Genomic DNA, 56,447 nt, shown 5'->3' on the forward strand with positions numbered 1-56,447 from the left:
CTACTACCGCGACATTCCCCGGCGCAATGATGACAACCGGCATTGGGAGGCGGGCGGCCCTGGCTCGCGGCCCGGCCCGCGTCCGGATGACCATCGCTGGCCAGGTCGCCCCGACGGTCATGGCAATGGCTGGGGCCCGGGCCCGCAATATCGCCCCGGTTACGTTGTCGACCGCTTCCCCGACCGCAACTACCGCGTGCCGTATCGCGGCCAGGACTACTTCTTTTCCGGTGGCTACTGGTACCGCCCGCAGGGGCCGCGCTACGTCGTAGTGGCGCCGCCCTATGGTATCCGCGTGCATTACTTGCCGGATTACGCGCGTGAAGTGTGGGTAGGGGGCTCGCTGCTGTTCCTTGCTGCCGGCGCCTACTACGCCTACGAACAGAGCACCCAACAATACGTGGTGGTGCAACCGCCGGCGCAAGTGCCGTCGCCCCCGCCGGCACCGCAAGGCAACGGCTATGATGTGGTTGCCTACCCTGCCAACGGCCAGTCACCGGCCCAGGTGCAGCAGGACGGTTACGACTGTTATCGCTGGGCGGCGCAGCAAAGTGGTTTCGATCCGCAGGCGGCTACCTACGCCCCCGACCCGGCGGTGGTGCAAACCTACCGCCAGGCCCAGGGCAACTGCCTGAGCAGTCGCGGCTATCAGGTGCAGTACTAGGTTTTATTGCCGGTGACCACTTCCCGCGGGTCGGCGTGCACCAGCACTTCGGCGCGCGGGTATTGTTTGTGAATGGCATCGGCGGCCTGGTCGCTGATGCTGTGGGCCACCGACAAGGTCAATTCCCCCGGCAACTCCAGGTGCAACTGCACAAACCAGTGGCTGCCCGAAATGCGTGTACGCAAGTCGTGGGCGCCCAGTACCCCGGGTACGCTACGGGCCAGTTCAAGCATGTGCTGGCTGACGTCCGGCGGTAACTCTTCATCCATCAACACGGCAAAGCTTTCCCGGGCAATCTGGATCGCACTCCACAGGATGTAGGCGGCGATGCCCAGGCCGAACCAGGCGTCCACCTGATTAAAGCCAAAACCGGCGAGCACCAAGGCCACCAGGATGCTGCCGTTGAGCATCAGGTCGGAGCGATAATGCAGCGAGTCGGCGCGCACCGCGTTGGAGCCGGTTTCGCGAATCACCCGATGTTGCAGCATCAACAACGCCACGGTCAGCACCAGTGAGAACACGATCACGCCGATGCTCAGCCAGGGCGCGCCCACCGGTTCCGGATGCTGCAGGCGTTGATAGGCCTGCAAGGCGATCAACACCGCGCTGCCACCGATAAACAGTGCCTGGGCCATCCCCGACAGCGACTCCGCCTTGCCGTGACCGTAACGGTGGTCATCATCGGCGGGGCGCAGGGCGTAGTGCACCGCCAGCAGATTGAGCAGCGAGGTGACGCCATCGAGCAGCGAATCGGTCAACCCGGCGAGCATGGCCACCGAGCCACTGAACCACCAGGCGATGGCCTTGGTGACAATCAGCACACAGGCCACGCCCACCGAGGCGCGGGTGGCCAGGCGCAGAAGCCTGGCGTGTTCGGGACTGCTGGTCATGGGCTGTCCTTATGCGGCGGGCTGCAGGCCCAGGGACGCCAATTGGTGCACGCTGCCTTTGAACTGGATCAGGCGCGGGTCGTCCAGCGGCAAGGTGCGGCCGGTTTCCGTCTGGATGATGCTTTGCAGCTTGGCGTTATCGACCTTGCCGTCGGCGCCGATGGCTTCGTGCAGTTTTTCCGGCGCGACTTGGGCGGTCTTGCCCGGTTCGAAATAGATCGCGCCCGTGGCGAAGTCGACGCCGAACGCGATCAGGCCGGGGATCACGTAGAACAGCAAGCCGACCGCATCGAGCACGGCGATCGCCGGGTCGATCTTGCCGTTGATCTGACCGCGCCGGTCGGGGTAGAAAATCGAACCGCAGGCGGTGAGTTGGCTCAGCAGGGTGACGGCCAAGACACCGCCGATGACACGGGAAGCGATACGCATGAAAAAGTCTCCTGAATATATTAAGGGTGACTATAAGCCAGATGTGCCAGACGCCGATGCTCCCACACTCGATTGCATAGGTGTTTTTGAGACCCGCGTCAGCCTCCGGCCGTTCGCCGTTATACTCGCCGCTCTGCTTTGGAGCCAGTATGAATTCGTTGCCGATTGATGATGTTTTACCCGCCCTGCGTGACGCCTTGGCGATTCGCCACGAAGCCGTGCTGGAAGCGCCCCCCGGCGCCGGTAAAACCACCCGCGTGCCCCTGGCATTATTGAACGAGCCCTGGCTCGCCGGGCAAACCATCCTGATGCTCGAACCCCGGCGCCTGGCTGCGCGGGCCGCCGCCGAGCGGCTGGCCAGCGAGCTGGGTGAAAAGGTCGGTGAGACCGTTGGCTACCGCATCCGCCTCGACAGCAAAGTCGGCCCCAACACGCGTATCGAAGTGGTCACCGAAGGCATTCTCACCCGTCGCCTGCAGGACGACCCGGCGCTGGACGGCGTGGGCCTGTTGATCTTCGACGAATTTCACGAGCGCAGCCTCGACGCCGACCTGGCGCTGGCCCTGAGCCTCAACGGCCGCGAGCTGTTTCGTGACGAGCAGCCGCTGAAAATCCTGCTGATGTCCGCCACCCTCGAAGGCGAGCGCCTCGCCAGCCTCCTGGATGACGCACCGATCCTGCGCAGCGAAGGGCGCATGTTCCCGGTGCAGATGCGCTGGGGCCGGCCCTACCAGTCCGGGGAATTTATCGAGCCACGGGTGGTGCAGACTATTCTCGAAGCCCTGCATGACGAGACCGGCAGCGTCTTGGTGTTTTTGCCGGGGCAGGCAGAGATTCGCCGGGTCAACCAGCAACTGGCCGACGCCCTGGGGGATCGCCCTGATGTGTTGCTATGCCCCCTGCATGGCGAGTTGGACCTCAACGCCCAGCGCGCCGCCATCGACCCGGCGCCGGCCGGCAAGCGCAAAGTGGTGCTGGCCACCAACATCGCCGAGACCAGCCTGACCATCAACGGCGTGCGCGTGGTGATCGATGCAGGGCTGGCGCGGGTGCCGCGTTTCGACCCGGGCAGCGGCATGACCCGCCTCGACACCCAGCGCATCTCTCGCGCCAGCGCCACCCAGCGCGCCGGTCGGGCAGGGCGGTTGGAGCCAGGCGTGTGTTATCGGTTGTGGTCCGAAGACCAGCATGACGGTCTGGCCGCGTATGGCAGCGCGGAAATACTCGCCGCCGACCTGACCGGGCTGGCCTTGCAACTGGCCCGTTGGGGCGTGACGCCCAGCCAGTTGGTGTGGCTGGATGTGCCGCCCGCCGCCGCGTATGCCCAGGCCCAGGAGCTGCTGCAACGCCTCGGCGCATTAAGCGAAGAAACCCTCACCGCCCATGGCCAGAAGATGGCCGAGTTGCCCGCCCACCCGCGTATCGCCCATCTGTTGTTGCGCGGGCAGGACCTCGGGCTGGCGGCGATGGCCTGCGACGTGGCGGCGCTGTTGGGCGAACGCGATATCTTGCGCGGTGGTGGTGCGGACTTGCACAGTCGCCTGGCGCTGATGTCCGGCGAAGAGCGTGCCCGTGGTACCCAGGGCGGGGTGCAACGGGCCAGGCAGTTGGCGCGCCAGTATCGCGGTTATTTACGAGGCAAGGCCAGCCAACCGGTGGCCGACCCCGACCACCCTCGCTGGCTCGGCGCCCTGCTGGCGCTGGCCTATCCGGACCGCGTCGCTCAACAGCGTCGCCCCGGGGGCGCCGAATACCGTTTGGCCAACGGCCGCGCGGCGCTGTTCGCCGAGGCCGACAGCCTGATGAAACAACCCTGGCTGGTGATTGCTGACCTGGGTAGCCGCCAGGGCCAGCGCGAAGAGCGCATCTACCTGGCGGCGGATTTTGATCCGGCGCTGTTGGACACAGTGCTGGCCGAGCAAGTGCGCAATGTCGACCAGCTGGATTGGGATGAACGCGAAGGCGTGCTGCGCGCCGAACGCCAGCGCAAGGTCGGTGAGCTGGTGCTCAGCCGAGAACCCCTGACCGGCCTCGACGAGTCCGCCCGCAGCCAGGCGCTGGTCAATCTGGTACGCCGCAAAGGCCTGGAGCTGCTGCCCTGGACCCCGGAACTGCGCCAATGGCAGGCCCGTGTGATGCTGCTGCGCCAACTGGACGCCGGCCACACCAGCGAATGGCCCGATATCAGCGACAAGGCCCTGCTCGCCAGCCTGGAGCACTGGCTGATGCCCTACCTGGGCAAAGTCTCGCGCCTGAGCCATTTTGCCAACCTGGATATTTCCAGCTACCTGCACAACCTGCTGCCCTGGCCACTGCCCCAGCGCCTGGATGAACTCGCGCCGCAGCATGTGAAAGTGCCGTCGGGCTCGTCGGTGCGCCTTGACTACAGCGAACAGCCGCCGATCCTGGCGGTGCGCTTGCAGGAGCTGTTCGGGCTGGCGGATACACCACGCATTGCCGGTGGGCGCCAAGTGGTCAAGCTGCACCTGCTGTCGCCGGCGCGGCGGCCGGTGCAGGTCACGCAGGACCTGGCCAACTTCTGGCGCAGTACCTATGCCGAGGTGAAGAAGGATTTAAAGGGGCGTTACCCCAAGCATTACTGGCCGGACGACCCCCTGGTGGCCGAAGCGACCGCCAGGATCAAACCCCGAAAGTAGCCACAATGGAAATCCCCTGTGGGGGGTAATGCCGTTCAGTTAAGGCATTTTGTAGGAGCGAGCTTGCTCGCGAAAAACTCACAGGCGCCGCGTTCATTCAGGAAGCACGCGTTATCGTTGACGCTTTTCGCGAGCAAGCTCGCTCCTACAGAGCACGATATACGCTTAACTGAACGGCATTACCTGTGGGAGGGGGCTTGCCCCCTCCCACATTTTATTGCGCGGCAGGCAGCAGGAAGCGGGCGATGACCGGCAAATGGTTGGAGATGCGCAAGGTGTCTTCCTGCCTGACCTTGGCCTCGACCCGCTTGATCCGCGCGCTGTAGAACAGGTAGTCGAGCGTCCGATCCGGCCCCTCAAGGCTTGGGTCATTGGGAAAGTGCGTCAGCCATTTCTTGCGGTCGATGCCGCTGGATTCACTGTTGCTCGGGATCATCGGGTATTTGTCCCACAACAGGTGCAACTCACTGTCCGGCGAATACTGGCCGCGTTTTTGCGCATCCAGGCGCAGGAATTGGCCCAGCGGCAGCAGATTGAAATCCCCGCCGATCAACCAGGGTGTGCCACGGCCTTCGAGTTTATCCAGTAACTTCACGGTGGCCTCCACTTGTTCCTGCACCGCACTGCGCCCAGGCATGCCGCCGTCAAGGCGCGTGTTGAGCACCGCCAGTTGCCCACCGTCGCTCAGCGGCAGGTACGTCAGCAACAAAGCGGGCTTGGGCTGGAACTGGCGGCTGATGAAGTTGGCATCCGCCGTGGGCAGTTGCAGACGCTCGGCGTGTTCGATCTGGTAGCGGCTGAGGGTGGCCAGCTTGCGCCCGACGCTGCCGAAGATGGGCAGGCTGGGCACAAAGTCGGCTTTCCAGTCGAATGCCTGGGTGCTGCACGGGTAGAGGTCGACCAGCCGCTCCTGCAACAGCGCGAGTTGATCCTGGTAGTGGGAGGGCTTGGCGCCTTCGTCGATTTCCTGCAACAGCAGGATGTCGGGCTGTTCGTCGCGGATCACCCGCGCCACTTCGTCAAGGCTGAAGGCCATGTCCTCAACCGTGGGCCGTTCGTCCGGGCCGCTGCCGTCGGGGGTGTCGTACCAGAACACGTAGTTCTTGCCGGCCAGGTACTGCACGTTCCAGGTCATCACCTTGAGCGCCTGCCCCGGCAGCAGGGTCGGCGCACGCGGCGCCACGCAACTGACCGGCAGGGTCTCCTTGTCGGCCGGGCGCCAGGTCAGGCTGTAGATCAGTGCCGCCAACAGGCCTGCAATCAGTAGCAGGCTCAACACGGTGATGCGCAATAAACGGGTCATCGGCTCGGCTTATGTGCGGTTCAGAAGAGGCACGGAGCATATCACCGCGCGTCGGCGTCGCCACCGATCAACATGAATAAACGGAACAGCACCACACTGGTAAACAGTTGCAGGAAACTGTGGGCGCTGTCCATCAGCAGCCCCAGCAGCGGCGCGGGTTCGGGATACGCCGCCACGCTGGCGCCCTTGAGCAGCCACAGCGGCGTCATTACGCACAGCAGGCACACCAGGATGCGCCAGAAATGCCCACGGGTCAGGCGCAGGCTTTCCTTCATCGCTTCGAGCGCCGACATGCCGCGCAATACCAGCAAGTACTCGGCAAACGCCAGCACCACCATCAGCCACAGGCCCGGCAGGAAGTACAGCGACAGCCCGAGCAGAATCAGCAGTGTGCTCATGGCGGTCAACAGGGCGAAGCGCGGCCACATGGCCAGGGCCAGGGCCCACACATCCCGGGTACGTGGCGATTCACCGCGGGTGCGGGCGTCGAGGAACAGGATCAGAGCGCCGGTGTACAGCGGATACACCAGTAACCCCACCACCACGCTGTAACCGCTGAAGGCCTCCGGGCCCAGCATGTGGTCGAGCACCTGTTGCAACAGGGCTTCGAGGATCACCAGCGGCAGGCACAACTGGACGATGGCGCCCAGGTTGCGCAGGGTAAAGCGAAAGGAGTCGCGCAGCACGTCTAACGGATTCATCAGAGTCATCACAGGCCGAAAAGCAGGGACACACTTTAACCGATAGCCGGCCTGGGCAAGCAAACGTAAACCTTGAGTAAAGACCATTGAAACAATTGGTAACAGCCCCATAACTAGGACGTACCTTGCCTGATGTCAGGCGGGACCCTGATTTTTACCGGCAATCTAACGAGGTCGCCATGAACAGCGAAGAACAAACCCTGATCGATGGACTGTTTTCACGGTTGCAGCAAGCCGAGACGGACTCAGCCCCCCGCGACGCCCAGGCCGAAGCGCGGATCAAGGAACACATGACTCGCCAACCGGCCGCCGGCTACTACATGACCCAGTCGCTCCTGGTGCAGGAACACGCGCTGCAAAGCCTGGATGCGCAGAACAAGCAGCAGGCCCAGCAGATCCAGCAACTGCAGGAAGAATTGCAGCGCGCCAAATCCGCGCAACCGGCCCCGGCCAGCGGCGGTGGTGGTGGCTTCCTGTCGAGCATCTTTGGCGGCGGTTCGCGCGAGGCGCAGCCTGCGCCGGGTAATTCGGGCGGCGGTTGGCGTGAACCGGCGCGGCCATCGTTCAACGCGCCGGCGCCGCAGCAGAATTATCAACAGCCGCCACAACCGGCCGCCGCCGCGCCAGCCGGCAGCGGATTCCTCGGTGGGGCCATGAAGACCGCGGCCGGCGTGGCCGGTGGTGTATTGCTCGCTGAGGGCATCAGCAGCCTGTTTCATCACAACCAGCAGCCGCAGGTGGTGGAAGAGATCATCGAACAACCGGCGCCGGCCAGTGATCAAGGTGGCTGGGGCAACGATGACCAGAAGTTCGCCGGGAATGACAGCTGGGGCAGCAACAACGCGGACAGCGTCGCCGACAGCGATTATGTCGACGATTCCTCCGCCTTTGGCGACGACGATTCCTTCGTCTGACCCACCAGGGCCGGGGCGCCAACGCGCTCCGGTCTGATTTTTTCCCGGAAACACTCCCTTGGCTGGCATACTGGCAACCTTTCCGGGCGCTGGCGCCTGGCGGTCATTGAGGAAGTGCGGTGAAGAAAATTGCAGTGTTCGCCGATGTGCAAAACCTCTATTACACCGTTCGCCAGGCCTACGGCTGCCACTTCAACTACGCTGCGCTGTGGGCTGATATCAGCGCCCATGGGCAGATCGTCGAGGCCTACGCCTACGCCATCGACCGTGGCGACAGCAAACAGCAGCAGTTCCAGCAGATCCTGCGCAACCTGGGCTTTACGGTAAAACTCAAGCCTTACATCCAGCGCAGCGACGGTTCGGCCAAGGGCGACTGGGACGTGGGCATCACCCTCGACATCATGGATGCCGCCGACCATGTCGACGAAGTGGTGCTGGCCTCCGGCGACGGGGATTTCGACATGCTGCTCGAGCGCATCATTCACAAGCATGGCGTGCAAGCGGTGGCCTACGGCGTGCCGGGGCTGACGGCCAACTCGCTGATACGCGCCGCCAGCCGCTACGTACCGATCGAAGGCGCGTTGCTGCTCAAATAAGCGCGGCGGCTTAATACATTGTTGAACGGAGTTGGAACAGGTTTGGAACGTATAGCGGTCATCGACTTTGAAACCACCGGCATCACCCCGAGCAGCCACTGCCGGGCCACGGAAATTGGTGTGGTCATCCTTGAGCGCGGGCACATTGTCGACCGCTACCAGAGCCTGATGAATGCCGGCGTGCGCGTGCCCGGTTTCATCGAACAACTCACCGGCATCAGCAACGCCATGCTGCGCAACGCGCCACCGGCCGAGCGGGTGATGAATGAGGTCAATGAGTTCGTCGGCACCACGCCGCTGATGGCGCACAACGCCGCGTTCGACCAGAAGTTCTGGGACTTTGAACTGGGCCTGATCCGCCGCACCCGCCTGCAGAAATTTGCCTGCTCCCTGCTGCTGGCCCGCCGCCTCATGCCGGCGGCGCCCAATCACAAGCTCGGCACCCTCAACAGCTACGCCCAATTGCCCCACACCGGCCAGGCTCACCGGGCGCTGGCGGATGCCGAGATGGCCGCCAACCTGACGGCGCACCTGGCGCGGGAACTGCGCCAGACCCACGGCCTGCGCGAACTGTCCCACGACTTGCTGTGCACCTTGCAGAAAGTGCCGGCCGCGAAGATCAATGAGCACCTGAAGAAACATCGCGGGTTCTGAGGCCCGGTGCTGATCGTCCCCACGCTCCGCGTGGGAATGCATCTGGTGACGCTCCGCGTCACGACTTTAAGAGCGGACGCAGAGCGTCCAGGGCGGCATTCCCACGCAGAGCGTGGGAACGATCAAATGGGGTTGGGGGCTCCCGATAGCGGTGGGTCAGCTACAGATAAGCTGGCTGGTACACCGCAATCGGGGGCAAGCCCCCTCCCACATTGGGTGATGCGTTGCCTATCGAGTCTGCGTGCATTCCAACGCCTGATCCACTACTCCCTTCGCCATCTCCACCAAATGCATCACCGCCCGCTGCGGCGCCTTCATCACCTCACCCGACGCGTGGGCCGTCTCCACCGCGCAATGCAGCAAATCCGCCGCATGGGCCAGGGCGTCTTCGAAGCTCAGGTTGTCATTCAGGATAAAAATGGGCGCGTCCGGGGCGGATGCCTTGAGGTAGTAGTCGATGGCACGACGGTGGAGCAGGGCGTCTTCGCTGAGGAAATCGGGTTTGGACTTGGGTGGGTCGGGGGTGACTTTGACCATGGTGAAACTCCTCTTGTTAAGCAGGAGCTGCGTCTATTCGCTTGCACGCAAATAGGGTGGCAGCGGTACGCGAGTGTGCAAGACCGGGACAAAAGGCAAACCCAGCAGATCCGAGGATCTCCCGCGCACAGCTGCCATAACAAATCAGCGCCATGTCGTAATAACTGGGCGTTGACTGTGTGAGGCATCTGAAAAGCTTTTGTTTAGTCGGACTTGCACGTCCGGTCACCGAACATTCGATGACAGGGCGAGACTAGCCACCGAATCCGACGGAAACAAGGCCGTGGGATTCTCTCGGAAACGTCCCGCAAATGAAAGGGATCGGTCTTGCTGGCCACTGAAATGCACGTGTTTTGAGGTCACTTGCATGTGAGCCCTGAATGATCGGTAGGCCAAATCCGGCTGTGACCTAGGACCTTTCTGATTTTCCTCTTCACTCATGTAGGGCGTCCCCCCCATAGCGAAAAGGTTATCCAGCTATTCGTCGATATCATCGGTTTTATCGACCGAAGCCAGATGACGGAGCACACCGACTTCATCCATGACGACCATCAGGCAGACAGTCGATCTGATCGTTGAGCGCTCAACGCCGCGATGATGTCAGGGAATAAACGCCATCACCGAGGCCGGTGACCCCGAGCCACCTTCAAGCGCCAATATCCCGATGACCAGCGTTGCCCCAGTGACCGGTAGCCGGTCGAGCTGGGTCAGGCACTCCAGCACAATCCCGTTTTCGGCCAGTACCGCGTGATTGATGGCGAACGCGCTGCTTTGCCCATAATCCACGCCGTGGGTATCAATGCCCACGCCGGCAATCCGGCGATGCTCCAGCAAAAAGCCAATGGCGGCCTCGCCAATCCCTGGAAAGTGCGAGCCTTGCGCATCGTGGCCGAAAAAGGCGGTCGGGTCGTTCCAGAGGTGTTGCCACCCGGTGTACACCAGCACCACCGAACCCGCATCGATAGGGCCGTGTTGGTGTTCCCAGGCGTGGATATCCTGCGGGCTGACTTGGTAATCCGGATCGGCCGCGGCTTTACCGCGCACATCGATCACCACCGCCGGCCGCACCAGCGCTTCTGCCGAGTAACCCTCAATCCCCATCCCATCGGCATAAAAGCTGTTCGGCGCATTCATATGGGTGGCGCTGTGTTCGCCCATGCTGAAGCGGCGCAGGTAATAGCCGTCGCGCTCCAATGACGCAACGTCTTCGAACGCCACTGGCGGGTCGCCCGGCCACAGCGGGATGCTCGGGTTGATTGGATGGCTGAGACTGATGACCCGCTCAAATTGCAGTTGTTTAACCGCCATGTTTGCCATTCCCTTCCAATTGCCCCAGCGGCACCCGCCGCTCTATGGCGCTGGACAAAATAATCGACGTCTTGCTGAACCCGAACTTCGCCACTCGATTAATCAGGTCTTCCAGCTCCGGCATGGTGCCCACTGCTGCTTGCATGATCACGCACGGATCACCGGTGACCCGATGGCATTCGGTCAGCTCGGGAATTTGCGCCAGGGCGTCGTAAACTTTTTGGCTGCCGTGATTGGTCAGCCGCAATTCAATCACGCATTGAATCGGCAGGCCGACTTTGGACAAGTCGACCTTGGCCTGGTAACCGGTAATCACCCCGCTGGCCTCCAGCTTGGCCACGCGCTCGGCCACGGCGGGGGCGGAGAGGTTCACCGTGCGGGCCAGTTGGGCGTAGGAAGCGCGGCCGTCTTCGAGCAGGGCGCTGAGGAGCATGCGGTCGTATTTGTCCATGATAAGGCTCCGGTTGCGCGTGGCTTTCGAAAGCACGGGTTATAGCCTTCATAACCATGCTTTGAAAAGTGTATGGGCGCTTTAAACAGGTTTTGTAACTTATGTTTATGCGCCTTCGTTTCTAGAATAAGCCTCCCAACTCCTGCCATAGAGCCGCCCCATGCCTGGCCCACGTCGTTTTCCCTTGCCGTTGATCGCCGCCTTTTTTGCGTTGTATGTGATCTGGGGTTCCACTTACCTGGTGATTCGCATCGGCGTGGAGTATTGGCCACCGCTGCTGCTGGCGGGGATTCGGTTTTGCACCGCGGGCGCGTTGATGTACGCCTACCTGCGGTGGCGCGGGGTGCCGGCGCCGACGTGGCCGCAGTGGAAGGCGGCCGGAATGATCGGCATTTTGCTGCTCACCGTAGGCAATGGCGGCGTCAGCGTGGCGGAACATATGGGCGTGTCGTCCGGTGTAGCCGCATTGGCGGTGGCGACCGTGCCGTTGTTCACCCTGCTGTGTGGTTTTTTCTGGGGCGCGCGTAATACGCGGCTGGAATGGGCCGGGGTGATTCTGGGGATCATCGGCATTGCGATGCTCAACATGGGCAGCACCCTGCAATCGAGCCCACTGGGGGCGGTGTTGCTGTTGATGGCGGCGGCTTCCTGGGCCTTCGGCTCGGTGTGGAGTCGCCACTTGCCGCTGCCCCAGGGCGCCATGGCCAGTGCCGCGGAAATGCTGGTGGCCGGCGTGGCGCTGCTGATCGTCAGCACGCTGTCCGGCGAGCACCTGCAGGCCATGCCGCCGCTGGAAGGCTGGCTGGCCCTGGCCTACTTGACGGTGTTTGGTTCGATCATCGCGTTCAACGCCTACATGTACCTGCTCAAGCACGTGCGCCCGGCGGCGGCGACCAGCTATGCCTATGTGAACCCGGCGGTGGCGGTGTTGCTGGGGATTGTGTTCGTCGGCGAGAGCATCGGTGTGGAAGAGGCCCTGGCAATGCTGGTGATCATCAGCGCCGTGCTGTTGATCAGCCTGCCCCAATGGCGCAAGCCGAAACCGGAAATAAGGTAAACTGCCGCGCATTACGCCCTTGCGCTGAATTTTTCCTACGGTAAACACATGACTTTCGCCACCCTTGGCCTGATCGAACCCTTGCTGCGCGCCCTTGAGACGCTTGGCTACCAGACCCCGACGCCGGTGCAGGCGCAAGCCATTCCGGCGGTGCTGGCCGGTCGCGACCTGATGGCCGCCGCCCAGACCGGCACCGGCAAGACCGCCGGCTTTGCCTTGCCGCTGCTGCAACTGCTGACGATGGAAGGGCCGAAAGTCGCCGCCAACTCGGCGCGTGCGCTGATCCTGTGCCCCACTCGCGAGCTGGCCGAGCAGGTTCACGCCAGCGTCGCCGAATACGCCCAGCACCTGCCGCTGACCACGTATGCGGTGTACGGCGGCGTGAGCATCAACCCGCAGATGATGAAGCTGCGCAAGGGTGTCGACATCCTGGTCGCCACCCCTGGCCGCCTGATCGACCTGTTCCGCCAGAACGCGCTGAAACTCAATCAGCTGCAAACCCTGGTGCTGGATGAAGCCGACCGCATGCTCGACCTGGGCTTCTCCGAAGAGCTGGCGAACATCTACCGCATGCTGCCGAAGAAACGCCAGACCCTGCTGTTCTCCGCCACGTTCTCCGATGACATCCGCCTGCTCGCCGGGCAGATGCTCAATGACCCGCTGAGTATCGAAGTCAGCCCGCGCAACGTCGCCGCCAACACCGTGCAGCAGTGGGTGGTGCCGGTGGATAAAAAGCGCAAGCCGGAACTGTTCGTGCACCTGATGCGCAAGGGCCGCTGGAAGCAGGTGCTGGTATTCGCCAAGACGCGTAACGGCGTGGACGCGCTGGTGGACAAGTTGCAGGGCCTGGGCATCAATGCCGACGGCATCCATGGCGACAAACCCCAGGCGACCCGCCAACGCGCACTGGACCGCTTCAAGGCCAGCGAAGTGCAGATCCTGGTGGCCACCGACGTGGCGGCCCGAGGCCTGGACATCGAAGACCTGCCGCTGGTGGTCAACTTCGACCTGCCGATCGTCGCCGAAGACTACATCCACCGTATCGGCCGTACCGGCCGTGCGGGCAACACCGGCGAGGCGATTTCGCTGGTGTGTGCCGATGAAGTGAACATGCTCTCGGCGATCGAGATGCTTACGCGCCAGACCCTGACCCGCAAGATGGAGCCGGATTTCGTACCCGAGCACCGCGTGCCGGATACCGATGCCAGTGGGCAGGTGGTGAAGAAGCCGAAAAAGCCGAAGAAGCCCAAGACATCGGGCGGCGGCGGTAAGCGCAATTTGGGTAAATGGGTGGACAGTGGTGACGCGGCGCCGGTCGAACCGTCGATCAAGCCGGTGCGCAAGGTGCCGGTGTTTAATACCGGGCCGCGTAAGAAGAAGTGATTTTGCGGTGGGGCTGATGGCCTCATCGGGGGCAAGCCCCCTCCCACATGTTTGAATTGTGAATACCGTCAAGTGTGGGAGGGGGCTTGCCCCCGATGGCGGCCTTGAATCCGCCAAACCTCTCAGCGCCTAAGCCATTCCAACAGCCCAAGCCCAGCCGCCCTGCCACTGGCAAAACACCCCGTCAGCAGATACCCCCCGGTCGGCGCCTCCCAATCCAGCATTTCCCCCGCACAAAACACCCCAGGCAATTGCTTGAGCATCAATCGCTCATCCAGCGCTTCAAACGGCACACCCCCTGCGGTGCTGATGGCTTCGTCGATGGGCCGCGTCTTGACCAATGTCAGCGGCAACGCCTTGATCTCTACCGCCAACTGCGCCGGATCATTGAAATGTTCAGCCGGCGCCAGCTCGCGCAACAGCGCCGCCTTGACCCCATCCAACCCCAACTGACTGTGCAAATGCTTGCTCATCGAGCGCGAACCACGCGGCTTTGCCAGCGCAGCCTGCACCTTGTCCAGCGGCTTGCTCGGCAGCAGATCGATATGCAAAGTGGCGGCGCCGTCACGGTTGATCGCTTCTCGAATCGGCGCCGACAGCGCATAGATCAGGCTGCCTTCGATACCAGTGGCCGTCACCACGCATTCGCCCAGGCGGGGCTTATCGTCCCCCAGTCCAATGGCGACGTTTTTCAACGGCGCTCCGGCGAATTTGCTGACCATCAACTCGCTCCAGGCGGACACTTCGAACCCGCAGTTGCTCGGTTGCAGGCGCACGTAAGGCACGCCTTGGCCTTCCAGCAAATTCAGCCAGGCCCCATCGGAGCCCAGGCGGGACCAACTGCCGCCACCCAGGGCCAGCAGCACGGCATCGCTGTGGACAACTTTTTCGCCTTCGGGGCTGTGGATAAGCAGCTCACCCTCGGCATTCCAGCCCACCCAGCGATGTCGGGTGTGGATAACCACGCCTTGTTCGCGCAGGCGCTTGAGCCAGGCACGCAGCAGCGGCGCGGCTTTCATGTCCGTAGGAAACACACGGCCGGAGGTGCCGACAAAGGTTTGAATGCCCAGGCCGTGAATCCACTCGCATAACGCCTCGGCCCCGAAGCTGCGCAGCAACGGTGCCATGTGCGGCGCGCGTTCGGCATAGCGCGCAAGGAACGCCGGGTAGGCTTCGGAGTGGGTGATGTTCATGCCGCCCACGCCGGCCAACAGGAACTTGCGCCCCACCGACGGCATGCCGTCGTACAGCGCCACCCGCACCCCCGCCTGGCTCAAGACTTCGGCGGCCATCAGCCCGGCAGGGCCGCCGCCGATAATGGAGACAGAGGGGGGAGAAGACTGAGGCATGGGCAAGACTACGGTGGTGTGAATAGGCCGAGCATTCTACCCGACGACGGCACGGCTGCCTGATCAAAAAATGTACAGTTTCCTACACGCCATACGGTTACTTGCTTGCAGGCCGTTACGCTCAAGTTATCCACAGGTGGTTCCACAGGCATTGTGGGTAACGCCCACACTTCAATGACAACCTGATGACGTCCACACCCGCTGCGCACTGTGATGCAGGATGCCGTGGCGGCGGGCCAGGGCAGGGCGGTCCTTGCTGTAGCCGCCACCGATCACGCCCATCACTGGAATATCGCGGCCCAGGCAGTGACGCATCACGCTTTCATCGCGCGCGGCAACGCCGGCATCTGTCAGCTTGAGGTAACCGAGGGCGTCGTCCTTGTGTACGTCCACACCCGCGTCGTACAGCACCAGGTCCGGCTGGTACAGCGGCAGCAGGTAATTGAGCGCGTCATCGACCACCTTGAGATAGTCGTCGTCGCCCATGCCCATCGGCAACGGAATGTCCCAGTCGCTCTGGGCCTTGCGCGCCGGAAAGTTCTTTTCGCAGTGCAGCGATACGGTGATGGCGTCCGGCGTGTCATGCAGGATACGCGCGGTGCCGTCGCCCTGGTGCACGTCGCAATCGAAGATCAGCACCCGATTGACCCGGCCGCCGGCCAGCAGGTAATGGCTGATCACCGCCAGGTCATTGAAGATGCAAAAGCCCGCCGGATAATCGTAATGGGCGTGATGGGTGCCGCCGGCGAGATGGCAGGCCAGGCCGTGTTCCAGCGCCTGCTCCGCCGCCAGGATCGAGCCGCCCACCGCGCGTACGGTGCGGCGCGCCAGGGCCTCGCTCCACGGCAGGCCGAGGCGCCGTTGGTCCTCGCGAGACAACTCGCCGCTCATATAGCGTTCGATATACCCGGTGTCATGGGCCAGGCCCAGAATCTCCCCCGGGCACAGTTGCGGGCGCAGCAACTGGCTGTCCTCGGTCAGGCCGCTGTCCACTAGGTGGTCGCGCAACAGGCGAAACTTGTCCATGGGGAACCGGTGGTCCGCCGGGAACTCGGGGCTGTAATCATCGTGGTAGATCAATGGCAAAGGCATGGGATTTTCTGACGGGAATCTGCGTCGGATCTTACCAGCGCTGTACACTCACGCACATGGCAAGGGAGGGGGAACCATGGAGCCGATACTGGAATTGGAAAGTGCACGCCTGGTCATGCGCCCATGGCGTGACAGCGACCTGCAGGCGTTCGCGCAGATGTGCAACGACCCGCAGGTGATGCGCTATTTCCCGGCCAGGTTGAGCCACCTGGAAAGCGCCGCACTGATTGGGCGGATTCGCGGCCATTTTGCCGAATATGGTTTTGGCTTCTGGGCTTTGCAGCGCAAGGACACCGGCGAATTCATCGGCCTGACCGGGCTGCAGAACGTCAGTTTTGAAGCGGGCTTCACCCCGGCGGTGGAAATCGGCTGGCGCCTGGCCCGCGAACATTGGGGCCTGGGTTACGCCAGCGAGGCGGCATGGACCGCATTGCGTTGTGGTTTTGATCGCCTGAGCCTGGATGAAATCGTCGCCTTCACCACTGAAGCCAATTTGCCTTCACAAAAAGTCATGCAGGCCATCGGTATGCATTACGATCCGCAGGCAGATTTTCAACACCCCAAAGTCGCAGCCGATGACCCGCTGCGCCCACATGTTTTGTACCGCATCACCCGCGCCCAATGGTTGGACACGCTGCACGGGTAGGCGCGAGCTTGCTCGCGAAGAACGCAAGTGCGCCGTGGAGTATCAGGAACCCCGCGTCACCATTGACGACCTTCGCGAGCAAGCTCGCTCCTACAGGTGAAGGTAGATGCTGTTTTGCTCTGAGGAGAGTGTGAATGAGCCAAGTATTGGAAGATCTGGTGGACTTGCTGACCCTGGAGCCGATCGAGGAAAACCTCTTTCGCGGCCGCAGCCAGGACCTGGGTTTTCGCCAACTGTTCGGTGGCCAAGTGCTCGGCCAGTCGCTGTCGGCGGCCAGCCAGACGGTAGAAGAAGCGCGTCACGTCCATTCCCTGCACGGGTATTTCCTGCGCCCGGGAGATGCGGCATTGCCGGTGGTGTATTCGGTGGACCGCGTGCGCGATGGCGGCAGTTTCAGTACGCGCCGCGTCACCGCGATTCAGAAGGGCCATCCGATTTTCACCTGCACGACCTCGTTCCAGTACGACGAAGAAGGTTTTGAGCACCAGACCACCATGCCCGTAGTGGTCGGCCCGGAGAACCTGCCCTCGGAGCTGGAACTGACTCAGCAGCGCGCGCATCTGATCCCCGAGCACATGCGTGACAAGCTGCTGTGCCCCAAGCCCATCGAAGTGCGCCCGGTCACCGAAAAAGACCCGTTCAACCCGCAGCCGTCCGACCCGGTCAAGTACGTGTGGTTTCGCGCCGACGGCGCCCTGGCCGATGCGCCGGCATTGCATAAATACCTGCTGGCCTACGCTTCGGACTTCGGCCTGCTGACCATCTCGCTGCTGCCCCATGGCAAGACCGTGTGGCAGAAAGACATGCAGGTCGCCAGCCTCGACCACGCGCTGTGGTTTCACGCCGACCTGCGCGCCGATGACTGGTTGCTGTACGCCATGGACAGCCCCTGGGCCGGCAACTCCCGTGGGTTTTCCCGCGGCAGCGTGTACAACCGCGCCGGGCAACTGGTGGCCTCGGTGACCCAGGAAGGCTTGATTCGCCATCGCAAGGACTGGGCATGAGCCTGGCCGACGTCCGGCATTGGGTGTTCGACATGGATGGCACCCTCACGGTGGCGGTGCATGATTTCGCGGCCATCCGGGTGGCCCTGGAGATTCCCGCCGAAGACGACATCCTTACTCACCTTGCCGCATTGCCGGCGGATATCGCGGCGGCCAAACATGCCTGGCTGCTGGAGCACGAGCGCGAGCTGGCGCTGGGCTCGGTGGCGGCGCAAGGTGCGGTTGAACTGGTGCGCGAGCTGGCCGCACGCGGTTATCGCCTGGGGATTCTGACGCGCAATGCCCAGGAGCTGGCGCATATCACCCTGGAGGCGATCGGCCTGGCGGACTGCTTTGCCATTGAGGATGTGCTGGGGCGTGAGGACGCGCCGCCCAAGCCTGACCCGGGTGGCTTGTTGAAACTGGCGGCGGCCTGGAGCGTGGCCCCCGGCGAGATGGTGATGGTGGGGGATTATCGTTTTGACCTGGACTGTGGCCGGGCAGCGGGCACCAGGACCGTGTTGGTGAACCTGCCGGAGAACCCGTGGCCTGAGTTGGCGGATTGGCATGCCGAGGACTGTTCGGTATTGCGCCGAATGATCCAGCCCAGGCAATAGCGATCAACTGTGGGAGGGGGCTTGCCCCCGATAGCGGTCTTTCAGCTAAACAGGTGCTGGCTGACCCACCGCCATCGGGGGCAAGCCCCCTCCCACATGTTTGATCCGGTTTCTTCAGTTATTGTGGGAACAACACTTTCTGTCCGCGTCGTTATTGCGCCAAATGATCCAGCCCAGGCAATAGCGATCAACTGTGGGAGGGTGCTTGCCCCCGATAGCGGTCTGTCAGCTAAGCATGTGCTGGCTGACCCACCGCCATCGGGGGCAAGCCCCCTCCCACATGTTTGATCCGGTTTCTTCAGTTATTGTGGGGACAACACTTTCTGTCCGCGTCGTTATTGCGCCAAATGATCCAGCCCAGGCAATAGCGATCAACTGTGGGAGGGGGCAAGCCCCCTCCCATATGTTTGATCCGGTTTCTTCAGTTATTGTGGGAACAACACTTTCTGTCCCCGTCGTTATTGCGCCAGATGATCCAGTCCAGGCAATAGCGATCAACTGTGGGAGGGGGCTTGCCCCCGATAGCGGTCTTTCAGCTAAGCATGTGCTGGCTGACCCACCGCCATCGGGGGCAAGCCCCCTCCCACATGTTGATCCGGGTTCCTCAGTGATTATTGTGGAAACAACACCTTTTGCCCCTGCGGCGAGGTAAACATCTTGTCCCCGTCATGCCCAACCCCCGGCACCTCCACCAGCCTGTGACCCAGCTGCGGATGTCGCTGCTTGAGGTAGTCAACGTAGTTGTGCCCGCGAATCAGCCGATACGCGCCCTGGGTTTCGGCTTCGCAGCTTTTATCCAGCGCAGGATGGTTGGGGTCGGTGTCCTGCTGGCCCAGCAGATAGGTGATGTCGCGCGACACGTAGGCTTGCTCCAGTTGCTGTGCGCCTTGGTTACCGACGTAATTCGGCAGGTTTTGCATGCCATATTTCCAGTCGTTGAAACCTGGGCAACTGGCCGCGTCGAACGGCACCGGCCGCTGTGGGCTGAAGTAGGCGTAGGACGAGGGGTTGGCGACCACGTACCGCAGGCTGATGCCTTCGGTTTGCAGCAAGGGGTGATCGTGGCCGGTGAGGGCGAAGCGTTGTACCACTTGGCCACCACCTGAATGCCCGGCGATGACGATTTCTTTCAGCGCCGGGAACAGCGTGCGGTTGCCCAGGTGCTTGATGATCTGGTCGAGGGCGGCGTAGGAACTGATATGGCCGGGGCCCGTCGAGGGGTCGCCGGCCATCCAGTCGTTACCCTTCCACTGCAATACCTGATCGCCCAGGTGGTTACGCTTCACATCCGACTGATTGAGAAGCTGCGGTGCGATCACCAGCGTATTGTCGCCAACCCCGGCATGCTTGGCGGCGTCGATGCCGCTTTGCAGGTAGGTCTGCGCATTGCGCAGGCGGCCATGCACGATGATCAGCGCACGCGTGACCTTGGGCAACGGCTGGCGCCAATCCTGGCTCAAGCCGAGGCTGAGGTCGCCGGCTTCCAGATGAAAACGATCGGGGCTGACCACCTTGACGCCGTGTTCGGCCGCGAGGGTGCAACAGGACACCAACACACCCAGCAGCAACCCCAATCGTTTATTCATTTAGAGACTCTTGGCATTAAAGGTATCGCACTGGGCAATCTGCCCCTGGGCGAAGCCGGTCTTGAACCAGCGTACGCGCTGGGCCGAAGTACCGTGGGTAAACGAGTCCGGCATCACGCGCCCCTGACCCTGTTGCTGCAGGCGGTCATCGCCGATGGCATTGGCGGCGTTCAGGGCTTCTTCGATATCGCCGGGCTCCAGCCAGTTCAGGCGTTTTTGTGCGCGGTTGGCCCACACGCCGGCAAAGCAGTCGGCCTGCAGTTCCTGGCGTACCAGCAGGCCACCGTCGCCTTGCATGGGGCGACCTTGCTCGCGCGCAGCCTGGATCTTCGACGAGATACCGAGCAGCGTTTGCACGTGATGCCCGACTTCGTGGGCAATCACATACGCTTGGGCGAAATCGCCGGCGGCCTGGAAGCGTTGCGACATTTCCCGGAAGAAATCCAGGTCCAGGTACACCTGCTGATCCGCCGGGCAATAGAACGGGCCGCTGGCCGAGGTGGCGCCACCGCAGGCGGAGTTCACGCGGCCACGGAACAGGATCAGTTTCGGGTTCTTGTAGGCCAGGCCGTTTTCCTGGAATACCTGGCCCCAGGTGTCTTCGGTATCGCCCAGCACGGCGCGCACGAAGTCGGCCTGCTCATCGTTGGCCGGCGGCGCCTGGCGCGACTGTGGCTGCGTGCTGACCGACGGCGCCTGCTCCATCTGGCCGGTTAACTGGCCGAGGATCTGCATCGGGTCCTGGCCGGTGAGCCAGCCGATGCCGACGATCAGCACGATAGCGGTCAGGCTCAGGCCCTTGCCGCCACCGAAGCGCATACCACCGCCACCGCCGCCGCTGTCATCGCGGGCATCGACCACGTTGTCGCTGCGTCGGCCTTTTTTCCATAGCATGGGGCAATCCTCTTGTTAACGGTCCGGCAAAAATATGGAGGGAGTATGGTCGTAGTCAGCGGCAATAGCCTTCGCCGGCAGCCACAATCAGGCAGTCTTTTTTATCTGCCAGCCACTTCAGGCCCGTGGCGGCACCGTCCCCGGCGCGCAGCACCTGGGGGCCGTCGGGGCGAGTGAAGGCGATGCCTTCGTCGGTTGCCTGGCCCTTGAACGTGCCGGAAGCATCGGCATCCAGGCCATATTGCATGGTCAGGATGTAGTGGCCGCGGCCGATGCTGTCATCCTTGGCGATGTTCAGGTTCAAGCCTTCGACGCCGATCCACTTGCCCACCCATTTATCGGTTGGCGGGGTCTCGGGCACCAGGGTTGCTTGCACGGAGGCGGGTGCAGGCTTTGGCGCTTCCTTGGGGGCCTTGTCGCAGGCAGAGAGCAGGGCGAGGGCAGACAGCGCAAACAGGATTTTTTTCATATCGGCATGGCCTTGATTAAAAAGTGTGCAACGCCGGAGCGTGCGTGCAGCGTTGGACTCAAATCCACTGATTTAGTGCGCTGTTCGCCCGGTGTTTGGTTATGCTCTTGGGGCAGACACAGGCCCGGCTGCTAGATTACTAGGTTGAGTGCTATCGCGTTCCGCTCGCCACACAAGAGAAATCAATGACTGTCAGTACCCCGCTTTCCGGCGTCAACCATCCCTTCAAAGGCATCCTGCTGATTGTGCTGGCGACGTTTCTGTTCTCCAGCCACGACGCCTTGTCCAAATACCTGGCCGGTTTCTACCCGATCGTGATGGTGGTGTGGGCGCGTTACATGGTGCACACCTTGTTGATGGCGGGGATTTTCCTGCCCCAATCGGGCCTGCGCGTGCTGCGCAGCAAACGCCCGGGCATGCAGGTGGTACGGGCGTTGTGCCTGTTGGGCACCAGCCTGTTTTTCACCACGGCGCTGCATTACATCCCGTTGGCGGAAGCCACGGCGGTGAACTTCCTCGCACCGATCCTGGTGACGGCGCTCTCGGTGCCCTTGCTCGGCGAGCACGTCACACGTGGCCAATGGCTGGCGGTGATCTGCGGGTTTGTCGGCGTGGTGATCATCATCCATCCGGGCGGTGAGTTGTTCACACCGGCGGTGCTGTTGCCGCTGTGCTCGGCGCTGTTCTTCTGTTTCTACCAATTGCTCACGCGCATTCTCAGCCAATACGACAGCCCCACCACCAGCAATTTTTTCGCCGGGCTGTGCAACACCTTGGTGATGAGTGCGATGGTGCCGTTCTTCTGGCAGGTGCCGACCCTGTGGCATGGCGTGATGATGCTGGCGCTGGGCACCTGCGGGATGACCGCGCATTTGATGCTCACCCAGGCGTTCCGCTTCGCGGCGCCGGCCTTGCTGGCGCCGTTCGGCTATTGCCAGATCGTGTTTGCGGGATTGTTGGGCTGGCTGGTGTTCAGCCATACCCCCGACATGACCACCGTGGTCGGTATCGGGGTGATCTGCATGAGCGGGTTGGCCGCTGCCTGGCAGCAGCGGCGACGTTGATTACAGGTCGACCTTCGGAATCTTGCGCGGCGCCATGAAGTACATCCAGGTCAGCGCAATGAAGTACATCGCCGGGATCAGGGTGAACAACACGGTGTAGTTGTTGTTGGTCACGGTGAGGATGTGGCCGACGATCTGGGTCATGAACATGCCGCCGATGGCCGCGCACATGCCGCCGAAACCGAACACCGTGCTCATCATGTGCTTGGGCGTGTAGTCCATCACCAGGCTCCAGATGTTGGCGGTCCAGGCCTGGTGCGCGCCGATGGCCAGGGAGATGGCGAACACCGCGACCCACAATTGGCTGGAGCCGGCCGCCATGATTACGCCGACGATGCAGCAGGCGAACAACAGCATCGACAGCAGCCGCGCCTTGATCGAGTTCATCCCGCGCCCGATCAGGAACGAGGACAGGATGCCGCCGCCCACACTGCCGAAGTCGGCGGTGAGGTAGATGATGATCAGCGGAATGCCCATCTGCGTCACGTTGATGCCCAGGTTGTATTGCTGGTTCAGGAACGGCGGCAGCCAATACAGGTAGAACCAGAACACCGGCGCGGTCAGTGCGTAGGCGATGGCAAAGGCCCAGGTGCCGCGCATGCGCAGGATGCGGCTGAACGGTACGCCAGGTTGTTCCGGCTCGGCGTGCTGTTGCACGTAGTCCAATTCGGATTGTTTGACGGTCGGGTGCTCTTCCGGGTTGTAATACTTCAGCCCCCAGAACACCAGCCAGATCAAGCCCAGCGAAGCCATGCACAGGAACGCCGCCTGCCAGCCCCACACGTGCAGGATCAACGGCAGCAGCATGGGCGTCATCATGGCGCCGACGTTGGTACCGGCGTTGAAAATGCCCGTCGCCACTGCGCGCTCACCGGCGGGGAACCAAAGGCGCGTGGTTTTCACACAGGCAGGGTAGTTGGCCGCTTCGGTGAGCCCGAGGATAAACCGGCAGACCATGAACCCGACGGCCGAGGTCGCCAGGCCGTGGGCACCGGTGGCCAGGCTCCACAGCAGCACGGCGCAGAAAAACACGCGCTTGACGCCCACCCGGTCGATCAACCGGCCCTGCAGCACAAAGCCGATGGCGTAGCCGACCTGAAACCAGAAGTTGATGTTGGCGTAGTCCATCGCCGTCCAGCTCATTTCCTTGGCCAGAATCGGTTGCATCACGCCCAGGGCGGCGCGGTCGATGTAGTTGAGGGTGGTGGCGAAGAACACCAGGGCCAACATGCCCCAGCGGGTTTTACCCACGGCCAGGGCGCCGCGGATCTTGTCGCCGATGCCGGCGTGCGGGGTGCCGGGGCGCGTGGCCAGGGCGGGATTTTGCAGAGGCATGAGGTCGTACCCGTTTTTGAAATTTTTATGGTGAGATCTGGGTCTTAGTGCAAGGTCGATGGTGCGCAGTGGTTAAAAAGTCGTCAATTCGCCAAAGGGGCATAGTGTTCGATAATCGCACCAAAAACTAACCGGTTCGTACATTTTAATTGCCGCGTGTAGGCTGGGGGCGAATAATTTGCCATAAACAATAATTGCCGGGAGTGACCCATGCAACGTTCCATCGCTACCGTGTCGTTGAGCGGCACCCTGCCGGAAAAGCTCGAAGCCATTGCCGCCGCCGGGTTTGATGGCGTTGAGATTTTCGAGAACGACCTATTGTATTACGACGGCAGCCCGCGCGAAGTTAGACAGATGTGCGCTGACCTCGGTATTGCCATCACCCTGTTCCAGCCGTTCCGCGACTTTGAAGGCTGCCGCCGTGACCGCCTGGCCCGTAACCTGGAACGCGCCGAGCGCAAGTTCGACCTGATGCAGGAGCTGGGCACCGACCTAGTGTTGGTGTGCAGTAACGCCTCGGCCGATTGCGTGGGCGATGAACGCATCCTGCTCGACGACCTCAGCCTGCTGGCCGAACACGCGGGCCGCCGTGGCTTGAGAATCGGCTACGAAGCGCTGGCCTGGGGCAAGCATGTGAACACCTGGCAACAGGTTTGGAACCTGGTGCGCCAGGTGAATCACCCAAGCCTGGGCGTGCTGCTCGATAGTTTTCACACCTTGTCCCTCAAGGGCGATCCGAGTGCCATCGCCGAGATCCCCGGCGACAAAATTTTCTTCGTACAAATGGCCGACGCGCCGATCCTGGCCATGGATGTGCTCGAGTGGAGCCGACATTTCCGCTGCTTCCCCGGCCAGGGCGAATTCGACCTGGCAGGTTTTCTTGCGCCGATCATCCAGAGTGGCTACACCGGGCCTTTGTCCCTGGAGATTTTCAACGACGGCTTTCGCGCTGCACCGACGCGGGCCAACGCGGCGGACGGCTTGCGCTCGTTGCTGTACCTGGAAGAAAAAACCCGTCAGCGCCTGGCAGCACAACAACCTGCCGCGCCCGTGGATATCCTGTTTGAGACGCCGGCAGCCAGCGAATACGACGGCATCGAATTCCTTGAATTTGCCGTGGATGAAAGCCTTGGCGCCAAACTCACGCACTGGTTGGAGCGCCTGGGCTTCGCCAAGGCCGGCCAGCATCGCTCCAAGAATGTGAGTCTGTTGCGCCAGGGCGATATCAACCTGATCCTCAATTGCGAGCCCTATTCCTTTGCCCACAACTTTTTCGAGGCCCATGGGCCGTCGTTGTGCGCCATGGCGATGCGGGTCAAAGACAGTGCCAAGGCATTGGAGCGAGCGGTGGCCTACAAGGGCCAGCCCTATCGCGGACTGGTTGGGCCCAACGAACTGGAACTGGCCGCCGTGCGTGCGCCGGATGGCAGCCTGATCTACCTGGTGGACCAAAGCGAAGGCGGGCTCTACGACACCGATTTCAACCTGCAGCCTGCGACTGCCGCCAGCGGTGGCTTGCTGCGCATCGACCACATGGCCATGGCCCTGCCGGCCGACAGCCTTGACAGCTGGGTGCTGTTCTACAAGAGCCTGCTGGATTTTGAAGCTGACGACGAAGTGGTGCTGCCCGACCCCTACGGCCTGGTCAAAAGCCGCGCATTGCGCAGCCGCTGCAGTTCGATCCGCCTGCCGCTGAATATTTCCGAGAACCGCAATACTGCCATTTCCCACGCGCTATCGAGCTATCGCGGCTCGGGCGTGCACCACATTGCCTTCGATTGCGCGGATATTTTCGCCGAAGTGCGCCGGGCCAAGGAGGCCGGGGTGCCGTTGTTGGACATCCCGCTCAATTACTACGACGACCTGGCCGCGCGCTTTGATTTCGACGATGAGTTTCTCAGCGAACTGGCGTACTACAACGTGCTGTACGACCGTGACGCCCAGGGCGGTGAGCTGTTTCACGTCTACACCGAAGCCTTCGAGGGCCGGTTTTTCTTTGAGATCATCCAGCGCAAGAACGGCTATGCCGGCTATGGCGCGGCCAACGTGGCCGTGCGTCTGGCGGCAATGGCCAAGTCGCGCAGCGGTGCGGTGCGCCAGGCACGTTTATAACGGCGGTTGGGGTGCTTCCTTCGGGGAGCGCCTCGGCCCATAATCGGGCCTGCATAAAAACGCCGTGAGCGCACCATGACCCTGACTCCCGACCTCTCTGCCGTGTCAGATGCACCGCGCAAGAGTCGCAAGAACAATCCGGAAAAGACCCGCGAGAATATTCTCCAGGAAGCCGTTGTCGAGTTTGTTCAGCAAGGCCTGTCCGGCGCCCGCGTGGACGCCATTGCCGAGCGCACCCACACCTCCAAGCGCATGATCTATTACTACTTCGGCAGCAAGGAGCAGCTCTACGTCGAGGTGCTGGAGAAGCTCTACGGCGATATCCGCAACACCGAAACCCGCATGAACCTCACGGCCCTGGAACCGCGCGAAGCGATTCGCCGGCTGGTGGAGTTCACCTTCGACCACCATGACCAGAACGTGGATTTCGTGCGCATCGTCAGCATCGAAAATATCCACAACGCCGAGTATGTGAAACGCACCAGTACGATCAAGGACATGAACAGCAAAATCCTCGAGAGTCTCGGTGAGACCTTGCGTCGCGGCGCTGAGATGGGACTGTTTCGTGAAGGGTTGGAGCCGCTGGACGTCCACCTGTTGATCAACTCGTTCAGTTTTTACCGCGTATCCAACCGCCATACGTTCAGCGAGATTTTTCAGATCGAACTGTCGGATGAGGCGATCAAGCAGCGGCATCGCGCGATGATCTGCGAATCGGTGTTGCGCTACCTTCAGGCCTGAGAACACGTGATTTCAGGGCTGAGTGCAATCAATGTGGGAGGGGGCTTGCCCCCGATTGCGGTGTATCAGTCAACACATGCCTGACTGACAGACCGCAATCGGGGGCAAGCCCCCTCCCACATTTTTACACCGGTTTCTACAGTGAGGCGTTCATGCTCTGGAAGTGCGCCAGCATCCGGTCTGCATCCGCCGTCAGGCCGCAGAACAGCTCAAACGCCTTCACCGCCTGAAACACCGCCATATTGCCGCCATCCAGGGTGCGGCAACCCAGGGCGCGGGCGTCACGCAGCAATTGGGTTTCCAACGGGAAATACACGATTTCCGCCACCCACAACCCGGCGTGTAGCCACTCGGCCGGCACGGGTGTGCCGGGCAGCTTGGCCATGCCCATCGGGGTGGTATTGACCAAACCCTGCGCCTCGGCCATGGCGTTGGCCAAGTGGCTGCCGACCTGGGCGCGCCCGTCGCCAAAAGTCCGGGCGAGGTTATCCACAAGCTCGCGCGCACGGGCGGTGTCCACGTCGAAAATGCTCAGTTGCTCCACGCCCTCGGCCAGCAGCGCGTGCGCTACTGCCGCGCCGGCACCGCCTGCGCCCATCTGCACCACGCGTTGGCGTGGCACGTCATTGAAGTTGCGTCGGAAACCTTCGGCGAAGCCCAGGCAATCGGTGTTATGGCCGATGCGCTTGCCGTCTTTGAACACCACCGTGTTAACCGCGCCGATGCCCCTGGCCTCGTCGGACAATTCATCCAGCAACGGCAGGATCGCCTGCTTGCACGGGTAGGTAATGTTCAGGCCGGTGAAGTGCATCTGTTCAGCGGCACGCAGCAGATCGGGCAGGGCACGGCTGTCCAGACGCTGCGCGTCCAGATCAATCAGGCGATACAAATAGCGCAAGCCCTGAGCGTCACCTTCCTGTTCATGCAGGGCGGGCGTGCGGGAGGCCTGGATGCCGGCGCCGATCAGGCCGGCGAGAACACGGGGTTTCATCACGCGCATCCTTTCAACGAGTGGCTGAAATGCTCCAGGGCCAAGTGGTAGCCATGGCTGCCAAACCCGGCCAATACCGCCTTGGCGATGGGCGAGACAAAGGAGTGATGGCGAAACGCTTCACGGGCATGCACGTTGGATAAATGCACCTCGATCACCGGGACTTCGCTGGCCACCAGCGCGTCGCGAATCGCCACCGAGGTGTGGGTCCAGGCCGCCGGATTGATCACGATCCCGGCGCAACGGGCACGGGCGGCGTGAATCCAGTCGAGCAATTCGCCTTCATGGTTGGTTTGGCGAAACTCGATGCTCAGCCCGAGTTTTTCGGCGCTGCGGCCACACAGGGCGGCGATGTCAGCCAGGGTTTCGTGACCGTAAGTGGCCGGCTCGCGGGTGCCGAGCAGGTTGAGATTGGGGCCGTTGAGCACCAGCACGATAGGCGGCATAGAGGGGTCTCCACAGTTTTTATTGGTTGTGGAGATAAAATGTACTGAATGGTTAATTTGGTCAAATGAAGTCACGGGTTCTGTTCGATTATCGAACTGTTAATCAGCAGGGCAATTTCTGGTGAAGTGTTACGCCGGATTGCAGGGTGAACACGATTTTGGGGTGCGGCCGGAGTCTCCCCAGCCGTCGGCATGAGTGGTTACAACCCGGCATTCGCCGGTTTGTTCGTCGTTACTAATCTTTGAAGCAGCTTCGTGAGCATGAAGCCGGTTGTCGGGTGATACGGGAAAATTGTTACCTGACGGAAAAAAACCTAACGGATGGGTTACGATGAGAGTAGGTGCTTACAAGGGATATGTAATCTCGGTATTTCTCAGGGATGAGCATTGCCCGCCCCATGTACATGTCAGGGGCAAGGAATGGGATGCGCGTTTCCGTTTCCGTTTCAGTTTCGTGGACGGGGACGTTGAATTATGGGATGTGGAGCCTGAACGGAGGCAGCCACCCCTATCGGTTCTGAAGGAGATACGCGGGGCCATCATGCAACGGCATTACTTGGCGCGGGCACGCAGGATTTGGTGGGAAAAACTGCAGACGGTTTGCCTGGAGAATCATTCTTGGAATTGGGACGCTGGTGAGTTGGTTCCAGGGTTGGTCATTCGACAAGGCGTCTACGTCATCTCAAGCGCCAGGCACGACGTCGTAGAGCAACGGACTATTTTGAATCTGGTAAGAGCGCCAGATTGTGTGGGGATTAATTTATGAAAATCATAAAAGCCAAAGTCACACCTTATGTACCTCTCACTGATGCCGACGTTGACAAGGCAATCGCCCGAGGACGCAGGTTGAAACGCCTGTACGCCAACGCCAGCAATGTGCGTTATGAAAACGACTGCCTCTCCATTGGCTTCAGCGATGGTAGCCGCGTCATGTTGCCGGCGGCTGGCCTGCCGGAGTTTGAAGGGTTTTCAGAGAAAGATTTCCAGCAGTTGGAAGTGACTTTCGGTGGCAAGGCGATTAGCTGTGAGGCCCAGGACCTGGATGTTTCGATCACCGGCTTGATCGCTACAAGCCAACCTCTGATGGACCTGGCTACCAGCCTGGTGGCATCGCGCAACGGCCGCAAAAGCAGCGCTGCCAAATCCGCCGCCGCTCGTGCCAATGGCAAGAAGGGTGGCCGGCCACGCAAGGAGGTACCGCAGACCTCAGATCCAACAGACACTTGAATAACCAAATAGGGGAGCTGTAGGAGCGAGCTCGCGAAAACTCATAGGCACCGCGTTTATCCAGGAAGCATGCGTTATCGTTGACGTTTTTCGCGCGCAAGCTCGCTCCTGCAAAAGCCTTAACTGGCGATACTCATACCCCGCAGATTACCGCCGGGTCAGCAACACACCCGATTCCATATGATGCGTCCACGGGAACTGGTCAAACATCGCGCATTGGGTAATGCGATGGGTGTCATGCAGTTGCGCAATGTTCGCCGCCAGTGTCTCCGGGTTGCAGGAGATATACAGGATGTTGTCGAAACGTCGGGTCAGTTCGCAGGTGTCCGGGTCCATGCCGGCGCGGGGCGGGTCGACGAATACGCTGCCGAATTCGTAGCTTTTCAGGTCGATGCCGTGCAGGCGGCGGAACGGTCGCACTTCATTCAGCGCCTCGGTAAGTTCTTCGGCGGAAAGGCGCACCAGGGTGACGTTATCCACGGCATTTTCATCGAGGTTGCTCAGGGCCGCATTGACCGACGTCTTGCTGATTTCGGTGGCCAGCACCTTGCGCACGCGGGTTGCCAGCGGCAAGGTGAAATTGCCGTTGCCGCAGTACAGCTCCAGCAAGTCGTCCGGGCGATCGCCCAGGGCGTCGTACGCCCAGTTGAGCATCTTGCGGTTCACCGTGCCGTTGGGCTGGGTGAAGGCGCCTTCGGGTTGGCGGTAGCTGAACGTGCGGCCGCCGACCTCGAGTTTTTCCACCACGTAGTCGCGGCCGATGACATCGCGCTTGCCCTTGGAGCGACCAATGATGCTCACGTCCAGCTCGGCCGCCAACTGGTTGGCGGCGGCGTGCCAGTGTTCGTCCAGCGGGCGGTGATAGCACAGGGTGATCATCGCGTCGCCGGCCAGGGTGGTCAGGAACTCCACCTGGAACAGCTTGTGGCTCAGGGCGGCGCTGGCTTGCCAGGCGGCCTTGAGCTGCGGCATCAATTGATTGATGCGCTGGCTGGCAATGGGAAATTCTTCAATGAGGATCGGCGTGCGCTTGTCGTCCTGGGCGAACATGGCGTAGTGGCGATCCCCGCCTTCGCGCCACAGGCGGAACTCGGCGCGCAGGCGGAAGTTCTGCAGCGGCGAGTCGAAGACCTGCGGTTCGGGCGCGTCGAAGGGTGCCAGCAGGTCACGCAGACGCGTGACCTTGTCTTGCAGTTGAGCGGTGTAGTGTGCGGCGTCGAAAGTCATGCGTTGAACCAGCCCAGCTTGATCACGAACAGGATCGACAGAATCACCAGTGCCGGGTTCAGCTCACGGTAGCGGCCCGAAAGCAGCTTGATGGCGGTCCAGGCGATGAAACCGAAGGCGATGCCGTTGGCGATGGAGTAAGTGAACGGCATCGCCAGGGCGGTGATCACCACCGGCGCTGCCACGGTAATGTCATCCCAGTCGATTTCGGCCAGGCCGGACGTCATCAACACCGCCACGAACAGCAGCGCCGGCGCGGTGGCGAAGGCCGGTACGCTGGCCGCCAGAGGCGAGAAGAACAGCGCCAGCAGGAACAGGATCGCGACCACGATGGCGGTCAAGCCGGTACGGCCACCGGCGCTCACGCCGGCGGCGGATTCGATGTAGCTGGTGGTGGTCGAGGTGCCCAGCAGCGAGCCGGCCATGGCCGCCGTACTGTCGGCGATCAGCGCACGGCCCATTTTCGGCATATGGCCGTCCTTGCCCATCAGCCCGGCGCGCTTGGCGACGCCGATCAAGGTGCCGGAGTTGTCGAACAGGTCGACGAACAGGAACGCAAAGATCACGCTGACCAGGCCGATATCCAGCGCGCCCTTGATGTCCAGTTGCAGGAAGGTGGGGGCCAGTGACGGCGGCATGGAGGTCACGCCGCCGAACGGGGTGACGCCCAGCAGGATCGAGACAATGGTCACCGCCAGGATGCCGATCAACACGGCACCGCGCACTGCCAGGGCTTCCAGCGCGACGATCAGCACGAAGCCCAGGGTCGCCAGGATCGGCGCCGGTTGTTTCAGATCGCCCAGGCCCACCAGCGTGGCCGGATTGGCGACCACGATACCGGCGTTGTGCAGGGCGATCAGCGCCAGGAACAGGCCGATACCGGCAGCAATCGCCGAGCGCAGGGGCAGGGGAATGCTGTTGATGATCCACTCACGAATACGGAAGATCGACAGCAGGAAGAACAGCACCGCCGAAATGAATACCGCACCCAGCGCAACCTGCCAGGTGTGGCCCATGTGCAGCACCACGGTATAGGTAAAGAAGGCGTTCAGGCCCATGCCCGGCGCCAGCGCAATCGGGTAGTTGGCGATCAGGCCCATCACGGTGGAACCGATGGCCGCCGCCAGGCAGGTCGCGACAAACACTGCACCTTTGTCCATGCCGGTTTCGCCGAGGATGCTCGGGTTGACGAACAGGATGTAGGCCATGGCCAGGAATGTGGTGATACCCGCGAGAATCTCGGTGCGCACATTGGTGTTGTGGGCTTTGAGTTGAAACAGCTTTTCCAGCATGCCGGCTCCCTGTGACGCTATCTTGCGTCGTGATTTGTTGACCTCTAAGTCAAAGCACAAACTGCGCCAAGCGCCTGTGGCTTCAGAGAGGATCGGAAAAAGCGGCGCATCATACCAGCAGCCGAGGCTGTGTGGCGCATGGCCTTGAGGCATACTGCAGCGACGTTCAACAGTGGGTCATCGACAGCATGAAAAAAGCCAACGTGTGGAGTCTAGCGCTGATCGCCAGTATCAGCCTGTGGTTGGGCGCAGCACCGGCGTGGGGCGCGACTGCACCGGCTTTGAGCGAGGTGCGGGTGTTCAAGGTCGAGTCGCCCACTTGCACGGAAACCATCCCGGAGCGGGTCACCGTTACTCAGATGTGTACACATCGCGGGGCAACCCAGGTGTCGGTGATGGAAGTGGGCCTGGGTAACAACCCGGTCGGGCGCTTCAACGGTGCGGTGCTCAATGGCCAGCGCACGGCGGTGTGCCAGGTCGGCAACATCAGCCAGGCGTGCAATGGCGCGGGCACGCTGATGGGCTATATCTATGTGTTCGACCTGAATGTCGAGGGCCCGGGGGACTTCATCTACAGCAATTCGTCGATCAACCCGCCGCAAAATACGTTGACCGCAACACTCAATATCCACTGATCAATCATCTTGAACGCTCAAAACCCCGGGAAGTCGTACCCCTGAGACGGCGATTTTCCTGAACGCCGCGGATGTACACCAACCCGTGAGGTGTTTATGAGCGCGACCCCCAATGGCGCGGCGGCCCAGCCGTACGTTGCCCACCCGATACGCTTGACCTTGAATGGCCAGGATCGCCAATTGAGTGTGCTGCCCTGGACCACCTTGCTGGACCTGCTGCGCGAACAACTGGACCTGGTTGGCAGCAAAAAGGGCTGTGATCACGGCCAATGCGGTGCCTGCACCGTGTTGCGTGACGGCAAACGCGTAAACGCCTGCCTGACCCTGGCCGTGATGTGCGACGGCGCCGAGCTGACCACCATCGAAGGCCTGGCCGACGGCGACCAATTGCATCCGATGCAGCAAGCCTTTATCAAGCACGATGCCTTCCAGTGCGGCTACTGCACCCCCGGCCAGATCTGCTCGGCGGTCGGCCTGGCCAACGAAGGCCGCGCCCACGACACTGCGCAGATCCAGGAATTGATGAGCGGCAACCTGTGCCGCTGCGGTGCCTACAGCAATATCCGCGACGCCATCGAAGACGCGCTGCCGGCGTGCCGCAACCGCGGAGGTGAGCAATGAATCCCTTCCAGTACAGCAAACCGGCCGATGTGCACGAGGCGGTGCACCTGAGCAGTGCAGCGTCGCGCTTCATTGCCGGCGGCACCAACCTGCTGGACCTGATGAAAGAGAACATCAGCCGCCCCGAACACTTGATTGATATCACCGGATTGCCGCTGCGCGCCATCGAAGAAACCGCCGAGGGCGGCCTGCTCATTGGCGCGCTGGTGAGCAATGCCGACCTGGCCTGGCACCCGCTGATCGAGCAGCGTTACCCGTTGCTGTCCCAGGCCATCCTTGCCGGGGCCTCACCGCAACTGCGCAACATGGCCAGTACCGGTGGCAACTTGCTGCAACGCACCCGTTGCTACTATTTCTATGACGCCACGGTGCCGTGCAACAAGCGTGAGCCCGGCAGCGGCTGCCCGGCGCGCACCGGCTTGAATCGCATCCACGCGATCCTTGGCGCCAGCGCGCAATGCGTCGCCACGCACCCCTCGGACATGTGCGTGGCCCTGGCAGCGCTGGAGGCGCGGGTGCATGTGCAAGGGCGCGGCGGGGCGCGGGTTATCGAGTTTGCCGACTTCCACCGCCTGCCGGGTGATGCGCCGCAACGGGACAACCAATTGGCCGATGACGAACTGATCACCGCCGTGGAATTGCCCGCCGATAACCTGGCTCGCCACAGTCACTACCTGAAGATCCGCGACCGCGCGTCCTACGCGTTTGCACTGGTGTCGGTTGCCGCTGCCCTGGAGTTGGACGGCGACGAGATCATCGACGCCCGCCTGGCCCTTGGCGGTGTGGCCCACAAACCCTGGCGTGACCGTGCGGTGGAAGCCTCGCTGATCGGCCGCCCCGTCAGCCGCGAAACCTTCAGTAACGCCGCCGATGCCCTGCTGCAAGATGCCGAGCCGCTGCAACACAACGGTTTCAAGATCAAGCTGGCGCGCCGCGCAATCATTCGAGCACTGAGCGACGCTGCGGTCGCGGGAGAACAGCCATGAGTGCCATCGGCAAACCCCTGGACCGTGTCGACGGTCTGCTCAAAGTCACCGGCCAGGCGCGCTACGCCGGTGAATTTCCCGAGGACGCCCTGCTGCATGGCAGTGTGGTATCGAGCACCATCGCCAAAGGCCGGGTCATCCGGATCGATGCCTCCAGGGCCCTCGCGCTGCCGGGCGTGGTGCAAGTGATTGATCATCTCAATCGCCCCAGGATCGCCAGCTACGACGATGCCTTCGCCGATGCGGATGCCGCCGACGGCTCACCGTTTCGCCCGCTGTACAACGACCGCGTGCTCTACAGCGGACAGCCGCTCGCGCTGGTGATCGCCGATAATCTGGAGCTTGCGCGGCATGCCGGCTCGCTGGTGGAGATTGAATACGCGCCCGAAGACTTCGAGACGGACCTGATCACCCAGCAGGAATCGGCCCACCCTTCGCCGCAGACCCCGCCCGGCCCGCGTGGCAATTTCCAGGCCGAATGGGCCGGCGCTGCCATCAGCCTCGATCTGCACTACAGCACGCCCATCGAACACCATAACCCGATGGAACCCCATGCCAGCACCGTGCTGTACCAGCCGGACGGCACGCTGCATATCCACGACAAGACCCAGGGGCCGCAGAACTGCCAGGCCTATGTGCAGAAAGTGTTTGGCCTGGATAAAAGCCAGGTGCGCATCTTTGCCGCGTTTGTCGGCGGTGCCTTTGGTTCGGGTCTGCGCCCGCAGTACCAATTGCCGCTGGCGGTCATGGCATCGCTGGCATTGAAGCGCTCGGTACGCGTCACCCTGACCCGGCAACAGATGTTCACCTTCGGCTACCGCCCGCGCACCTTGCAGCGCTTGCAAATGGGCGCCGCCGCCAACGGGCGCCTGCTGGCGCTGGGGCATACCGCGATCGGCCAGACCTCGCGCTTCGAGGATTTCAGCGAACACGTGGTGGAATGGAGCGGCATGCTTTATCACTGCGATAACGTGCAGTTGACCTACAAGTTGGTACCGCTGGACGTATTCACCCCGCTGGACATGCGTGCTCCAGGCGCGGCCCTGGGTGTGATCGGCCTGGAATGCGCCATGGACGAACTGGCCTGTGCCCTGGCCATCGACCCGGTGCAGCTGCGCCTGATCAACTACGCCGAGCGTAACCAGAACGAGGACAAACCCTGGTCGAGCAAAGCCCTGCGCGAGTGTTACAGCGAAGGCGCCGAGCGTTTCGGCTGGAGCCAGCGCAACCCCGAACCGCGCAGTATGCGCGACGGCCGCCAGTTGATCGGCTGGGGCATGGCCGGCGGGGTGTGGGAAGCCATGCAGATGAAAGCCAGTGCCAAGGCGCGCATCGACAGCGACGGCAAACTCACTGTCAGCAGCGCCACCACCGATATCGGTACCGGCACCTACACCGTGATGACCCAGATCGCGGCCCAGGCCAGCGGCGTGGCGATGGGCGATATCAGCTTCCTGCTGGGCGATTCGTCCTTGCCCACGGCGCCCTTGCAGGGCGGCTCGTTTACCGTGTCGTCCGTTGGTACCGCCGTGCAGCAGGCCTGTGAAGCGCTCAATGCGAAACTGCTGGAGACCGCGCGGCAGGTCTACCCGGTGTTCAAGGACGCCGAGTCCGTGCGTTTCGAAGAGGGCCAGTTGCATACCGGCGACGTGAGTGTGTCGCTGGCTCAGTTGGTCAAGGACAGCGGTGAGGACGCGCTTGAGGTGCAGGTAGACAGCGAGCCTGACAAGAAGCGCGAGGGCTATGCCAGTGCCACCCATTCGGCGGTGTTTGTCGAAGTTCGCGTGGACGAGGACCTTGGCACCATCAAGGTCAGCCGTGTGGTCAGTGCGATTGCGGCCGGGCGCGTGGTTAATCCGAAAATGGCGCGCAGCCAGATCCTTGGTGGCGTGGTGTGGGGGATTGGCATGGCGCTGCATGAAGAGACCCAGGTTGATCATGAACTGGGGCGCTCCATGAACCACAGTCTGGCCGAGTACCATATCCCGGTGAATGCCGATATCGGCGAGATTGATGTGCTGTTTGTCGAAGAGCATGACGAGATCGTCAATGCCCTGGGGTCCAAGGGTGTGGGAGAGATCGGTATTGTCGGGGTGGCGGCGGCGGTGGCGAATGCTATCTATCACGCTACTGGGAAACGGGTTCGGGAGTTTCCGATTACCTTGGACAAGGTGCTCTAAAAGGCAGCGGGCAGCCCATAGCTATTTTACTGACGCGCCACTGTCCAAATGTGGGAGGGGGCTTGCCCCCGATGGCGGCCTCTGGGCCGACCAGGATGCTGGATTGGAACGAGTACATATCCGTTTCTGTGGTCACGGCTGCTATGGGTTCCGCCCTTACGGCGGCTCACTTTTGAAAAGCGCAAAAGTAAGCAAAACGCTCTTGCCCCACCACTCGGCACCTCGCTTAGGCTCGGTGTGCCCTCTCTCCGGCTTGAATCCGTGGGCCGCCGCAATGGGCCATCCATGGCCCAGTGCGGCTAACCCGGCGTCCTGCCGGGTTACCCACGGATTCAAGCCTGCGTTCGGCCAGCGTGGTTTAACGGGGCGCCTGAGATCAAGATCAAAAGCAGATCAAGATCAAGAGCGACTCGCTTCGCATCGTGGTTACGGTTGGGCGCTGCTGAGTTGTGTAGATACCTATGGCTATCGGGGGCAAGCCCCCTGCCACATTTGACCTTATTGTCAACGCGGGTCAGGCGGTGGTTTTCAAGGCCGTTTCTTCCACCGGAACATGCATACGGTCGCGGTTGGCCAGGGTCGGGAACAGTTTGATCCACACTCCGGTCACCACCAGTGTACCCACGCCGCCCATGACGACGGCGGGCACAGTGCCGAACCAGTGCGCGGTGATGCCCGATTCGAACTCACCCAGTTGATTGGATGCGCCGATAAACAAGCCGTTGACTGCGCTCACTCGGCCGCGCATTTCATCCGGCGTTTCCAGTTGCACGAATGAAGCCCGGATCACCATGCTGATCATGTCCGCCGCGCCGAGGACCACCAGTACGGCCAGGGAGAACCAGAACGAGGTCGACAGGCCGAACGCGATGGTCGCCACGCCGAACACGCCGACGGCGGTGAACATTACGCGTCCCACTTTGCGGTCCACCGAAAAGCGTGCCAGCCACAGTGACATCAGCAGCGCCCCCACCGCCGGTGCCGAGCGCAGCAGGCCCAGGCCCCAGGGGCCGGTCAACAGGATGTCCTTGGCGAACACCGGCAACAGCGCGGTGGCGCCGCCCAGCAGTACGGCGAACAGGTCCAGGGAGATGGCGCCGAGGATGTCCGGCCGGCTGCGGATAAAGCGAATCCCGGCCAGCAACGAGTCGAGGGTGGCCTTGCCTTTGTTCAGCGGCGTCTGGCGGGCGGGCAGGTTCAGGGTCAGTCCGCAGGCGATCAGGTACAGCACCACGGTCGGTCCGTACACCCACACGCTGCCGAACGCGTAGAGCAAGCCGCCGAGGGCCGGGGCGACGATGGTCGCCAATTGCTGGGCCGATTGCGACGACGCCACGGCCCGGGGGAACAGTGCGCTGGGTACGATACTGGGCAGCATTGCCTGGGTGGTGGGCATTTCGAATGAACGGGCGGCGCCCAGCAGGAAAGCCAGAATGAAGATCATCTCGCGGGTCACGTTGCCGGTCAGCCCGCCGATGGCCAGGGACAGGGCAATCAGCGCCTGGACGGTCTGGCAGATGGCAGCGACCTTGCGTCGCTCATAGCGATCGGCCACGTGCCCGGTGTGCAGCATGAACAGCACACGCGGCACGAACTCCACCAGGCCGACCAATCCCAGGTCCAGCACATTGCCGGTCAGTTGGTAGAGGTTCCAGCCGATGGCCACGGTCAGCATCTGGAAGCCGCTGGCGGTAAAGATCCGCGCCAGCCAGAACGCGATAAAAGGGCGGTGGTGACGTAACAGCAACGCAGGTTCGCTAGGCATTGGGCGTACAGGTCGGGGGCCGAAGGGAACATCGAGATTAGCATTATGTTGTAACAAAGAGTTGCAATAACTCGGGTGAGGCAAGCTGTCACGCGGCAAAAGACCACACAACCGGACAGTGCAAATGGGACTACTCTTTCAACAATGCTTGATCCAGATCAAAACCTGCCAGGGGATTGTTCTGGCGGTCGAAAGGCCAGACTCCCTGCGTGACGGGTAAAAAAAGAAACGAATTGAAATTCGCCACACTCCATATCCGTAGGGGCAGTGGGTGCAGGCTCCGAGCCCGCAGCCGGTATTACCTGACAGAGGAAGACTTATGTTCGGTTTGGAGGCGCTAGATCTCGCCCGAATTCAATTTGCGTTCACCATCTCGTTTCACATCCTGTTCCCGGCGATCACCATCGGCCTGGCCAGTTACCTTGCGGTGCTGGAGGGCTTGTGGCTCAAGACCCGCAATGACACCTACCGTGACCTCTACCATTTCTGGTCGAAGATCTTTGCCGTCAACTTCGGCATGGGTGTGGTTTCGGGCCTGGTCATGGCTTACCAGTTCGGCACCAACTGGAGCCGCTTTTCGGATTTCGCCGGCGCCATCACCGGGCCGCTGCTGACGTACGAGGTGCTCACCGCCTTCTTCCTCGAAGCCGGTTTCCTGGGGGTGATGCTGTTTGGCTGGAACAAGGTGGGGCGCAACCTGCACTTCTTCTCCACCGTGATGGTGGCGATCGGTACGCTGATCTCGACGTTCTGGATTCTCTCCTCCAACAGCTGGATGCAGACGCCCCAAGGCTTTGAAATCGTCGATGGCCGCGTGATCCCCACCGATTGGTTCGCCGTGGTCTTCAACCCCTCATTCCCCTACCGCCTGGCGCACATGGCCACCGCTGCCTTCGTGGCCACGGCGTTCTTCGTCGGTTCGTCGGCGGCCTGGCACCTGCTGCGCGGCAAGGACAACCCGGCGATCCGCAAGATGCTCTCGATGGCAATGTGGATGGCCTTGATCGTCGCGCCGATCCAGGCGGTGATCGGCGACTTCCACGGCCTCAATACCCTGAAGCACCAACCGGCCAAAATCGCCGCGATTGAAGGTCACTGGGAAAACATCGGCAATGAACCCACGCCGCTGATCCTGTTCGGCTGGCCGGACATGAAGGCGGAAAAAACCAAGTACGCGGTGGAAATCCCTTACCTGGGCAGCCTGATCCTGACTCACTCGCTGGACAAACAGGTGCCGGCGCTCAAGGACTTCCCGCCTGAAGACCGGCCTAATTCGACCGTGGTGTTCTGGTCGTTCCGGGTCATGGTCGGCCTGGGTTTCCTGATGATCTTCACGGGCTTGTTCAGCCTGTGGCTGCGCCGTGGGGACAAGATGTACACGTCCAAGCCGTTCCTGTACCTGGCGTTGTGGATGGGCCCTTCGGGGTTGATCGCGATTCTCGCCGGCTGGTTCACCACCGAAATCGGCCGCCAGCCGTGGGTGGTCTACGGGCTGATGCGCACGGCGGATGCCTCTTCCGGGCATAGCCTGGCGCAGATGACTATCACCCTGGTGCTGTTCGTGGTGGTGTACTTCGCGCTGTTCGGCGCGGGCCTGGGTTACATGATGCGACTGGTGCGCAAAGGGCCTGTGGTTTACCAGGTCACCGAGCCGACCCAGGGTGGACCTGGCCAGAAACGTACCCCGGCGCGTCCGTTGTCCGCTGCCGATGATGGCACCGATAACGACCACGACGACATCCAGCACAAGGGGCATTGAGATGGGCATTGATCTTCCGCTGATCTGGGCCGTGATCATCATCTTCGGCATCATGATGTACGTGGTGATGGACGGCTTCGACCTGGGCATCGGCATCCTGTTTCCGTTCGTGAAGGGCAAGACCGACCGCGACGTCATGATGAACACCGTGGCGCCCGTGTGGGACGGTAACGAAACCTGGCTGGTATTGGGCGGCGCGGGCTTGTTCGGTGCGTTTCCGCTGGCCTACTCGGTGGTGTTGTCGGCGTTGTACCTGCCGCTGATCCTGATGTTGATCGGGCTGATCTTTCGTGGCGTGGCCTTCGAGTTCCGCTTCAAGGCCAAGGACCATAAGCGCCACCTGTGGGATAAGGCATTTATCGGCGGCTCGCTGACGGCCACGTTCTTCCAGGGCGTGGCGCTGGGGGCGTTTATCGATGGCATTCCGGTGGTGAATCGCCAGTTCGCCGGCGGCTCGCTGGACTGGCTGACCCCGTTCACCATGTTCTGCGGCGTGGCGTTGATCGTGGCGTATGCCTTGCTCGGCTGCACCTGGCTGATCATGAAGACCGAAGGCAAGTTGCAGGAACAGATGCACAACCTGGCGCGCCCGCTGGCCTTCGTGGTGTTGGCGGTGATCGGTATCGTCAGCCTCTGGACGCCGCTGACCCACGCCGAAATCGCCTCGCGCTGGTTCACCCTGCCGAACCTGTTCTGGTTCCTGCCCGTGCCGCTGCTGGTGCTGGTGACGATGTACGGGTTGTTCCGCGCCGTGGCACGCCGGGCGCACTACACGCCCTTCCTGCTGACGCTGGTATTGATCTTCCTGGGTTACAGCGGCCTGGGGATCAGCCTGTGGCCGAACATCATTCCACCGTCAGTCTCGATCTGGGACGCCGCCGCGCCGCCGCAAAGCCAGGGCTTCATGCTGGTGGGCACCTTGTTCATCATTCCGTTCATCCTGGGCTACACCTTCTGGAGCTACTACGTGTTCCGCGGCAAGGTCACCCATGAAGACGGTTATCACTAGGAGGGTCGCAGCATGGCGGGCAAACCTTCGTTGCACGATATCGAACAGGCCGAGAAACAGCCGCTGTGGCGGCGCCTTGGATGGCTGGCGATGATCTGGACCGGCAGTGTGCTGGCCTTGTTTATCGTCGCCAGCCTGATGCGCATGTTCATGAACGCGGCCGGGCTGACTACCCACTGACATCCCGATCCGGGCTTTGCGGCCCGGTTTTTCAGCCCTGCTCTTCTTACCGGAAGGGCAGGGTTTTTTTATTTGCGCGCCTTGAGAATGACGAACTTGGGCGTGGCTGCCACTTGTTCGACGCCACGGAACAGGCGCGCCAATTTGCTGTGATAACCCAGGTGACGGTTACCGACGATATACAGCGCGCCACCCACCACCAGCGCCTCCCGCGCCTGCTGGAACATGCGCCAGGCGAGAAAGTCGCCCACCACCTGCTGCTGGTGGAAAGGCGGGTTGCACAGCACCACGTCCAACGACTGCGGGGCCTGGCCGGCCAGGCCGTCATCAGCGCGCACGATGACATTACGTCCGCCCAGCGCGGCCTGCCAGTTTTCGGCAACTGACTGCACCGCCATGAAGGACTCGTCCACCAGGGTGTAGTGCGCATCGGGATTTTGCAGCGCGCTGGCAATTGCCAATACGCCGTTGCCGCAGCCAAGGTCGGCCACGCGGGCGCCGCCCAGGTTGTTCGGCAGGTGCGGCAGGAACGCGCGCGTGCCGATGTCCAGGCCTTCGCGGCAGAACACGTTGGCATGGTTGAGCAGTTCGATGGCCGGGGTATCCAGCGAGTAGCGGGTAGGGTAGGGCGATACGGGCGCGGGGCGCTGCGCGACGGTGGCGATCAGCAGCCGGGCCTTTTTGACCGCGAGCGTGGCATGCATCGGTCCGATGTAACGCTCCAACAGTTCACCGGCGGCGCGTGGCAAGTGTTTGACCATGGCCCCGGCGATCACTTCGGCGCCCGGTGCGAGTTGCCCGTGCAACCGGATCAACTGTTCTTCGAGCAGCGCCAGGGTCTTCGGCACACGCAGCAACACCCGATCGAACGGCCCGACCGGCACTTGGCTGGCCGGTACGAACGTTACCGCATCAAAGGCTTTACCGTTGCGCACCAGGTTTTTTCCCAGGCCCTGGGCGGCGAGGAACGAGTCCCCGCTGGAGGTCACCTGCACCTGGCCTGCAAGGCTGGCCGCGAGGGCGCCGAAGCTGTCATTGAGTACCAGCACACGGGTTGCCGCAGGGGGTTGCTGGCCGGCGAGGTGGCTGAGCAGGTATTCGTCGGCGGCATCGAAGGCTTGCAGCGGATCATTGTGTTGCTCGGGCTGACGGATCAAATCGAGCTGGGCGAAGGGGCTGTCAAGCAGGGGCATGGCGGGGGAGGCTCTGGGTAATCGACGGAACCGTCTGAGTGAACGGCGAGGCAACCTGTGAAAGGGCTGAATCAACACTCAGAATGGGCCGCAAATGTTACTTTTTTTTCAACGCGATGACATGCGGTGTTTCTTGTTTGGGTCAAAACAGTCCTGCTTTAGAGGCACTGAGCACGGCCTGGATCTTATTGTGCACGCCAAGCTTCTTGAAGGTACTGCTGATATGAAAGCCCACTGTACGCTCGGACAGGCAGAGAATGGCCGCGATCTCGGAAGCGGTCTTGCCCATGGCGGACCACTTGAGGACCTCCGTCTCCCGTGCGGTCAACTTGCTGGGCGTGTTGATATGGGCTTTGTCGGCGTATTTTTTTGCAACCACTGCATGCATCGCATGGCAGAGCCACAACACCTGCCCGGCTTTTTCGTAAAGCTCTTCGGGGCTGACCTCGCCTTTGCCACGCGTCAGCGTGAGCATGCTGAACACACCCTGGAAATCATGGACCGCCTGACTCCAGCCCAAGTGCACCCCAAACGACTGGGCCAACTCCCACAGCTGGGGGGTACTGCTAAACGTTTTCGGGTCCCAGACAATGGGCAGGACACTGTTCTTGCAGTGGGATACAACAGGGTCTATTTCGAAGAAATGCGCTCGTTTGTAAATATTTCTCCATTCACTGGGATGGTTATCAAGATGTATGGGGTCTGTTTGGTTGCTTGGGGCTTGAGAACTCATCGTAAATGAGCAATGTTGGAATCCTAATTCATACGTGTGATTGACGACCATTTCAAACACGCTGGTGATTTCGCTCTCGCCTTCAAGCTTGGGCAGCCGTGTATTGCGCCATTTGACCATCGATTGCTCTCCATAGGTTTTCGTGTGACTTGGGTACGTCCTCATCCCAATGCGACTTGAATGGAAAGTGTAGGATAAGTCTTACTTGTGGGGCTGAAAAAAAACTCCTTGACTGCCTTGGGTCAGGCTGTAACAGAGTGGACAAGGACTGGGCTTTAGTCGGACTTATGGAAGAGAGCGCAGTTTTTCAATTAGTTACGAATGATGTCAAAGTGACGCCATCGGTACGTTCGCTTTCGTGTTGTTGCGTATTGCGGGCGTATTCATAGCGAAATGTTTAGTTCGGTGTTGGGACGCTATTTGTCACCGATTGTTACCCGCCTGACAGGGCCGTCGACTCGGTTGACTGTAATGCCATTACCAATCAGCGGTGTTTGCGCGGCGCGCTTTGAGAGACACTACGGCCCTGTGCAAAACGGAGCCCCCCATGACGGCCAGTGCTGAGAAATTTACCCGCCAGACCTTGCTCGATGTGCAATCGCTGACTCCCAGCCTTTTCACCCTGCGCACCACGCGTGATGCCGGTTTTCGCTTTACCGCCGGCCAATTCGTGCGTCTGGGCGTCACCAAGGCGGATGGCAGTACCGTGTGGCGCGCCTATTCCATCGTGTCGTCACCGTTTGACGAATACCTCGATTTCTTTTCCATCGTGGTTCCAGGCGGCGAGTTCACCAGTGAGTTGAGCCGCCTGAAAGTCGGCGATAGCGTGCTGGTGGAGCGCCAGGCCACCGGCTTTCTGACGCTGAACCGCTTTGTAGACGGGCGTGATCTGTGGCTGCTGGGAACCGGCACCGGGGTGGCACCGTTCCTGTCGATCCTGCAGGATTTCGAGGTGTGGGAGAAGTTCGAACGTATCGTCCTGGTGTACAGCGCACGCGAGGCCAGGGAGCTGGCCTACCAGACGCTGATCAAGGAACTGGGCGAGCGCGAATACCTGGCCGAATACGCCCACAAGCTGATCTACATCCCTATCGTCACCCGCGAGCGGCATCCGGGCGCATTGAACGGGCGTATCACTACCTTGATCGAGAACGGGGAGCTGGAGCGCGCGGCCGGCATCGCGTTGACAGCGCAGCACTCACGCGTGCTGATTTGCGGCAACCCGCAGATGGTCGATGACACGCGCCAGTTGCTCAAGCAGCGCGACATGCAACTGAGCCTGAGCCGACGCCCGGGCCAGGTGGCGGTGGAAAACTACTGGTAAAAAAAAGGCGCCTCACGAGGCGCCTTTTTGCATCTGCCGGTCAGAGCGGTTTGTCGTTCTGTGCCTTGAGCAGGTCGCGAATCTCGCCCAACAGCACCTCTTGCTTGGTCGGCGTCGGCGGCAGGCTCGGGGCTACGGCCTCTTCGCGCTTGAGGCGGTTGATCGCCTTTACACCCATGAAGATGGCGAAGGCGACGATCAAAAAGTCGACCACGCTCTGGATGAACTTGCCGTATGCCAGCACCACGGCGGGTGCATCGCCTTGCGCGGCTTTAAGCGTGATTGCCAGGTCGCCGAAGTCCACGCCACCGATCAACAGGCCGAGGGGCGGCATTACCACGTCGCCTACAAACGAGGAAACAATTTTGCCGAACGCGGCGCCGATGATAATACCGACGGCCATGTCGACCACATTACCTTTGACCGCGAAGGCCTTGAACTCACTGATCACGCCCATAAGTTATTCCTTGTTACAGATGAGAAGGGTGGAGGTCAGTGTAAGTCAGTCGTAGCGGGCTCGCGCGACACAACCTTTAACACTGTTGGTTTTAATCGACACATTAAAACGCAATTAGTTTGCAAAGTGCCACCAATCGCGCGCGGAATAGGCCTAATTTCAGCGGGTTACCACATTTTTTTCTCAATCGGGCCTGTGGGGTTTTTCTATTTATCTTCTGACCCGCAGGTCACTAGCCTCTGGCAAGCACAACTGAATGTGCACTAAAAAAACCAGAGGAAACCTTGATGAACCATTCAATCAATCGCAGGCCCGTGTCGGCACGCCAAGCCTTGGCGTTGGTGACCGCCAGCCTGCTGACCCTCTCCGTGCAAGCCGCCAACCTGACCCGTGACAACGGCGCCGCCGTTGGCGATAACCAGAACTCGCAGACGGCCGGCGCCAATGGCCCCGTGCTGCTGCAGGACGTTCAATTGATTCAGAAGCTGCAGCGCTTCGACCGCGAACGTATCCCCGAGCGCGTGGTGCATGCCCGTGGCACGGGCGCCCATGGCACCTTCACCGTGACCGACAACCTCAGCGACCTGACCAAGGCCAAGGTATTTGCCGCCGGTGAAGCCACGCCGGTATTCGTGCGCTTCTCGGCCGTGGTCCACGGAAACCATTCCCCGGAAACCCTGCGCGACCCACGGGGCTTCGCCACCAAGTTCTATACCGCCGAAGGCAACTGGGACCTGGTCGGTAATAACTTCCCGACGTTCTTCATTCGCGATGCCATCAAGTTTCCGGACATGGTCCACGCGTTCAAACCGGACCCGCGCACTAACCTGGACGATGACTCGCGTCGTTTCGACTTCTTCTCCCATGTTCCCGAGTCCACACGCACACTGACCGAGTTGTACTCGGACTCCGGCACACCGGCCAGTTACCGGGAGATGGACGGCAACGGCGTACATGCCTACAAGTTGATCAACGCCAAGGGTGAAGTGCACTACGTCAAGTTTCACTGGAAGAGCCTGCAAGGCATCAAGAACCTTGACCCCAAGCAAGTCACCGAAGTGCAAGGGCGTGACTACAGCCATATGACCAATGACCTGGTCACCCATATCAACAAGGGCGACTTCCCCAAGTGGGACCTGTATGTGCAGGTGTTGAAACCTGAAGACTTGGCCAAGTTCGATTTCGACCCGCTGGACGCCACCAAGATCTGGCCGAATGTGCCGGAGCGCAAAGTCGGGCAAATGGTGCTCAATCGCAACCCGGGCAATGTTTTCCAGGAGACCGAACAAGTGGCGATGGCCCCGGCCAACCTGGTGCCGGGTATCGAACCTTCGGAAGACCGCCTGCTGCAAGGTCGGGTGTTCTCCTACGCCGACACGCAAATGTACCGATTGGGCGCCAATGCCCTGCAACTGCCGATCAACGCCCCACGGGTCACCGTCAACAACGGCAACCAGGACGGCGCGCTGAACTTCGGCAAGACCACCACCGGCGTGAACTACCAGCCAAGCCGCCTGTTGCCACGGGAAGAGCCGCAGGCTGCGCGCTACAGCCAGTCGCCGCTGTCGGGCAGCACCCAGCAGGCGAAGATTCAGCGTGAGCAGAACTTCAAGCAGGCCGGTGACTTGTATCGCTCCTACAGCAAGAAAGAGCGTCAGGACCTGATCGACAACTTCGGCGGCTCGCTGGCGACCACCGATGATGAAAGCAAGCACATCATCCTGTCGTTCCTCTACAAGGCCGACCCGGAATACGGCACCGGTGTGGCCAAGGTGGCCAAGGGTGACTTGGCGCGTGTGAAAGCACTGGCTGACAAACTGACTGACTAACCACGCCCTCCTGTAGGAGCGAGCTTGCTCGCGAAGAACTCAAAGGCAACGCATTTATCCAGGATGCACGCGTTATCGTTGACGTTTTTCGCGAGCAAGCGCGCTCCTGCAAGGGGATCTTTCTCAAGGATCTTGATCATGCGTACGTTCATATGGGCACTGCTGGCCTGCTGTTCGTTCAGTGTGCTGGCCGAACAACCCCCCTCCAATGACCCTGGTGCGCTCAAGGCGCAGCTTCAGGATTATTATTTCGACGCCGCCCGCCGTGGCGACCTCGACATGCTCAACACTTTCATTGAGTCGGGCTATGCCCTGAATACTCAGGACGACAAGGGCTACACCGCCTTGATCCTCGCCGCTTATCACGGCCAAAGCGCCTACGTTGAGCGCCTGTTGGCCGCCGGCGCCGACGCCTGCGTGCAGGACAAGCGCGGCAACACCGCGCTGATGGGCGCGATTTTCAAAGGCGAACTGCAAATCGCCCAGCGCTTGCTGGCCACCGACTGCAACCCCGACCAACGCAACGGCGCGGGGCAGACGGCCGCCATGTACGCCGGGCTATTTAAACGCGTGGAATTGTTAAGCGAATTGAAGGCCAAAGGCGCCGACCTGAACGCCGAAGACCCCATCGGCAACAGCGCTTCACGCTTGGCCAGCGGTGAAATCCGGACCCCGGCGCCGCGCTGAGCTATCATCGCGGTTTTTCGGTTGGAGGTTCTTCAATGGCAAAGGCCAAGCGCATGTACGGCTGCACCGAGTGCGGCGCGACCTTTCCCAAATGGGCGGGCCAGTGCGGCGAGTGCGGTGCGTGGAACACCCTGACTGAAACCATGATTGAAAGCGGTGGCGCCGCAGCGCCCACCGGCCGCGCCGGCTGGACCGGGCAACAAGCGCAGATCAAGACCCTGGCCGAAGTCAGCGTCGAAGAGATCCCGCGTTTCTCCACGGCCTCCGGCGAGCTGGACCGGGTATTGGGCGGTGGCCTGGTGGACGGCTCCGTGGTGCTGATCGGCGGTGACCCGGGTATCGGTAAATCCACGATCCTACTGCAAACCCTGTGCAGCATCGCCAGCCGCATGCCGGCGCTGTACGTCACCGGGGAAGAGTCCCAGCAACAAGTGGCCATGCGCGCCCGTCGCCTGGGCCTGCCCCAGGACCAACTGCGGGTCATGACCGAAACCTGCATCGAAAGCATTATCGCCACGGCGCGCATCGAAAAACCCAAGGTCATGGTGATCGACTCGATCCAGACGATTTTCACCGAGCAACTGCAATCGGCGCCCGGCGGCGTATCCCAGGTGCGTGAAAGCGCGGCGCTGTTGGTGCGCTATGCCAAGCAGAGCGGCACGGCGATCTTCCTGGTCGGCCACGTGACCAAGGAAGGCGCGCTGGCCGGGCCGCGAGTGCTGGAGCACATGGTGGATACCGTGCTGTATTTCGAAGGTGAATCCGATGGCCGCCTGCGGTTGCTGCGGGCGGTGAAGAACCGTTTTGGCGCGGTGAACGAGTTGGGTGTATTTGCCATGACCGACCGCGGGCTGAAAGAAGTCTCCAATCCGTCGGCGATTTTTCTCACCCGCGCTCAGGAAGAAGTCCCAGGCAGCGTGGTGATGGCGACGTGGGAAGGCACCCGGCCGATGCTGGTGGAAGTCCAGGCGCTGGTGGATGACAGCCATCTGGCCAACCCGCGCCGGGTCACCCTCGGCCTGGACCAGAATCGCCTGGCCATGCTGTTGGCGGTATTGCACCGCCATGGCGGCATTCCGACTCACGATCAGGACGTCTTCCTCAACGTGGTGGGCGGGGTCAAGGTGCTGGAGACCGCGTCCGACCTGGCGTTGATGGCGGCGGTGATGTCCAGCTTGCGCAACCGGCCGTTGCCCCATGACTTGCTGGTGTTTGGCGAGGTGGGGTTGTCGGGCGAAGTGCGCCCGGTGCCCAGTGGCCAGGAGCGCTTGAAAGAGGCGGCCAAGCATGGCTTCAAGCGGGCGATCGTGCCCAAGGGCAATGCGCCGAAGGAAATGCCGCCAGGGTTGCAGGTGATTGGGGTCACGCGCCTGGAACAGGCGCTGGATGCGCTGTTCGAGTAATCACCAACACCGCAAAACCCATGTGGGAGGGGGCTTGCCCCCGATGACGGCAGGTCAGTCAATCTATCAGCGCCTGACACACTGCTATCGGGGGCAAGCCCCCTCCCACATTTTGACCTGTGTTGGATTCCAGGTTTCCAGCAATGCCGCCACCGCTGCGCCATCATCCAGCCTTTATTTCCGCTTTTTTTGCCTCGGCAAGGCTCTAGACCAAGGAAGGGGGTGGCCTTTAAGGCCAACAGCGCTAAACTCGGGCTGGCTGTCCTTTCTGTCCACCCTGGCTGGAATATAAAAATGAAAAATAATAATAGCCTGCTACGCCATCTACCCTGGCTGGTGCTGGCAATCGTAGGAGCATGCGCCCTCGGCGTAGTGGCCTTGCGCCGCGGCGAGGCGATCAACGCCTTGTGGATTGTGGTTGCTGCGGTGGCCATCTACCTGGTCGCGTACCGGTACTACAGCCTGTTCATCGCCAATAACGTGATGCAACTGGACCCACGGCGGGCAACTCCCGCAGTGGTCAACAACGACGGTCTGGACTACGTGCCGACCAACAAACACATTCTTTTCGGTCACCACTTTGCGGCGATTGCCGGCGCGGGGCCTCTGGTCGGCCCGGTATTGGCGGCGCAAATGGGTTACCTGCCCGGCACGCTCTGGCTGATTGCCGGTGTGGTGCTGGCCGGTGCGGTGCAGGATTTCATGATTCTGTTCCTGTCCACCCGGCGTAACGGCCGTTCCCTGGGCGACATGGTCCGCGAAGAAATGGGCCGCATTCCCGGGACCATTGCGCTGTTCGGCTGCTTCCTGATCATGATCATCATCCTCGCGGTGCTGGCGCTGATCGTGGTCAAGGCCCTGGCCGAAAGCCCGTGGGGCATCTTCACGGTGATGGCGACCATCCCGATCGCGATGTTCATGGGCATTTACATGCGCTACATCCGTCCGGGCCGCATTGGCGAGATTTCGATCATCGGCGTGCTGTTGCTGCTGGGTTCGATCTGGCTGGGCGGGCAGATCGCCGCTGACCCGGTGTGGGCCAAGGCCTTCACCTTTACCGGCATCCAGATCACCTGGATGCTGATCGGCTACGGTTTTGTTGCCGCAGTACTCCCGGTGTGGCTGATCCTGGCCCCGCGTGACTACCTGTCGACTTTCCTGAAAATCGGCACCATCATCGCGCTGGCGATTGGCATCCTGGTCACCATGCCTGACCTGAAAATGCCGGCGCTTACCCAGTTCATCGACGGCACCGGCCCGGTGTGGAAGGGCGGCCTGTTCCCGTTCCTGTTCATCACCATTGCCTGCGGCGCGGTCTCCGGTTTCCATGCGCTGATCTCCTCGGGCACCACGCCCAAGCTGCTGGCCAATGAAAGCCATGCGCGCTACATCGGTTACGGCGGCATGCTGATGGAGTCGTTCGTAGCCATCATGGCGATGGTTGCTGCGTCGGTGATCGAGCCTGGCGTGTACTTCGCCATGAACAGTCCGGCGGCGATTGTCGGTAGCGACGTGGTGACCGTGGCGCAGACCGTCAGCAGCTGGGGCTTTGCAATCACCCCCGAGGCGCTGTCGGCCGTGGCCCATGACATCGGTGAAACCACCATCCTGGCCCGTGCCGGCGGTGCACCGACCCTGGCGGTCGGTATCGCGCAGATCCTGCACAGCGTACTGCCGGGTGAAAACACCATGGCGTTCTGGTACCACTTTGCGATCCTGTTCGAAGCGCTGTTCATCCTGACGGCAGTCGACGCCGGTACCCGTGCCGGTCGTTTCATGCTGCAGGACCTGCTCGGCTCCTTCGTGCCGTCGCTCAAGCGCACCGAATCCTGGACCGCCAACCTGATCGCCACCGCCGGTTGTGTGGCGATGTGGGGTTACCTGCTGTACCAGGGCGTGATCGACCCATTGGGCGGCATCAACACCTTGTGGCCGCTGTTCGGTATCTCCAACCAGATGCTGGCCGGGATCGCGCTGATGCTCGCCACGGTTGTGCTGATCAAAATGAAGCGTCAGCGCTACATTTGGGTGACCCTGGTGCCGGCCGTCTGGCTGTTGATCTGCACCACCACGGCGGGCTTTATCAAGCTGTTCGACGCCAACCCGGCAATCGGCTTCCTGTCGCTGGCGAAGAAATACAGCGATGCCCTGGCCAACGGTCAGATCCTGGCTCCAGCCAAGAGCATCGACCAGATGCAGCACGTGATCTACAACGCCTACACCAACGCAACGCTGACGGCGCTGTTCCTGTTCGTGGTGTTCAGCATCCTGTTCTATGCGCTCAAGGTCGGCATTGCCGCCTGGGGCAACAAAGAGCGTACGGATAAAGAAGCGCCGTTCCAGGCCGTACCGGACGCATAACCGAGGATTGCACCCATGTTCAATGACATCAGTCGCCTCGGTAAATACCTCGGTCAGGCCGCGCGCCTGATGGTCGGCATGCCCGACTACGACACGTACGTCGAGCATATGCAAACCAAGCACCCGGACAAGCCGATGATGGACTACAAGGCGTTCTTCCGCGAACGCCAGGAGGCCCGTTACGGCGGCAAGGGTGGGCCCAAGTGCTGCTGACCCGGCACTCGGGCCAGTAGTGATTCCATGTGGGAGGGGGCTTGCCCCCGATAGCGATGTATCAGCGACACATCAGTGCCTGACACACCGCCATCGGGGGCAAGCCCCCTCCCACATTTGTTTTGTGTTCCTTCAGATATAAGGAGAACTGTCTGTGTCCTCTCCCATTCCGGTCACCGTGCTCAGCGGCTTTCTCGGCGCCGGCAAGACCACCTTGCTGCGTCATCTGCTCAAGGCCGAACACGGCTTGAAGATCGCCGTGATCGAAAACGAATTCAGTGATGCCGGCATCGATACCCAACTGTTGGGCACAGAGCCGGTACAGGTCATGACCCTCTCCAACGGCTGCGTGTGCTGCACCATCCACACCGATTTGACTAAGGCGCTGTACTTGCTGCTCGAGCGGCTGGACAGCGGCGAAATCGCCTTCGACCGCCTGGTGATCGAGTGCACCGGCCTGGCCGATCCCGCGCCGGTGGCCCAGACCTTTTTTATCGATGAGGAACTGCGCGAGCGCTATATCCTTGACGGCATCATCACCCTGGTGGACGCGGCCCACGCCGAGCAACACCTGACCCAGACCATCGCCCAGGCCCAGATCGGCTTTGCCGACCGCCTGCTGGTGAGCAAGCGCGACCTGGTGGACGAAGCCTCCTTCAACGCCCTCAGCGAACGCCTGACCCGCATCAATCGCCGCGCACCAATCCGGGTGGTGGAGCATGGCAAGATCGACCTCGCCGAGTTACTGGATGTGCGCGGCTTCAACCTCAACGCCGGCATGAGCCTGCGCCCGGTCAGTGCTGCGCCATCGGTCGACCGTATTTCCAGCCTGGTGCTGCGCACCGACCAGCCGCTGGATATAGACCGCCTCAGTGAGTTCATGAACGAACTGTTGGAAGACCATGGCAAGCAACTGCTGCGCTACAAGGGCGTGCTGAACATTGCCGGAGAGGATCGGCGCATGGTGTTCCAGGGCGTGCTGAAGCTCTACGGCTTCGACTGGGACACCGAGTGGGCCGAAGGTGAGACGCGGGAAAGTGTGATTGTGTTTATTGCCGATGAATTGCCGGAAGACAAGATTCGAGAAGGGTTTGCCAGGGTCTACCGGGCATAAAAAAGCCCACCTGTAGGAGCGAGCTTGCTCGCGAAGAACTCACAGGTAACGCGTGCTTCCAGGATGCACGCGTTACCGTTGACGTTTTTCGCGAGCAAGCTCGCTCCTACAGTGGGCTTCTTAGTATTACGCGCCGTACACCGGCAGCTTCTTGCAGATGGCCTTGACCTTCTCACGTACCGCGTCGATCACGGCTTCGTTGTTCAGGTCCGCCAGGATGTCGCAGATCCAGCCGGCCAGTTCCTTGCACTCGGCTTCCTTGAAGCCACGGGTGGTCACAGCCGGGGTGCCGAAGCGCAGGCCGGAGGTGACGAACGGTGAACGTGGGTCGTTCGGCACGGAGTTCTTGTTCACGGTGATGAAGGCTTTGCCCAGGGCAGCGTCAGCATCTTTACCGGAAATGTCCTGCTTGATCAGCGACAGCAGGAACAGGTGGTTCTCGGTACCGCCGGACACCACGTCAAAACCGCGCTCGATGAACACGCCGGCCATGGCCTTGGCGTTCTTGACCACTTGTTGCTGGTAGGTCTTGAACTCAGGCTGCAGCGCTTCCTTGAAGCAGATCGCCTTGGCCGCGATCACGTGTTCCAGCGGGCCACCCTGGGCGCCCGGGAATACGGCGGAGTTGAGCTTCTTCTCGATCTCGGCATTGGCGCGCGCCAGGATCAGGCCGCCACGTGGACCGCGCAGGGTCTTGTGGGTGGTGGTGGTGACCACATCGGCGTAAGGCACCGGGTTCGGGTAGACGCCAGCAGCGACCAGACCGGCCACGTGCGCCATGTCCACAAACAGGTAGGCGCCAACCTTGTCGGCGATGGCGCGGAAGCGCGGGAAATCCAGGATCTGCGAGTAGGCAGAGAAACCGGCCACGATCATTTTTGGCTTGTGCTCGACCGCCAGGCGCTCGACTTCGTCGTAGTCGATCAGGCCGTTGGCATCGATACCGTATTGAACGGCGTTGTACAGCTTGCCGGAGGAGGACACGCTGGCGCCGTGGGTCAGGTGGCCGCCGTGGGCCAGGCTCATGCCCAGGATGGTATCGCCACCTTGCAGCAGGGCCAGGTACACCGCGCTGTTGGCTTGGGAACCGGCGTGGGGCTGGACGTTGGCGTAATCGGCGCCGAACAGTTCTTTGGCACGGTCGATGGCCAACTGCTCAACCACGTCGACGTATTCGCAACCGCCGTAGTAGCGCTTGCCTGGGTAGCCTTCGGCGTACTTGTTGGTCAGCACCGAACCTTGAGCCTCCATCACCGCAGGGCTGGTGTAGTTTTCCGAAGCGATCAGCTCAATGTGCTCTTCCTGGCGCACGGCTTCTTGCTCCATGGCGGCGAAGAGATCGGCGTCGTACTTGGCAATAGTCAAATCACGGCTGAACATGGCGGTCCTCAAGGATCGGGGGCAGAAAAGGAGGGCATTCTAACCCAATGGGTTTTGGATGGCATATGAAAGGACATCATGTCGCGGACAAGTGGGGCTCATCTGGGTGTGGGGGGGGACTGTGCCGGCCTCATCGGGGGCAAGCCCCCTCCCACATTTTGATCTGCGAACACATTCAAGTGTGGGAGGGGGCTTGCCCCCGATGAGGCCAGTGGCCTCACCACACATCTCAGTCAAACATGAATAGCGCATCATTGCTGAACTGCGCCTCGAACCGATTCGCCGGCATCGGCCGCCCGAACAGGTAGCCCTGCACTTCATCGCAGCCATGCTCGCGCAGGAAGTCCAACTGCTCGTGGGTTTCCACGCCCTCGGCGATCACCGCCAGGTTCAGGCTGTGGGCCATGGCGATGATGGCGCGGGCGATCTGCGCATCCTGCTCGCCGGAGGGCAGGCCGTCGACGAAGGTGCGGTCGATCTTCAGGACGTCGATGGGGAATTGCTTGAGGTAATTGAGCGATGAATAACCGGTGCCGAAGTCGTCGACCGCAATGCTCAGCCCCAGGTTTTTCAGGCTGGCGAGGATCTGCATGGCTTCGTTGACTTCGCGCATCAGGATACTTTCGGTCAGCTCCAGCTCCAGGCACGCCGGTGGCAGGCCGGTGTCCTTGAGGATGGTGGCGATGCGCGTGCCCAACTGCCCGTCGGAGAACTGTCGCGCCGAGATGTTGACCGAGACTTTCGGCACTCGCACTTTGTTCTGGTGCCAGGTCTTGAGCTGGCGACAGGCTTCGCTGATCACCCAATCGCCCACATCCACCACCAGCCCCAGCTCTTCGAGCACCGGAATGAAATCCCCCGGCGGCACCAGGCCGCGGCGTGGATGGCGCCAGCGCAGCAGGGCTTCGGCGCCGGTCAGGCGTTTGCCGTCGCCGCTGAACTGCGGCTGGTAATAGAGCACGAATTCGTCCTGTTCCAGGGCGTGGCGCAGGTCGCTTTCCAGTTCCAGGCGTTCCAGGGCGCTGGCGTTCATGTCGGCCTGGTAGAACTGGAAGTTGTTCTTGCCGCGCTCCTTGGCGTGGTACATCGCCGTGTCGGCGTTCTTCATCAGCTGGCTCAGCTCGTTACCGTCCTGGGGGCTCAAGGCGATGCCGATACTGGCGGTCACGAAGAATTCGCGGCCTTCGAGCACGAACGGCTTCACCAGGCTGGCCAGGATCTGCTCGGCCACGGTGATGGCACGGTTCAGCGCCATTTCGCGGTTGATACGCGGTTGCAGCAGCAGGGTGAACTCGTCGCCGCCCATCCGTGCCACGGTGTCGTCTTCGGCCACGCAACCGAGCAGGCGCGTGGCCATTTCCTTGAGCATACGGTCGCCGGCGGCATGGCCCAGGGAGTCGTTGATCGGCTTGAAGCGGTCGAGGTCGAGGAACATCAGCACCACCCACGATTTCTGCCGCTCGGCCGATTGCAACGCGGTGTGCAGGCGGTCCTGGAACAGCGTGCGGTTGGGCAGGTGGGTCAAGGCGTCGTAGTAGGCCAGGCGGTGGATGCGCTGTTCGCTGGCCTTGCGCTCGCTGATATCGCTGAAGAAACACACGTAGCTGGCCAGGTCGCCTTCATCATCGAACACGGCCGTGATACCGACCCAGGCCGGGTAGTGCTCGCCATTGCGGCGCTTGAGCCACACTTCACCTTCCCAGGTGCTGTGCTGGTGCAATTGCTTGAGCACGTAGCGCAGGTGGGCTTCCTGCTGTTCGTCGACGGTGAGCATGTTCGGCAACTGGTCGAGTACATCGCTGACGGCGTAACCGCTGACCCGGCTGAAGGCTTCGTTGGCCTGTACGATATAGCCGGCCGGGTCGGTGATCAGGATCGCCGAGGTGGAGTGTTCGAACACCGTGGCCGCCATGCGCAGGTCTTTTTCCGCGCGGCGTTGCTGGCTGATATCACGGCCGACGCCGAGGATGCCTTCAAACGCGCCATGTTCGTCCCACACCAGCACCACGCGCAGCTCGATCGGCACTTTGCGCCCATCGGCGCGCAGGCAGTCGAACAGGAACAGTTGGGTCTGCACCTCATCGCGCAGGCTGTTCAGCGCCTCGGGATTACCCACGGCACGGCTGACCTGCTCCATCAGGCCGTACATGCCGGTGAGCTGCTGCGGGTTGGCAATGATCGACTGCCAGCCGTTCTTGAACACCCAGTCCACGTCGTACCCCAGCACGGCGTTGACCGATGGGCTGACGTAGTTGAGGGCCAGTCGGCTGTCGGTGGAACAGATCACGTCACTGATGCTTTCGGCCAGCATGCGGTAGCGTTGTTCGCTGTCGCGCAGGGATTCGCTGGCCTCGATCTGGTCGGTGATGTCCTTGGCCACGCCGATGATCCGTGTGACCGCCGCCGAGGTGTCCGTGGCCAGGGCCTGTTCGCGAATGTCGAAGCGTCGCCACTGGTTGTTGCGGTGACGAAAGCGCAGCTGGCAGTGCAGTTGGGTCGTATAACCCACCTCGCGTTGCTGTTGACGCGCGTCCTGGTAATGCTCGGCGTCTTCGGGGTGCAGCAGGATTTCCCAGAAGTACTCCCCCATTTTCTGCAGTTCGGCTTTGTTGTAGCCGAGGGTATGGCCCAGGTGATGGTTGCTGAAGATCATGCGCTGGCTGACCACGTCCTGCACATACAGGTGGTCGGGCACGGTGCGTACCACATCCGACCAGAAACTCTCGCGCTCGACCAGCGACAGCTCGATCAGCTTGCGGCTGGTGATATCGCTGATGCTGAGGATGACCGCCCTGATGTCATCCTGCTGTTCCGGCAGACGCATGACCAGCCACAGGTATTGTTCATTGCCCGCCACATCGTTGAGCTGGATTTCCAGCTCCAGTTGTTTTTGCCGGGTCAGTACGGCTTCCAGCACCTGGTGGCCGATCGAGGTGGCATTGTGCGGGCCATCGTCAATCAGGCGCTCCCAGGCCTGCTCGCAGGAGCTGACGCCCAACAGGC

Annotated in this window: 53 protein-coding genes and 1 pseudogene (1 of these 54 running past the window's edge); 31 read left to right on the top strand and 23 right to left on the bottom strand. The window is 61.5% G+C overall.

Annotated elements, in window-relative coordinates:
- The coding region (locus BFP96_RS05705) for a DUF6515 family protein (protein ID WP_371914763.1) at positions 1–664 on the top strand (664 nt) is incomplete at its 5' end.
- Here BFP96_RS05705 and BFP96_RS05710 read toward each other — a convergent pair.
- Positions 661–1,554 (bottom strand): cation diffusion facilitator family transporter, encoded by an 894-nt coding sequence (locus tag BFP96_RS05710; protein WP_065935804.1) that lies wholly within the window; start codon positions 1,552–1,554, stop codon positions 661–663. The genes BFP96_RS05705 and BFP96_RS05710 overlap by 4 nt on opposite strands.
- A gap of 9 nt (positions 1,555–1,563) precedes the next feature.
- Positions 1,564–1,983, bottom strand: coding sequence for a polyribonucleotide nucleotidyltransferase (locus BFP96_RS05715; RefSeq protein WP_065886871.1), 420 nt, complete (start codon positions 1,981–1,983; stop codon positions 1,564–1,566).
- Between BFP96_RS05715 and BFP96_RS30810 the strand changes: the two genes are divergently transcribed.
- Together BFP96_RS30810 and hrpB are read left to right on the top strand one after the other, a co-directional pair.
- Complete coding sequence (locus tag BFP96_RS30810) at positions 1,982–2,152, top strand: hypothetical protein (RefSeq protein ID WP_163001658.1); 171 nt, start codon at positions 1,982–1,984, stop codon at positions 2,150–2,152. The genes BFP96_RS05715 and BFP96_RS30810 overlap by 2 nt on opposite strands.
- Positions 2,133–4,640 carry an ATP-dependent helicase HrpB gene (gene hrpB / locus BFP96_RS05720; protein WP_065935805.1) on the top strand — a complete coding sequence of 836 codons (2,508 nt, stop codon included), beginning with the start codon at positions 2,133–2,135 and terminating at the stop codon, positions 4,638–4,640. Before BFP96_RS30810 ends, hrpB begins: the two co-directional genes overlap by 20 nt.
- Positions 4,641–4,854: 214 nt before the next feature.
- On the opposite strand, the gene BFP96_RS05725 is transcribed toward hrpB, so the two are convergent.
- Positions 4,855–5,943 carry an endonuclease/exonuclease/phosphatase family protein gene (locus tag BFP96_RS05725; protein WP_065895192.1) on the bottom strand — a complete coding sequence of 363 codons (1,089 nt, stop codon included), beginning with the start codon at positions 5,941–5,943 and terminating at the stop codon, positions 4,855–4,857.
- Between the two features lie 41 nt (positions 5,944–5,984).
- Positions 5,985–6,644, bottom strand: coding sequence for a YciC family protein (locus tag BFP96_RS05730; RefSeq protein WP_065886874.1), 660 nt, complete (start codon positions 6,642–6,644; stop codon positions 5,985–5,987).
- Positions 6,645–6,823: 179 nt separating this feature from the next.
- On the opposite strand from BFP96_RS05730, the gene BFP96_RS05735 reads away from it, so the two are divergent.
- From BFP96_RS05735 to BFP96_RS05745, 3 genes are all read left to right on the top strand, one after another.
- Positions 6,824–7,558 carry a DUF2076 domain-containing protein gene (locus tag BFP96_RS05735; protein WP_065895193.1) on the top strand — a complete coding sequence of 245 codons (735 nt, stop codon included), beginning with the start codon at positions 6,824–6,826 and terminating at the stop codon, positions 7,556–7,558.
- A 119-nt stretch (positions 7,559–7,677) separates the two neighbouring features.
- A complete protein-coding gene (locus BFP96_RS05740; protein ID WP_057724933.1) occupies positions 7,678–8,154 on the top strand; it encodes a LabA-like NYN domain-containing protein in 477 nt (158 codons plus the stop codon).
- 42 nt (positions 8,155–8,196) lie between these two features.
- Positions 8,197–8,808 (top strand): 3'-5' exonuclease, encoded by a 612-nt coding sequence (locus BFP96_RS05745; protein WP_057724934.1) that lies wholly within the window; start codon positions 8,197–8,199, stop codon positions 8,806–8,808.
- Positions 8,809–9,036: 228 nt separating this feature from the next.
- On the opposite strand, the gene BFP96_RS05750 is transcribed toward BFP96_RS05745, so the two are convergent.
- Positions 9,037–9,345: a DUF6124 family protein gene (locus BFP96_RS05750; RefSeq protein ID WP_065935806.1), complete on the bottom strand. Its 309-nt coding sequence runs from the start codon at positions 9,343–9,345 to the stop codon at positions 9,037–9,039.
- Positions 9,346–9,768: 423 nt separating this feature from the next.
- Here BFP96_RS05750 and BFP96_RS31710 point away from each other — a divergent pair.
- A pseudogene (locus BFP96_RS31710) lies at positions 9,769–9,891 on the top strand (acyl carrier protein); the annotation flags it as partial.
- 54 nt (positions 9,892–9,945) lie between these two features.
- Here BFP96_RS31710 and BFP96_RS05755 read toward each other — a convergent pair.
- Both BFP96_RS05755 and BFP96_RS05760 read right to left on the bottom strand, forming a co-directional pair.
- On the bottom strand, positions 9,946–10,653 hold the full coding sequence (locus BFP96_RS05755) for a cyclase family protein (RefSeq protein WP_256548795.1): 708 nt from the start codon (positions 10,651–10,653) through the stop codon (positions 9,946–9,948).
- Positions 10,643–11,104 carry an Lrp/AsnC family transcriptional regulator gene (locus BFP96_RS05760; RefSeq protein WP_065886880.1) on the bottom strand — a complete coding sequence of 154 codons (462 nt, stop codon included), beginning with the start codon at positions 11,102–11,104 and terminating at the stop codon, positions 10,643–10,645. Before BFP96_RS05760 ends, BFP96_RS05755 begins: the two co-directional genes overlap by 11 nt.
- Before the next feature lie 160 nt (positions 11,105–11,264).
- Here BFP96_RS05760 and yedA point away from each other — a divergent pair, with 160 nt between their 5' ends.
- Together yedA and BFP96_RS05770 are read left to right on the top strand one after the other, a co-directional pair.
- A complete protein-coding gene (yedA, locus tag BFP96_RS05765; protein ID WP_065886881.1) occupies positions 11,265–12,161 on the top strand; it encodes a drug/metabolite exporter YedA in 897 nt (298 codons plus the stop codon).
- Between the two features lie 48 nt (positions 12,162–12,209).
- A complete protein-coding gene (locus tag BFP96_RS05770) occupies positions 12,210–13,544 on the top strand; it encodes a DEAD/DEAH box helicase (protein WP_065935808.1) in 1,335 nt (444 codons plus the stop codon).
- Between the two features lie 122 nt (positions 13,545–13,666).
- Here the strand turns inward: BFP96_RS05770 and BFP96_RS05775 are convergent, their stop codons facing one another.
- Together BFP96_RS05775 and BFP96_RS05780 are read right to left on the bottom strand one after the other, a co-directional pair.
- On the bottom strand, positions 13,667–14,893 hold the full coding sequence (locus BFP96_RS05775; RefSeq protein ID WP_065935809.1) for a TIGR03862 family flavoprotein: 1,227 nt from the start codon (positions 14,891–14,893) through the stop codon (positions 13,667–13,669).
- Between the two features lie 171 nt (positions 14,894–15,064).
- Positions 15,065–15,985, bottom strand: a complete 921-nt coding sequence (locus BFP96_RS05780) for a histone deacetylase family protein (RefSeq protein ID WP_065895198.1) — start codon at positions 15,983–15,985, stop codon at positions 15,065–15,067.
- 76 nt (positions 15,986–16,061) lie between these two features.
- Between BFP96_RS05780 and BFP96_RS05785 the strand changes: the two genes are divergently transcribed.
- The 3 genes from BFP96_RS05785 (at position 16,062) to BFP96_RS05795 (ending at position 18,231) form a co-directional block, all read left to right on the top strand.
- Positions 16,062–16,631 (top strand): GNAT family N-acetyltransferase, encoded by a 570-nt coding sequence (locus tag BFP96_RS05785; RefSeq protein WP_065886885.1) that lies wholly within the window; start codon positions 16,062–16,064, stop codon positions 16,629–16,631.
- Positions 16,632–16,765: 134 nt separating this feature from the next.
- Positions 16,766–17,635 carry an acyl-CoA thioesterase II gene (gene tesB, locus BFP96_RS05790; protein WP_065935810.1) on the top strand — a complete coding sequence of 290 codons (870 nt, stop codon included), beginning with the start codon at positions 16,766–16,768 and terminating at the stop codon, positions 17,633–17,635.
- Positions 17,632–18,231: an HAD family hydrolase gene (locus BFP96_RS05795; protein ID WP_065935811.1), complete on the top strand. Its 600-nt coding sequence runs from the start codon at positions 17,632–17,634 to the stop codon at positions 18,229–18,231. The genes tesB and BFP96_RS05795 overlap by 4 nt, the downstream gene beginning before the upstream one ends.
- Positions 18,232–18,842: 611 nt before the next feature.
- Here the strand turns inward: BFP96_RS05795 and BFP96_RS05800 are convergent.
- The 3 genes from BFP96_RS05800 to BFP96_RS05810 are packed head-to-tail and all read right to left on the bottom strand — an operon-like array spanning position 18,843 to position 21,180.
- Complete coding sequence (locus BFP96_RS05800; RefSeq protein WP_065895201.1) at positions 18,843–19,817, bottom strand: alpha/beta hydrolase; 975 nt, start codon at positions 19,815–19,817, stop codon at positions 18,843–18,845.
- A complete protein-coding gene (locus tag BFP96_RS05805) occupies positions 19,818–20,711 on the bottom strand; it encodes a KPN_02809 family neutral zinc metallopeptidase (protein ID WP_065886889.1) in 894 nt (297 codons plus the stop codon).
- 55 nt (positions 20,712–20,766) lie between these two features.
- Positions 20,767–21,180 (bottom strand): lipoprotein, encoded by a 414-nt coding sequence (locus BFP96_RS05810; protein ID WP_065886890.1) that lies wholly within the window; start codon positions 21,178–21,180, stop codon positions 20,767–20,769.
- A 185-nt stretch (positions 21,181–21,365) separates the two neighbouring features.
- On the opposite strand from BFP96_RS05810, the gene BFP96_RS05815 reads away from it, so the two are divergent.
- The gene (locus BFP96_RS05815) at positions 21,366–22,244 is read left to right on the top strand and encodes a DMT family transporter (protein ID WP_065935812.1); all 879 of its coding nucleotides are present in this window, start codon (positions 21,366–21,368) and stop codon (positions 22,242–22,244) included.
- Here BFP96_RS05815 and BFP96_RS05820 read toward each other — a convergent pair whose 3' ends face one another.
- The gene (locus BFP96_RS05820; RefSeq protein ID WP_065886892.1) at positions 22,245–23,579 is read right to left on the bottom strand and encodes an MFS transporter; all 1,335 of its coding nucleotides are present in this window, start codon (positions 23,577–23,579) and stop codon (positions 22,245–22,247) included. It lies immediately after the preceding gene.
- A 210-nt stretch (positions 23,580–23,789) separates the two neighbouring features.
- On the opposite strand from BFP96_RS05820, the gene quiC reads away from it, so the two are divergent.
- The gene (gene quiC / locus BFP96_RS05825; protein ID WP_065895202.1) at positions 23,790–25,691 is read left to right on the top strand and encodes a 3-dehydroshikimate dehydratase QuiC; all 1,902 of its coding nucleotides are present in this window, start codon (positions 23,790–23,792) and stop codon (positions 25,689–25,691) included.
- A gap of 75 nt (positions 25,692–25,766) precedes the next feature.
- Positions 25,767–26,432 (top strand): TetR/AcrR family transcriptional regulator, encoded by a 666-nt coding sequence (locus BFP96_RS05830; RefSeq protein WP_065886894.1) that lies wholly within the window; start codon positions 25,767–25,769, stop codon positions 26,430–26,432.
- 136 nt (positions 26,433–26,568) lie between these two features.
- Here the strand turns inward: BFP96_RS05830 and BFP96_RS05835 are convergent, their stop codons facing one another.
- Together BFP96_RS05835 and aroQ are read right to left on the bottom strand one after the other, a co-directional pair.
- A complete protein-coding gene (locus BFP96_RS05835) occupies positions 26,569–27,426 on the bottom strand; it encodes a shikimate dehydrogenase (RefSeq protein ID WP_170875982.1) in 858 nt (285 codons plus the stop codon).
- Complete coding sequence (gene aroQ, locus BFP96_RS05840; RefSeq protein ID WP_065895204.1) at positions 27,423–27,869, bottom strand: type II 3-dehydroquinate dehydratase; 447 nt, start codon at positions 27,867–27,869, stop codon at positions 27,423–27,425. The genes BFP96_RS05835 and aroQ overlap by 4 nt, the downstream gene beginning before the upstream one ends.
- A 331-nt stretch (positions 27,870–28,200) precedes the next feature.
- On the opposite strand from aroQ, the gene BFP96_RS05845 reads away from it, so the two are divergent.
- Positions 28,201–28,635 (top strand): DUF4160 domain-containing protein, encoded by a 435-nt coding sequence (locus BFP96_RS05845; protein ID WP_065935813.1) that lies wholly within the window; start codon positions 28,201–28,203, stop codon positions 28,633–28,635.
- A complete protein-coding gene (locus tag BFP96_RS05850; protein WP_065895205.1) occupies positions 28,632–29,096 on the top strand; it encodes a DUF2442 domain-containing protein in 465 nt (154 codons plus the stop codon). The genes BFP96_RS05845 and BFP96_RS05850 overlap by 4 nt, the downstream gene beginning before the upstream one ends.
- 147 nt (positions 29,097–29,243) lie before the next feature.
- On the opposite strand, the gene trmA is transcribed toward BFP96_RS05850, so the two are convergent.
- Together trmA and BFP96_RS05860 are read right to left on the bottom strand one after the other, a co-directional pair.
- The gene (gene trmA / locus BFP96_RS05855) at positions 29,244–30,323 is read right to left on the bottom strand and encodes a tRNA (uridine(54)-C5)-methyltransferase TrmA (RefSeq protein WP_065895206.1); all 1,080 of its coding nucleotides are present in this window, start codon (positions 30,321–30,323) and stop codon (positions 29,244–29,246) included.
- Positions 30,320–31,615 (bottom strand): NCS2 family permease, encoded by a 1,296-nt coding sequence (locus BFP96_RS05860; protein ID WP_034117796.1) that lies wholly within the window; start codon positions 31,613–31,615, stop codon positions 30,320–30,322. The genes trmA and BFP96_RS05860 overlap by 4 nt, the downstream gene beginning before the upstream one ends.
- 188 nt (positions 31,616–31,803) lie before the next feature.
- On the opposite strand from BFP96_RS05860, the gene BFP96_RS05865 reads away from it, so the two are divergent.
- The 4 genes from BFP96_RS05865 (at position 31,804) to BFP96_RS05880 (ending at position 36,037) form a co-directional block, all read left to right on the top strand.
- Positions 31,804–32,250, top strand: coding sequence for a DUF4879 domain-containing protein (locus BFP96_RS05865; RefSeq protein ID WP_065897651.1), 447 nt, complete (start codon positions 31,804–31,806; stop codon positions 32,248–32,250).
- Between the two features lie 96 nt (positions 32,251–32,346).
- Positions 32,347–32,871, top strand: a complete 525-nt coding sequence (locus BFP96_RS05870; RefSeq protein WP_065886900.1) for a (2Fe-2S)-binding protein — start codon at positions 32,347–32,349, stop codon at positions 32,869–32,871.
- Positions 32,868–33,857 (top strand): FAD binding domain-containing protein, encoded by a 990-nt coding sequence (locus BFP96_RS05875; RefSeq protein WP_065897636.1) that lies wholly within the window; start codon positions 32,868–32,870, stop codon positions 33,855–33,857. Before BFP96_RS05870 ends, BFP96_RS05875 begins: the two co-directional genes overlap by 4 nt.
- Positions 33,854–36,037 (top strand): xanthine dehydrogenase family protein molybdopterin-binding subunit, encoded by a 2,184-nt coding sequence (locus BFP96_RS05880; protein ID WP_065935814.1) that lies wholly within the window; start codon positions 33,854–33,856, stop codon positions 36,035–36,037. Before BFP96_RS05875 ends, BFP96_RS05880 begins: the two co-directional genes overlap by 4 nt.
- A gap of 514 nt (positions 36,038–36,551) precedes the next feature.
- On the opposite strand, the gene BFP96_RS05885 is transcribed toward BFP96_RS05880, so the two are convergent.
- Entirely contained in the window at positions 36,552–37,802 is a 1,251-nt protein-coding gene (locus tag BFP96_RS05885; protein WP_065897634.1) for an MFS transporter, read from the bottom strand.
- Positions 37,803–38,121: 319 nt separating this feature from the next.
- On the opposite strand from BFP96_RS05885, the gene BFP96_RS05890 reads away from it, so the two are divergent.
- From BFP96_RS05890 to BFP96_RS05900, 3 genes are read left to right on the top strand one after another with little or no spacing between them, the layout of a single operon-like run.
- Entirely contained in the window at positions 38,122–39,561 is a 1,440-nt protein-coding gene (locus BFP96_RS05890; RefSeq protein ID WP_065935815.1) for a cytochrome ubiquinol oxidase subunit I, read from the top strand.
- Position 39,562: 1 nt separating this feature from the next.
- Positions 39,563–40,570 (top strand): cytochrome d ubiquinol oxidase subunit II, encoded by a 1,008-nt coding sequence (cydB, locus tag BFP96_RS05895; RefSeq protein ID WP_065886905.1) that lies wholly within the window; start codon positions 39,563–39,565, stop codon positions 40,568–40,570.
- 12 nt (positions 40,571–40,582) lie between these two features.
- Positions 40,583–40,750 (top strand): DUF2474 domain-containing protein, encoded by a 168-nt coding sequence (locus tag BFP96_RS05900; protein ID WP_065886906.1) that lies wholly within the window; start codon positions 40,583–40,585, stop codon positions 40,748–40,750.
- A 68-nt stretch (positions 40,751–40,818) separates the two neighbouring features.
- Here BFP96_RS05900 and BFP96_RS05905 read toward each other — a convergent pair whose 3' ends face one another.
- Positions 40,819–41,943 carry a methyltransferase gene (locus BFP96_RS05905; RefSeq protein ID WP_065935816.1) on the bottom strand — a complete coding sequence of 375 codons (1,125 nt, stop codon included), beginning with the start codon at positions 41,941–41,943 and terminating at the stop codon, positions 40,819–40,821.
- Between the two features lie 142 nt (positions 41,944–42,085).
- Positions 42,086–42,796, bottom strand: a complete 711-nt coding sequence (locus BFP96_RS05910; protein ID WP_065895212.1) for a helix-turn-helix transcriptional regulator — start codon at positions 42,794–42,796, stop codon at positions 42,086–42,088.
- A gap of 427 nt (positions 42,797–43,223) precedes the next feature.
- On the opposite strand from BFP96_RS05910, the gene BFP96_RS05915 reads away from it, so the two are divergent.
- Positions 43,224–44,000, top strand: coding sequence for a ferredoxin--NADP reductase (locus tag BFP96_RS05915; protein WP_065895213.1), 777 nt, complete (start codon positions 43,224–43,226; stop codon positions 43,998–44,000).
- Between the two features lie 40 nt (positions 44,001–44,040).
- Here the strand turns inward: BFP96_RS05915 and mscL are convergent, their stop codons facing one another.
- Positions 44,041–44,457, bottom strand: a complete 417-nt coding sequence (gene mscL, locus BFP96_RS05920) for a large-conductance mechanosensitive channel protein MscL (RefSeq protein WP_065886910.1) — start codon at positions 44,455–44,457, stop codon at positions 44,041–44,043.
- 287 nt (positions 44,458–44,744) lie between these two features.
- Between mscL and katB the strand changes: the two genes are divergently transcribed.
- The 6 genes from katB (at position 44,745) to yjiA (ending at position 52,064) form a co-directional block, all read left to right on the top strand.
- The gene (gene katB, locus BFP96_RS05925) at positions 44,745–46,286 is read left to right on the top strand and encodes a catalase KatB (protein ID WP_065895215.1); all 1,542 of its coding nucleotides are present in this window, start codon (positions 44,745–44,747) and stop codon (positions 46,284–46,286) included.
- A gap of 138 nt (positions 46,287–46,424) precedes the next feature.
- Positions 46,425–46,973: an ankyrin repeat domain-containing protein gene (locus BFP96_RS05930; RefSeq protein WP_065895216.1), complete on the top strand. Its 549-nt coding sequence runs from the start codon at positions 46,425–46,427 to the stop codon at positions 46,971–46,973.
- A 35-nt stretch (positions 46,974–47,008) separates the two neighbouring features.
- Positions 47,009–48,376: a DNA repair protein RadA gene (radA, locus tag BFP96_RS05935; RefSeq protein ID WP_032884669.1), complete on the top strand. Its 1,368-nt coding sequence runs from the start codon at positions 47,009–47,011 to the stop codon at positions 48,374–48,376.
- Positions 48,377–48,670: 294 nt separating this feature from the next.
- Positions 48,671–50,737 carry a carbon starvation CstA family protein gene (locus tag BFP96_RS05940; RefSeq protein WP_065886913.1) on the top strand — a complete coding sequence of 689 codons (2,067 nt, stop codon included), beginning with the start codon at positions 48,671–48,673 and terminating at the stop codon, positions 50,735–50,737.
- 15 nt (positions 50,738–50,752) lie between these two features.
- Positions 50,753–50,950, top strand: a complete 198-nt coding sequence (locus tag BFP96_RS05945; protein WP_003176208.1) for a YbdD/YjiX family protein — start codon at positions 50,753–50,755, stop codon at positions 50,948–50,950.
- Between the two features lie 154 nt (positions 50,951–51,104).
- Positions 51,105–52,064 carry a GTPase gene (gene yjiA / locus BFP96_RS05950; protein WP_065935817.1) on the top strand — a complete coding sequence of 320 codons (960 nt, stop codon included), beginning with the start codon at positions 51,105–51,107 and terminating at the stop codon, positions 52,062–52,064.
- Positions 52,065–52,190: 126 nt separating this feature from the next.
- On the opposite strand, the gene glyA is transcribed toward yjiA, so the two are convergent.
- Positions 52,191–53,444 (bottom strand): serine hydroxymethyltransferase, encoded by a 1,254-nt coding sequence (glyA, locus tag BFP96_RS05955; RefSeq protein WP_065895218.1) that lies wholly within the window; start codon positions 53,442–53,444, stop codon positions 52,191–52,193.
- 229 nt (positions 53,445–53,673) lie between these two features.
- Positions 53,674–56,447, bottom strand: partial view of a sensor domain-containing protein gene (locus BFP96_RS05960; protein ID WP_065895223.1) — the 3' portion only. It continues 1,078 nt past the right edge of the window; the window shows 2,774 of its 3,852 coding nt (coding positions 1,079–3,852); the start codon falls outside the window, past its right edge; it ends in the stop codon at positions 53,674–53,676.

The organism is Pseudomonas sp. 34 E 7 (genome assembly GCF_900005715.1).
Taxonomy (GTDB): domain Bacteria; phylum Pseudomonadota; class Gammaproteobacteria; order Pseudomonadales; family Pseudomonadaceae; genus Aquipseudomonas; species Aquipseudomonas orientalis_A.

Coding starts and splice junctions, on each gene's coding strand:
- BFP96_RS05725 (WP_065895192.1), bottom strand. CDS start 5,943: ATGACCCGTTTATTGCGCATCACCGTGTTGAGCCTGCTACTGATTGCA.
- BFP96_RS05735 (WP_065895193.1), top strand. CDS start 6,824: ATGAACAGCGAAGAACAAACCCTGATCGATGGACTGTTTTCACGGTTG.
- BFP96_RS05870 (WP_065886900.1), top strand. CDS start 32,347: ATGAGCGCGACCCCCAATGGCGCGGCGGCCCAGCCGTACGTTGCCCAC.
- BFP96_RS05845 (WP_065935813.1), top strand. CDS start 28,201: ATGAGAGTAGGTGCTTACAAGGGATATGTAATCTCGGTATTTCTCAGG.
- trmA (WP_065895206.1), bottom strand. CDS start 30,323: ATGACTTTCGACGCCGCACACTACACCGCTCAACTGCAAGACAAGGTC.
- BFP96_RS05830 (WP_065886894.1), top strand. CDS start 25,767: ATGACCCTGACTCCCGACCTCTCTGCCGTGTCAGATGCACCGCGCAAG.
- BFP96_RS05880 (WP_065935814.1), top strand. CDS start 33,854: ATGAGTGCCATCGGCAAACCCCTGGACCGTGTCGACGGTCTGCTCAAA.
- BFP96_RS05885 (WP_065897634.1), bottom strand. CDS start 37,802: ATGCCTAGCGAACCTGCGTTGCTGTTACGTCACCACCGCCCTTTTATC.
- BFP96_RS05775 (WP_065935809.1), bottom strand. CDS start 14,893: ATGCCTCAGTCTTCTCCCCCCTCTGTCTCCATTATCGGCGGCGGCCCT.
- BFP96_RS05850 (WP_065895205.1), top strand. CDS start 28,632: ATGAAAATCATAAAAGCCAAAGTCACACCTTATGTACCTCTCACTGAT.
- BFP96_RS05930 (WP_065895216.1), top strand. CDS start 46,425: ATGCGTACGTTCATATGGGCACTGCTGGCCTGCTGTTCGTTCAGTGTG.
- BFP96_RS05815 (WP_065935812.1), top strand. CDS start 21,366: ATGACTGTCAGTACCCCGCTTTCCGGCGTCAACCATCCCTTCAAAGGC.
- yedA (WP_065886881.1), top strand. CDS start 11,265: ATGCCTGGCCCACGTCGTTTTCCCTTGCCGTTGATCGCCGCCTTTTTT.
- BFP96_RS05945 (WP_003176208.1), top strand. CDS start 50,753: ATGTTCAATGACATCAGTCGCCTCGGTAAATACCTCGGTCAGGCCGCG.
- BFP96_RS05785 (WP_065886885.1), top strand. CDS start 16,062: ATGGAGCCGATACTGGAATTGGAAAGTGCACGCCTGGTCATGCGCCCA.
- BFP96_RS05890 (WP_065935815.1), top strand. CDS start 38,122: ATGTTCGGTTTGGAGGCGCTAGATCTCGCCCGAATTCAATTTGCGTTC.
- BFP96_RS05710 (WP_065935804.1), bottom strand. CDS start 1,554: ATGACCAGCAGTCCCGAACACGCCAGGCTTCTGCGCCTGGCCACCCGC.
- mscL (WP_065886910.1), bottom strand. CDS start 44,457: ATGGGCGTGATCAGTGAGTTCAAGGCCTTCGCGGTCAAAGGTAATGTG.
- BFP96_RS05795 (WP_065935811.1), top strand. CDS start 17,632: ATGAGCCTGGCCGACGTCCGGCATTGGGTGTTCGACATGGATGGCACC.
- BFP96_RS05810 (WP_065886890.1), bottom strand. CDS start 21,180: ATGAAAAAAATCCTGTTTGCGCTGTCTGCCCTCGCCCTGCTCTCTGCC.
- BFP96_RS05905 (WP_065935816.1), bottom strand. CDS start 41,943: ATGCCCCTGCTTGACAGCCCCTTCGCCCAGCTCGATTTGATCCGTCAG.
- BFP96_RS05910 (WP_065895212.1), bottom strand. CDS start 42,796: ATGGTCAAATGGCGCAATACACGGCTGCCCAAGCTTGAAGGCGAGAGC.
- BFP96_RS05780 (WP_065895198.1), bottom strand. CDS start 15,985: ATGCCTTTGCCATTGATCTACCACGATGATTACAGCCCCGAGTTCCCG.
- BFP96_RS05750 (WP_065935806.1), bottom strand. CDS start 9,345: ATGGTCAAAGTCACCCCCGACCCACCCAAGTCCAAACCCGATTTCCTC.
- BFP96_RS05865 (WP_065897651.1), top strand. CDS start 31,804: ATGAAAAAAGCCAACGTGTGGAGTCTAGCGCTGATCGCCAGTATCAGC.
- BFP96_RS05915 (WP_065895213.1), top strand. CDS start 43,224: ATGACGGCCAGTGCTGAGAAATTTACCCGCCAGACCTTGCTCGATGTG.
- hrpB (WP_065935805.1), top strand. CDS start 2,133: ATGAATTCGTTGCCGATTGATGATGTTTTACCCGCCCTGCGTGACGCC.
- glyA (WP_065895218.1), bottom strand. CDS start 53,444: ATGTTCAGCCGTGATTTGACTATTGCCAAGTACGACGCCGATCTCTTC.
- BFP96_RS05875 (WP_065897636.1), top strand. CDS start 32,868: ATGAATCCCTTCCAGTACAGCAAACCGGCCGATGTGCACGAGGCGGTG.
- cydB (WP_065886905.1), top strand. CDS start 39,563: ATGGGCATTGATCTTCCGCTGATCTGGGCCGTGATCATCATCTTCGGC.
- BFP96_RS05800 (WP_065895201.1), bottom strand. CDS start 19,817: ATGAATAAACGATTGGGGTTGCTGCTGGGTGTGTTGGTGTCCTGTTGC.
- BFP96_RS05805 (WP_065886889.1), bottom strand. CDS start 20,711: ATGCTATGGAAAAAAGGCCGACGCAGCGACAACGTGGTCGATGCCCGC.
- BFP96_RS05860 (WP_034117796.1), bottom strand. CDS start 31,615: ATGCTGGAAAAGCTGTTTCAACTCAAAGCCCACAACACCAATGTGCGC.
- BFP96_RS05730 (WP_065886874.1), bottom strand. CDS start 6,644: ATGAATCCGTTAGACGTGCTGCGCGACTCCTTTCGCTTTACCCTGCGC.
- BFP96_RS05770 (WP_065935808.1), top strand. CDS start 12,210: ATGACTTTCGCCACCCTTGGCCTGATCGAACCCTTGCTGCGCGCCCTT.
- BFP96_RS05760 (WP_065886880.1), bottom strand. CDS start 11,104: ATGGACAAATACGACCGCATGCTCCTCAGCGCCCTGCTCGAAGACGGC.
- BFP96_RS05820 (WP_065886892.1), bottom strand. CDS start 23,579: ATGCCTCTGCAAAATCCCGCCCTGGCCACGCGCCCCGGCACCCCGCAC.
- tesB (WP_065935810.1), top strand. CDS start 16,766: ATGAGCCAAGTATTGGAAGATCTGGTGGACTTGCTGACCCTGGAGCCG.
- BFP96_RS05755 (WP_256548795.1), bottom strand. CDS start 10,653: ATGGCGGTTAAACAACTGCAATTTGAGCGGGTCATCAGTCTCAGCCAT.
- radA (WP_032884669.1), top strand. CDS start 47,009: ATGGCAAAGGCCAAGCGCATGTACGGCTGCACCGAGTGCGGCGCGACC.
- aroQ (WP_065895204.1), bottom strand. CDS start 27,869: ATGCCGCCTATCGTGCTGGTGCTCAACGGCCCCAATCTCAACCTGCTC.
- BFP96_RS30810 (WP_163001658.1), top strand. CDS start 1,982: ATGAAAAAGTCTCCTGAATATATTAAGGGTGACTATAAGCCAGATGTG.
- quiC (WP_065895202.1), top strand. CDS start 23,790: ATGCAACGTTCCATCGCTACCGTGTCGTTGAGCGGCACCCTGCCGGAA.
- katB (WP_065895215.1), top strand. CDS start 44,745: ATGAACCATTCAATCAATCGCAGGCCCGTGTCGGCACGCCAAGCCTTG.
- BFP96_RS05900 (WP_065886906.1), top strand. CDS start 40,583: ATGGCGGGCAAACCTTCGTTGCACGATATCGAACAGGCCGAGAAACAG.
- BFP96_RS05940 (WP_065886913.1), top strand. CDS start 48,671: ATGAAAAATAATAATAGCCTGCTACGCCATCTACCCTGGCTGGTGCTG.
- BFP96_RS05715 (WP_065886871.1), bottom strand. CDS start 1,983: ATGCGTATCGCTTCCCGTGTCATCGGCGGTGTCTTGGCCGTCACCCTG.